General features: G+C 36.5%; 47 protein-coding genes and 1 pseudogene (2 of these 48 cut by a window edge). 33 read left to right on the plus strand and 15 right to left on the minus strand.

What is annotated here, in order from left to right; all coding sequences use genetic code 11:
- Positions 1 to 295, minus strand: the start of a protein-coding gene (locus tag ACVWY7_RS16285) for a lipoate--protein ligase family protein (protein ID WP_000071929.1). It extends 551 nt beyond the left edge of the window; only the first 295 of its 846 coding nucleotides appear in the window; the start codon lies at positions 293 to 295; its stop codon lies beyond the left edge, outside the window.
- A 176-nt stretch (positions 296 to 471) separates the two neighbouring features.
- On the opposite strand from ACVWY7_RS16285, the gene ACVWY7_RS16290 reads away from it, so the two are divergent.
- A complete protein-coding gene (locus ACVWY7_RS16290) occupies positions 472 to 1,062 on the plus strand; it encodes a lipoprotein BA_5634 family protein (RefSeq protein ID WP_000756193.1) in 591 nt (196 codons plus the stop codon).
- A 28-nt stretch (positions 1,063 to 1,090) separates the two neighbouring features.
- Here the strand turns inward: ACVWY7_RS16290 and ACVWY7_RS16295 are convergent, their stop codons facing one another.
- The gene (locus ACVWY7_RS16295; RefSeq protein ID WP_000868350.1) at positions 1,091 to 1,783 is read right to left on the minus strand and encodes an RsfA family transcriptional regulator; all 693 of its coding nucleotides are present in this window, start codon (positions 1,781 to 1,783) and stop codon (positions 1,091 to 1,093) included.
- A gap of 285 nt (positions 1,784 to 2,068) precedes the next feature.
- On the opposite strand from ACVWY7_RS16295, the gene ACVWY7_RS16300 reads away from it, so the two are divergent.
- The 6 genes from ACVWY7_RS16300 (at position 2,069) to ACVWY7_RS16325 (ending at position 8,087) form a co-directional block, all read left to right on the plus strand.
- Positions 2,069 to 2,293 (plus strand): DUF1450 domain-containing protein, encoded by a 225-nt coding sequence (locus ACVWY7_RS16300; protein ID WP_000526077.1) that lies wholly within the window; start codon positions 2,069 to 2,071, stop codon positions 2,291 to 2,293.
- A gap of 311 nt (positions 2,294 to 2,604) precedes the next feature.
- Entirely contained in the window at positions 2,605 to 3,660 is a 1,056-nt protein-coding gene (locus tag ACVWY7_RS16305) for a FecCD family ABC transporter permease (RefSeq protein WP_000388281.1), read from the plus strand.
- Positions 3,657 to 4,673, plus strand: a complete 1,017-nt coding sequence (locus ACVWY7_RS16310) for a FecCD family ABC transporter permease (protein WP_001260776.1) — start codon at positions 3,657 to 3,659, stop codon at positions 4,671 to 4,673. The genes ACVWY7_RS16305 and ACVWY7_RS16310 overlap by 4 nt, the downstream gene beginning before the upstream one ends.
- A gap of 15 nt (positions 4,674 to 4,688) precedes the next feature.
- A complete protein-coding gene (locus tag ACVWY7_RS16315) occupies positions 4,689 to 5,501 on the plus strand; it encodes an ABC transporter ATP-binding protein (RefSeq protein ID WP_000212060.1) in 813 nt (270 codons plus the stop codon).
- Positions 5,502 to 5,691: 190 nt separating this feature from the next.
- Positions 5,692 to 6,636, plus strand: a complete 945-nt coding sequence (locus tag ACVWY7_RS16320) for an ABC transporter substrate-binding protein (protein WP_000787743.1) — start codon at positions 5,692 to 5,694, stop codon at positions 6,634 to 6,636.
- A 146-nt stretch (positions 6,637 to 6,782) separates the two neighbouring features.
- Positions 6,783 to 8,087, plus strand: coding sequence for an HD domain-containing protein (locus tag ACVWY7_RS16325; RefSeq protein ID WP_000262739.1), 1,305 nt, complete (start codon positions 6,783 to 6,785; stop codon positions 8,085 to 8,087).
- Between the two features lie 39 nt (positions 8,088 to 8,126).
- Here ACVWY7_RS16325 and ACVWY7_RS16330 read toward each other — a convergent pair whose 3' ends face one another.
- On the minus strand, positions 8,127 to 8,312 hold the full coding sequence (locus tag ACVWY7_RS16330; protein WP_001147171.1) for a 2-hydroxymuconate tautomerase: 186 nt from the start codon (positions 8,310 to 8,312) through the stop codon (positions 8,127 to 8,129).
- 111 nt (positions 8,313 to 8,423) lie between these two features.
- Here ACVWY7_RS16330 and ACVWY7_RS16335 point away from each other — a divergent pair, with 111 nt between their 5' ends.
- Positions 8,424 to 9,098 (plus strand): site-2 protease family protein, encoded by a 675-nt coding sequence (locus ACVWY7_RS16335; RefSeq protein WP_000372461.1) that lies wholly within the window; start codon positions 8,424 to 8,426, stop codon positions 9,096 to 9,098.
- Between the two features lie 25 nt (positions 9,099 to 9,123).
- Complete coding sequence (locus ACVWY7_RS16340) at positions 9,124 to 9,633, plus strand: YwhD family protein (RefSeq protein WP_000136678.1); 510 nt, start codon at positions 9,124 to 9,126, stop codon at positions 9,631 to 9,633.
- A gap of 181 nt (positions 9,634 to 9,814) precedes the next feature.
- Here ACVWY7_RS16340 and ACVWY7_RS16345 read toward each other — a convergent pair whose 3' ends face one another.
- Complete coding sequence (locus ACVWY7_RS16345) at positions 9,815 to 11,866, minus strand: transglycosylase domain-containing protein (protein WP_073524504.1); 2,052 nt, start codon at positions 11,864 to 11,866, stop codon at positions 9,815 to 9,817.
- Positions 11,867 to 11,965: 99 nt separating this feature from the next.
- Positions 11,966 to 12,691, minus strand: coding sequence for a glycerophosphodiester phosphodiesterase (locus ACVWY7_RS16350; protein ID WP_073524503.1), 726 nt, complete (start codon positions 12,689 to 12,691; stop codon positions 11,966 to 11,968).
- Between the two features lie 152 nt (positions 12,692 to 12,843).
- Here ACVWY7_RS16350 and ACVWY7_RS16355 point away from each other — a divergent pair, with 152 nt between their 5' ends.
- From ACVWY7_RS16355 to speB, 4 genes are all read left to right on the plus strand, one after another.
- On the plus strand, positions 12,844 to 13,251 hold the full coding sequence (locus ACVWY7_RS16355) for a MerR family transcriptional regulator (RefSeq protein WP_000276566.1): 408 nt from the start codon (positions 12,844 to 12,846) through the stop codon (positions 13,249 to 13,251).
- Between the two features lie 5 nt (positions 13,252 to 13,256).
- Entirely contained in the window at positions 13,257 to 14,420 is a 1,164-nt protein-coding gene (locus tag ACVWY7_RS16360; protein WP_105989400.1) for an MFS transporter, read from the plus strand.
- Between the two features lie 186 nt (positions 14,421 to 14,606).
- Entirely contained in the window at positions 14,607 to 15,434 is an 828-nt protein-coding gene (speE, locus tag ACVWY7_RS16365) for a polyamine aminopropyltransferase (protein ID WP_000424696.1), read from the plus strand.
- Between the two features lie 217 nt (positions 15,435 to 15,651).
- A complete protein-coding gene (gene speB / locus ACVWY7_RS16370; RefSeq protein WP_001209826.1) occupies positions 15,652 to 16,524 on the plus strand; it encodes an agmatinase in 873 nt (290 codons plus the stop codon).
- A 568-nt stretch (positions 16,525 to 17,092) separates the two neighbouring features.
- Here the strand turns inward: speB and ACVWY7_RS16375 are convergent.
- Positions 17,093 to 18,130, minus strand: a complete 1,038-nt coding sequence (locus tag ACVWY7_RS16375) for a PTS sugar transporter subunit IIC (protein ID WP_105989397.1) — start codon at positions 18,128 to 18,130, stop codon at positions 17,093 to 17,095.
- 234 nt (positions 18,131 to 18,364) lie between these two features.
- Between ACVWY7_RS16375 and ACVWY7_RS16380 the strand changes: the two genes are divergently transcribed.
- Positions 18,365 to 18,727, plus strand: a complete 363-nt coding sequence (locus tag ACVWY7_RS16380; RefSeq protein ID WP_000779936.1) for a YxeA family protein — start codon at positions 18,365 to 18,367, stop codon at positions 18,725 to 18,727.
- A gap of 25 nt (positions 18,728 to 18,752) precedes the next feature.
- Here the strand turns inward: ACVWY7_RS16380 and ACVWY7_RS16385 are convergent, their stop codons facing one another.
- On the minus strand, positions 18,753 to 19,739 hold the full coding sequence (locus ACVWY7_RS16385; protein WP_105989396.1) for a S66 family peptidase: 987 nt from the start codon (positions 19,737 to 19,739) through the stop codon (positions 18,753 to 18,755).
- A gap of 202 nt (positions 19,740 to 19,941) precedes the next feature.
- On the opposite strand from ACVWY7_RS16385, the gene ACVWY7_RS16390 reads away from it, so the two are divergent.
- The 5 genes from ACVWY7_RS16390 (at position 19,942) to ACVWY7_RS16410 (ending at position 23,855) form a co-directional block, all read left to right on the plus strand.
- Positions 19,942 to 20,379: a DUF1934 domain-containing protein gene (locus ACVWY7_RS16390; RefSeq protein ID WP_000414867.1), complete on the plus strand. Its 438-nt coding sequence runs from the start codon at positions 19,942 to 19,944 to the stop codon at positions 20,377 to 20,379.
- The gene (gene argS, locus ACVWY7_RS16395; protein WP_001086456.1) at positions 20,379 to 22,049 is read left to right on the plus strand and encodes an arginine--tRNA ligase; all 1,671 of its coding nucleotides are present in this window, start codon (positions 20,379 to 20,381) and stop codon (positions 22,047 to 22,049) included. Before ACVWY7_RS16390 ends, argS begins: the two co-directional genes overlap by 1 nt.
- A 322-nt stretch (positions 22,050 to 22,371) precedes the next feature.
- Positions 22,372 to 22,899, plus strand: coding sequence for an RNA polymerase sigma factor (locus ACVWY7_RS16400; RefSeq protein ID WP_105989395.1), 528 nt, complete (start codon positions 22,372 to 22,374; stop codon positions 22,897 to 22,899).
- A complete protein-coding gene (locus ACVWY7_RS16405; protein ID WP_000656688.1) occupies positions 22,886 to 23,200 on the plus strand; it encodes a hypothetical protein in 315 nt (104 codons plus the stop codon). Before ACVWY7_RS16400 ends, ACVWY7_RS16405 begins: the two co-directional genes overlap by 14 nt.
- A complete protein-coding gene (locus ACVWY7_RS16410; protein ID WP_000657185.1) occupies positions 23,184 to 23,855 on the plus strand; it encodes a hypothetical protein in 672 nt (223 codons plus the stop codon). Before ACVWY7_RS16405 ends, ACVWY7_RS16410 begins: the two co-directional genes overlap by 17 nt.
- A gap of 25 nt (positions 23,856 to 23,880) precedes the next feature.
- Here ACVWY7_RS16410 and ACVWY7_RS16415 read toward each other — a convergent pair whose 3' ends face one another.
- The 4 genes from ACVWY7_RS16415 to map all read right to left on the minus strand — a co-directional run bounded on the left by ACVWY7_RS16415 (position 23,881) and on the right by map (position 37,811).
- A complete protein-coding gene (locus ACVWY7_RS16415; RefSeq protein ID WP_062922110.1) occupies positions 23,881 to 24,255 on the minus strand; it encodes a hypothetical protein in 375 nt (124 codons plus the stop codon).
- 148 nt (positions 24,256 to 24,403) lie between these two features.
- Positions 24,404 to 25,804 (minus strand): M28 family metallopeptidase, encoded by a 1,401-nt coding sequence (locus ACVWY7_RS16420; protein ID WP_000749129.1) that lies wholly within the window; start codon positions 25,802 to 25,804, stop codon positions 24,404 to 24,406.
- Positions 25,805 to 26,291: 487 nt separating this feature from the next.
- Positions 26,292 to 36,188: a SpaA isopeptide-forming pilin-related protein gene (locus ACVWY7_RS16425; RefSeq protein WP_142395537.1), complete on the minus strand. Its 9,897-nt coding sequence runs from the start codon at positions 36,186 to 36,188 to the stop codon at positions 26,292 to 26,294.
- 828 nt (positions 36,189 to 37,016) lie between these two features.
- Positions 37,017 to 37,811, minus strand: a complete 795-nt coding sequence (gene map, locus ACVWY7_RS16430; RefSeq protein ID WP_002096176.1) for a type I methionyl aminopeptidase — start codon at positions 37,809 to 37,811, stop codon at positions 37,017 to 37,019.
- Between the two features lie 157 nt (positions 37,812 to 37,968).
- Between map and ACVWY7_RS16435 the strand changes: the two genes are divergently transcribed.
- The 4 genes from ACVWY7_RS16435 to ACVWY7_RS16450 are packed head-to-tail and all read left to right on the plus strand — an operon-like array spanning position 37,969 to position 41,332.
- Positions 37,969 to 38,871 (plus strand): ABC transporter ATP-binding protein, encoded by a 903-nt coding sequence (locus tag ACVWY7_RS16435; RefSeq protein ID WP_000411151.1) that lies wholly within the window; start codon positions 37,969 to 37,971, stop codon positions 38,869 to 38,871.
- Entirely contained in the window at positions 38,868 to 39,602 is a 735-nt protein-coding gene (locus ACVWY7_RS16440; protein ID WP_000646283.1) for an ABC transporter permease, read from the plus strand. Before ACVWY7_RS16435 ends, ACVWY7_RS16440 begins: the two co-directional genes overlap by 4 nt.
- Positions 39,603 to 40,733, plus strand: coding sequence for a sensor histidine kinase (locus ACVWY7_RS16445; RefSeq protein WP_000890390.1), 1,131 nt, complete (start codon positions 39,603 to 39,605; stop codon positions 40,731 to 40,733).
- Complete coding sequence (locus tag ACVWY7_RS16450; protein WP_000619239.1) at positions 40,730 to 41,332, plus strand: response regulator transcription factor; 603 nt, start codon at positions 40,730 to 40,732, stop codon at positions 41,330 to 41,332. Before ACVWY7_RS16445 ends, ACVWY7_RS16450 begins: the two co-directional genes overlap by 4 nt.
- 12 nt (positions 41,333 to 41,344) lie before the next feature.
- Here the strand turns inward: ACVWY7_RS16450 and ACVWY7_RS16455 are convergent.
- A pseudogene (locus ACVWY7_RS16455) lies at positions 41,345 to 41,668 on the minus strand (bacillolysin).
- Positions 41,669 to 42,076: 408 nt separating this feature from the next.
- On the opposite strand from ACVWY7_RS16455, the gene ACVWY7_RS16460 reads away from it, so the two are divergent.
- A complete protein-coding gene (locus ACVWY7_RS16460; protein WP_000542903.1) occupies positions 42,077 to 42,934 on the plus strand; it encodes a helix-turn-helix domain-containing protein in 858 nt (285 codons plus the stop codon).
- Between the two features lie 89 nt (positions 42,935 to 43,023).
- Complete coding sequence (locus ACVWY7_RS16465) at positions 43,024 to 43,170, plus strand: quorum-sensing peptide PapR (RefSeq protein ID WP_000734719.1); 147 nt, start codon at positions 43,024 to 43,026, stop codon at positions 43,168 to 43,170.
- A gap of 15 nt (positions 43,171 to 43,185) precedes the next feature.
- On the opposite strand, the gene ACVWY7_RS16470 is transcribed toward ACVWY7_RS16465, so the two are convergent.
- The 3 genes from ACVWY7_RS16470 to cls all read right to left on the minus strand — a co-directional run bounded on the left by ACVWY7_RS16470 (position 43,186) and on the right by cls (position 48,172).
- Positions 43,186 to 45,864, minus strand: coding sequence for a DUF4084 domain-containing protein (locus tag ACVWY7_RS16470; protein WP_033682004.1), 2,679 nt, complete (start codon positions 45,862 to 45,864; stop codon positions 43,186 to 43,188).
- Between the two features lie 128 nt (positions 45,865 to 45,992).
- A complete protein-coding gene (uvsE, locus tag ACVWY7_RS16475; protein WP_000605877.1) occupies positions 45,993 to 46,946 on the minus strand; it encodes a UV DNA damage repair endonuclease UvsE in 954 nt (317 codons plus the stop codon).
- Between the two features lie 32 nt (positions 46,947 to 46,978).
- The gene (gene cls, locus ACVWY7_RS16480) at positions 46,979 to 48,172 is read right to left on the minus strand and encodes a cardiolipin synthase (RefSeq protein WP_073524486.1); all 1,194 of its coding nucleotides are present in this window, start codon (positions 48,170 to 48,172) and stop codon (positions 46,979 to 46,981) included.
- A 307-nt stretch (positions 48,173 to 48,479) separates the two neighbouring features.
- Here cls and ACVWY7_RS16485 point away from each other — a divergent pair, with 307 nt between their 5' ends.
- The 8 genes from ACVWY7_RS16485 to pyrG form a co-directional block, all read left to right on the plus strand.
- Positions 48,480 to 50,591: a heterodisulfide reductase-related iron-sulfur binding cluster gene (locus ACVWY7_RS16485; RefSeq protein ID WP_001086759.1), complete on the plus strand. Its 2,112-nt coding sequence runs from the start codon at positions 48,480 to 48,482 to the stop codon at positions 50,589 to 50,591.
- 9 nt (positions 50,592 to 50,600) lie between these two features.
- Positions 50,601 to 51,884 (plus strand): acetyl-CoA C-acetyltransferase, encoded by a 1,284-nt coding sequence (locus ACVWY7_RS16490; RefSeq protein WP_153018517.1) that lies wholly within the window; start codon positions 50,601 to 50,603, stop codon positions 51,882 to 51,884.
- Between the two features lie 49 nt (positions 51,885 to 51,933).
- Positions 51,934 to 52,785 carry a 3-hydroxybutyryl-CoA dehydrogenase gene (locus ACVWY7_RS16495; RefSeq protein ID WP_000538860.1) on the plus strand — a complete coding sequence of 284 codons (852 nt, stop codon included), beginning with the start codon at positions 51,934 to 51,936 and terminating at the stop codon, positions 52,783 to 52,785.
- Positions 52,786 to 52,857: 72 nt separating this feature from the next.
- Positions 52,858 to 53,988: an acyl-CoA dehydrogenase gene (locus ACVWY7_RS16500; protein ID WP_001011186.1), complete on the plus strand. Its 1,131-nt coding sequence runs from the start codon at positions 52,858 to 52,860 to the stop codon at positions 53,986 to 53,988.
- A gap of 21 nt (positions 53,989 to 54,009) precedes the next feature.
- Positions 54,010 to 55,149, plus strand: coding sequence for an acyl-CoA dehydrogenase AcdA (gene acdA / locus ACVWY7_RS16505; RefSeq protein WP_000545523.1), 1,140 nt, complete (start codon positions 54,010 to 54,012; stop codon positions 55,147 to 55,149).
- A 64-nt stretch (positions 55,150 to 55,213) separates the two neighbouring features.
- Complete coding sequence (locus tag ACVWY7_RS16510; protein WP_000238605.1) at positions 55,214 to 55,843, plus strand: TetR/AcrR family transcriptional regulator; 630 nt, start codon at positions 55,214 to 55,216, stop codon at positions 55,841 to 55,843.
- A gap of 154 nt (positions 55,844 to 55,997) precedes the next feature.
- Entirely contained in the window at positions 55,998 to 56,525 is a 528-nt protein-coding gene (rpoE, locus tag ACVWY7_RS16515) for a DNA-directed RNA polymerase subunit delta (protein ID WP_105989391.1), read from the plus strand.
- 257 nt (positions 56,526 to 56,782) lie between these two features.
- A protein-coding gene (gene pyrG, locus ACVWY7_RS16520; protein ID WP_000170458.1) for a CTP synthase crosses the window boundary here: on the plus strand, positions 56,783 to 57,671 show its 5' portion. Its footprint extends 719 nt past the window's final position; only the first 889 of its 1,608 coding nucleotides appear in the window; its start codon is at positions 56,783 to 56,785; the stop codon falls past the right edge of the window.

A 57,671-nucleotide genomic window follows, 5' to 3' on the forward strand; every position in this document is an offset into this window, starting at 1 on the left:
CATCAAGTACGACTGCAAGCCCGCCAGAATTACGAACGATAACATTGAAGTTGTTTTCTTTTAAAAAGGAAATACCTTCTTCTAAGTGTGGTAGGCGTGAATCTTGAATGCCAAGAACAATTGTATTGTGATGAACCCAAGAGCGCATTGTTGCAGCTGATTCGCCCTTTCCAATGCTTGTGCATAATGTATCATCCATTGCGAATGATTGAAGTGCATGGAATGTTGGTCCTAAACTAGACTGATCTACAATACGCCACTCTGGCTGAGATAAAATGGAACGGGAATTGCTCATATAACTAACCCCTTATCTTTAAAATGACAACCTCTATTATAGCAAAAAATAATGAAAGTAGTTTTTAAGAGGAAACCTTACTGAATTGTAAGGTTGTTGTAAGGAAAGTGAATTGGTTAAATGATCTACGATGGCTAAACTAAGAGATGTAATTATTGATTTTAGGAGGCATACAAATGAAAAAAGTGAAATTAGGAATCGTAGCGATTATGTCAGCTGCTGTATTTAGTGGTTGTTCTATTATGGATATGATTGCACCGCAAGCAACGGGTGTTGTTATGTACGGAGATGAAACAGGCGTTCAACAAACAATGGATCAATATAAAGATAAAATTGAATCTCAAAATAAATTTGAAGCCAAACTAGGTACTGTTAATGAGAAAAAGGTTTTAATCATGAATAAAACAACGGCTGAGAAGATGGTAAAGGAAAACATGCTGAAAAAAGTAGTGAAAGAAGATGTAGAACCTATTAAAGCATTGCCGGCTATTTCTGATGAAGCTGGAATCCTATTTGCTAAAGAGGAACAAAAAGATGTGGTAATCGATGGAAAGAAAATGAAGTACGAAGGTAATGTAGTAATTGGTGATGCGCGTAAATATACAGATATGTATGCAGTTGTTAGTGATGCAGAATATGCAAAAATAAGTGAACCGGTAAAAACAATTGGTTTAGCATCTTTTAAAGAGAATCCAAAGGAAAAGATTTTCCCAGATATAAAGAGGGGTTCTAAAGTAGAAGAAGCACATATGGTTGAAGTGAAATAACAAAAAGGATGCATGTAATGCATCCTTTTTACTCTGCAATTTTTTCTAAATTACCGTTTCGATCCATTCGGAAAGATGTTTGAGAACGCTCTTCGTCATCCATGACTGCTAACTTACGAGCTCGGTTCATAATGTTCATAAGTGTTTCGTAATCTTCTTGTACAGTATGAGATTGCTTTTCTAATTTTTCTAGTTTCTTTTCTAATTCTTCATTTCGAAGGATTTGTGCTTTCATTTCTTGTTTCAATCTCGTATTCTCGTTTTCAAGAGCTGTCACTTTTATATTTGAAGATCCGACTGTTTGTAAGAAATAAATAACATCTTGCATTGTCATAGAGCCTTTTGCAGCAGGTACGGTAGATTCTTGATATGGAATAGCTTCTTTATATTGTACAGTTGTTTCTTCTTGAACTAATTCATCATAATCCGTTAGTGCTCCAGAAGCTGGTGGTGTATAAAGTAAACGTTTTTTCGCTTGTTCACCACTTGCAGCACGCATTTTATCTTTACGATGTTTTTTTGCTAGTTGAAGAGCTTGTTCATAGCTATAGCGAACAACAGCATTCCAACGGAAACCACAGGCAGCCGATGTACGATTTAACTTGTCTCCTACTTCTTCAAATGCATTTAATTGAGTACTTCCTTCTCGAACGTGACGAAGTACAGTTTCAGCGAGTAATAAATCATCCTCATCCGTCCAAGCATCTTGTCTTACTTTCATAGATTCAACTCCCTTTCTTTTTATGAACTTCCTATTTTTATAATGGGCAAAAAAATGAGCTTTTATACAAAGCTTTTAAAAATATGGTAGATTTCGATGAAAGGTATAAATTTTGCCAAGAATGACGGAATCTTCTGTAGGAGAACATATAAATATGTAACATTAATATGAAGAAAGAGCGTCGCAAGGAAACTTGCAACGAGCTTCAAAGAGCGGTAAAATACCATTTAGTGTTTATTTTTAAATGTACTTGAGAAAAGTTTAAAATAGAGGAAGTGTTATATGATGGGAAACGAATTTCGTGTGTGCGATGATTGCCAGGCAACGAATGTTAAAACGTTGATTCCAAAGCTAAAAAAAGTAGATTCATGTGCAACGATTGAAGTTGGATGTCAGTCTTACTGTGGTCCTGGCCGTAAAAAATCATTCGCATTTGTAAATAATCGTCCAGTTGCGGCGCCAACAGAAGACGAATTAATTGTAAAAATTGAAGCAAAGTTAAATAAGTAAGGAAAAGAAGAGTGAACAGATTACTCTTCTTTTTTTATGCCCATAAGAGGAAGGATTTATTCTGAGAAAGCTTAGCTGGTGATGATAATAGTTACTGACAGAGGAGCGGTATCTATTCATTAACGTCTCGACCTATATGAATTTGTATTTCAAAATAATAGTTGACAGTCTTTGGAAGCGATAGGTAGAATAGAAGGTGTCTGATTCTGAGAATCATTATCAGAGAAAATAATTCATCTAATTTTTTTATTGCTATTTGAGAATAAATTTCATTTCATTAAATATATGTTGTTGGTTAGGATGGTTGAGGGATGGAAGCGAGCGCAAGGAGTATAGAACAGCAAGATGTGAATGTTAAAGAGATTAAGAGCAGGCCGCTCATTGCTTCTATTATTTTAGTAGCAGGTACAGTTTTGTTAGCTTTAAGCATGGCATTGTCTATTTCGTTTGGTGCTGCTGATATTAGTTTAAAGACGGTATGGCAAGCTGTGTTTCAGTTTGATGGATCGTTGACGCATCATAACGTAATTCAAGAACTTCGCATGCCTAGAGCAATAGGGGGCGTAGTAGCAGGTGCCTTTTTAGCGGTATCAGGGGCAATTATGCAAGGGATGACGCGAAATCCACTTGCTTCTCCATCGTTAATGGGTATTACAGATGGGGCTGTATTTGGAATTGCAATTATGTATGCATTCTTCCCTAATTCACCTTATTTAATGTTCGTTATCGCATCTTTTATTGGTGCAGCGTTTGGAGCGAGCATTGTATATGGGATTGGGTCTTCTTCACCAGGTGGATTAACACCTGTGAAATTAGCTTTAGCAGGTGCAGCGATTAGTGCTTTATTAGGGGCTATTTCATCTGGAATTGCACTGTATTTCAATCTTGCCCAAGAGGTGAGTATGTGGAATGCGGGCGGAGTTGCTGGAGTGAAATGGGAAAGCATCAATATGCTAGTGCCAATCGGTCTAGTTTGTCTCTTTATCGCGATTATGATGTCGAGGTATATTACGATTTTGAGCTTCGGTGAAGAGATTGCGATTGGACTTGGTCAAAATACGACATTAATTAAATTTATCGGAACAGTACTTGTTCTTGTGTTAACTGGTTCTGCAGTTTCTATGGCAGGATCGGTTGGATTTGTTGGTCTTGTAATCCCGCATATGACTCGTTTCCTTGTAGGCTCAGACTATAGATGGGTTATCCCGTGTTCTGCAGTTTTAGGTGGGCTGTTAATTGAATGTGCAGATATGTTATCTCGCGTTATTAATCCGCCGTTTGAAACGCCAATTGGAGCAATTACAGCGCTAATTGGAGTTCCATTCTTCCTCTACTTAGCACGTAACGAAGGGAGAGGGAAAATGTGAGGACAAGTGTCTTAACAAAAAAGAACGTTTCTGTTTTAACAATTTTAGTAGGATTAATCGTTACAGTATTTTTAGTGAGTTTAAATACAGGGACATTTAAAATCCCGCCAATGGACGTATTAAAGTCATTGGTTGGACTTGGGGCTGAAGATCAGTCTGTTATTTTATTTGAATTTCGTATGCCACGTATGGTTATTGCTATATTAGTTGGATCTGCTTTAGCTATGTCAGGTGCGATTTTGCAAGGGTTATCACGAAATCCACTTGCTGATCCAGGTATTATCGGTATTAACGCAGGAGCAGGATTAACAGTTGTTATATTTGTCTACTTTTTCTTCGGAAAAGTTGGGACTGGTACATTTTTATCTGTATTTATCCTTCCGTTCTTCGCGTTAGTTGGAGCGATATTAGCAGCGGTTATTATTTATTTACTAGCATGGAAAGACGGCGTTTCATCTACTCGATTGATACTTGTGGGTATCGCCGTTGCGGCCGGGTTTGGTGCTGTTAGTTTAATTTTTTCTATGAAGATGACATCTAACGATTTCCGTTTTGCTACGATTTGGTTAGCGGGAAGTCTTTGGGGCACAGATTGGAAGTTCGTGCTAAGTGTCCTTCCGTGGATGGTTATTTTCTTGCCACTAGCTATTAGTAAAGCACACATACTAAATGTAATGAACCTAGGCGACTCTACAGCAGTTGGTCTTGGTGTAAACGTAGAAAAGGAAAGACGTAAATTATTATTTATTGCAGTTTGTTTAGCTGGTGCATCTGTCGCTGTTGCGGGAGGAATTGGATTTATCGGTTTAATGGCTCCCCATTTAGCGAGGCGCCTTGTTGGTGGGAAACATCAAATTATGCTGCCTACAGCTGCACTAATAGGAACGTTTTTACTTTTATTCGCAGACGTAATTTCAAGAAGTGTGTTACCAACTTCAGAAATACCGGTCGGTCTTGTTATTTCTGTAATTGGTGCACCGTATTTTATATACTTACTTATGAGGACAAAGTAAAGGGAGGCTTTTTGTATGGCAACTTTAGCAGTTGATGCGGTATCTGTTGGCTATAATGAAGGGTTAATTATTGATGGATTAACAGTTGAAATTCCGGAAGGGAAAATTACAACAATTATTGGACCAAATGGTTGTGGAAAGTCCACATTATTAAAAACGGCTTCTCGTATTTTGAAAGCAAAAAAAGGTACTGTTTATCTTGACGGAAAAGCAATTGAGAAACAGCCAACGAAAGAAATCGCAAAGAAAATGGCGATTTTACCACAGACTGCAGAAGTGCCAACTGGCCTTACTGTGTTTGAACTCGTTTCATATGGACGCTTTCCTCATCAAAAAGGATTTGGAACGTTGAAGGAAGAGGATTATCGCTACATTCATTGGGCACTTGAAGTGACAGGAATGACAGAATTCGCAAATCGTCCAGCAGAGGCATTATCAGGTGGGCAACGTCAACGCGTATGGATTGCGATGGCTCTTGCACAAGGGACAGAATTACTCGTATTAGATGAACCGACAACGTACTTAGATATGGCTCATCAATTAGAAGTATTAAACTTATTGAAAAAGTTAAATGAAGAAGAAGGTAGAACGATTGTTATGGTTATCCATGACTTAAACCATGCTTCTCGTTTCTCAGATCATATGATTGCATTAAAAGCTGGTAAGTTAATGAAACAAGGAACGCCAGATGAAGTGATGACGAGTGAAACACTTCGTAATGTATTTGAGATTGAGGCTCAAATCGTTCCATGTCCAGTAAACTGTAAACCAATTTGTTTAACATATGATTTAGCGATGATTAGTAATCAATTGCGTAAAAAAGCATAAGTAGAATCCCCCTCGTAAAGAGGGGGACTTCTAATGGACGTTGAGCTTCTTATTAGTAAATAGGAAGTTGAACACCCGTTAGAACGGGACATAAATAACAATTAATAAATATATATTGATTAATTGTTAATATTGTTTCTTATAGTTCACCGTAACTTATAAGAGAAATACAGCTAGAAGGAGTGGGAACATGAAGAATTTTAAAATGGCGTTATTAGCAATGGTACTAGTCGTTACTTCTGTACTATTTGCAGCTTGTTCTAACAAAGAAGAAAAGAAAGCAGATGCGAAGGATGCGAAGACTGAAGAGCGCACTGTACAACATGCAAAAGGGGAAATTAAAATCCCTGCAAATCCAAAGAAAATTGCTGACCTTAGTGGTTCAACAGAAGAATTATTAATCTTTGGTATGAAACCAATTATTACTGCTAATACATCTCAAGAAAAAATTGATGCACATATTGAAAAGAAATTAAAAGACGTAAAACCAGTTGGTTCTGCTTGGGGCGATAAAATTAACATCGAAGCAGTAGCTGCTGCAAAACCAGACTTAATTCTTGTAAACAATCGTCAAGAAAAGATTTATGATCAATTATCTAAAATTGCACCAACAGTTATGTTAAAAACTCCATTAGACCAATGGCGTCCAAAATTCGAAGAAGTAGGTCAAATCTTCGGTAAAGAGAAAGAAACAAAAGAATGGTTCAAACAGTATGATGAAAAAGCAAGCAAATTACATGACAAAATCGTTGCGAAAACTGGCGATGCTAAATTCATGAAAATGGCTGCATATCCAAACGCTTTCCGTGTATACGGTGACTACGGTTACGGTAGCGTAATCTTTAATGATTTAAAATTACCAGCAGTTAAAGGTACACCAACTGATAAACCGTTAGTACAAGTGCAAAAAGAAGCTTTAATCGATTACAACCCAGATTACTTATTCGTATTTACGACTGGTGACGGTTCTCAGCGCCTAAAAGAATTCCAAGAAGAATCAATTTGGAAAAATATGAACGCTGTTAAAAACAACCACGTATTTACAATTAAAAACGAAGAATTAAACAAAGGTTACTTCCCACTAGGTAAAGAAATGATCTTAGATGAAGTTGCTGAGTTCGTTTTAGGGAAATAATATATAGCAAAAAATCACTTTTACTTCGGTAAAGGTGATTTTTTCTTTTTATAAAGGCAATTCATATAGTCTTTCATTTCTTTCTGTTTCCTATTTCGTTTATAATATATAGTAAGAATGCAGTAAAGAAAGGGGGATGTCGGAAAGTGGTATATTTAAACGACAAACTCAGCGAAACAAAAGTGTTTAAAGACCCGGTACATAAATATGTGCATGTGCGCGATCGTGTTATTTGGGATTTAATCGGAACGAAAGAATTTCAACGCTTGCGCCGTATTAAGCAGCTTGGAACGACATTTTTTACATTTCACGGTGCAGAGCATAGTCGCTTTACTCATTCGTTAGGTGTATATGAAATTATTCGTCGTATGATTGATGATGTGTTTGATGGCAGACCGAACTGGAATGCTGAAGATAGATTGTTATGCTTATGTGCGGCATTACTTCATGATGTCGGTCACGGCCCATTTTCTCATTCGTTTGAGAAAGTATTTTCATTAGATCATGAGAAATTTACGCAAAAGATTATCGTTGGAGATACGGAAATTAATCGTGTATTAAGCCGAGTGGATAAGGATTTTCCCCAAAAGGTAGCGGATGTAATCGCAAAAACATCTACTAATAAATTAGCGATTAGCATGATTTCCAGTCAAATTGATGCAGATCGCATGGACTATTTATTAAGGGATGCGTATTTCACTGGCGTAAAGTATGGAAACTTTGATATGGAACGTATACTGCGCGTTATGCGTCCGTACGGAAATCAAGTAGTTATTAAAAATAGTGGTATGCATGCTGTTGAACATTATATTATGAGTCGTTATCAAATGTACTGGCAAGTATATTTCCATCCAGTAACACGCAGTGCTGAAGTTATTTTAACGAAGATTTTACATCGTGCGAAATCATTGCACGAGAAGTACTATACATTTAAAAATCATCCGGTTCATTTCTATTCTTTATTTGAAGAAGAAGTAACAGTAGAGGATTATTTAAAGTTAGACGAGAACGTTATGTATTATTACTTCCAAGTATGGCAAGACGAAGAGGATCCAATTTTAAGTGATTTATGCCGTCGTTTTATGAATCGAAACCTATTTAAATATGTAGAGTTTACAGATAAGCATGGTTTAGATAATTGGATGGAATTAAGTAGCTTATTCAAAAAGATTGGACTTGATCCCGAATATTATTTAGTAGTTGATTCAACATCAGATTTACCGTACGACTTTTACCGTGCTGGTGAAGAAGAAGAACGTTTGCCAATCTTGCTTCTTATGCCAAATGGAGAGCTTAGAGAGCTTTCACGTGAATCGGATATTGTTGAGGCGATTACTGGTAAGAAGAGAAGGGACCAAAAATTATTCTATCCACATGATTTAATCTATGAAGATGGAAGAAAAGGAAAATATAAAGAGAGAATCATCGAGTTACTCGAAGGAAAAAAATAAGAAGCAGCTAAGAGCTGCTTCTTATGAAAGAACTTGAAATTATTTGTCGCTTAAGCGTTTTCCGCCAACTGCATAATGGTTTTTAGACATTTCTTCGATGAAAACAACGATGTTTTCTTCAGGAGCACCAGTTGTTTCGCTTACTGCTGCTGTTACTTTCTCAGCAAGAGCTTTCTTTTGTTCCTCTGTGCGTCCTTCTAGCATTTTCACTGTTACGTATGGCATATATAATCGCTCCCTTTATGTAAGTTACACTCTTATTATAGCGGATTATGGGGAAGAACAATCAAAAAACAAATAATTTCTTTTTTTGACATATTGAAGAGGAGATGAAGCATGGATCAGTTATTTAGATACCCGTTGCACCAAATTCCTTTGGTAGCAATGGCCATTATTATTGCGTTATCTGTGCATGAATTTGCGCATGCATATGTTGCATATAAATTTGGAGACGATACTGCAAAGCGGCAAGGTCGCTTAACTTTATCACCGATGGCTCACTTAGACCCTATCGGGATGATTGCTGTATTAATTCTTGGTTTCGGTTGGGCAAGACCAGTTCCTGTTAACCCGTACAATTTTAAAAGACCACGTCTTGCTGGTATATTAGTTTCAATTGCAGGACCAATTAGTAACTTAATTTTAAGTGCAATTGGTTTAATTATTTGGTATAGCTTATTAACATTTGGTGTATTAGACTCAATTCCATTTGCAGTAGCAGATACGTTAGCTCAATTTTTCCAGATTTTTATTATGTTGAATATCGTTTTACTGGTCTTTAACTTATTACCAATCCCACCACTTGATGGATATCGTGTAGTGGAGGATTTAGCGCCAACAAATATTCGTGCGAAAATGACACAGTATGAAAAATACGGGGCGATTGCATTATTAATTCTTGTTATTACACCGCTTAGCAATTACACAATCCAACCTATTTTTAATGTTGTCATTCCATATGTATTTGCATTTTTAAATAGTATCATTGCGCCTATTTTTGGCCTTTTATAATCATTAAGTGAGGAGGAATTTACATATGACAGAGAAAAAGAAAAAAATCGGTTTTAATATCGTGAAAAATGATTCAACGGATGGACATGGTGGATTTGGTGTTGGGGCATTAAGTCTAGAAAACATTTCACCTGTATTCGTCGATGTACTAGAGAAGACTGCATTCGTTGATATCGGTGCGATGCATGCACGTAGTACAGTGGAAAAAGGTATTAAGTTTTTAACAAATAAAGATGAAGTTCCAAACGGAAAACCATTTTGGCTTGTTTGGGTAACGATTGAAAGAACGGCGACAGGTGCTTATTATGCAGGTGTAACAGCTTGTGAAATGACAGTTGACCGTGAAATTCGTCGCGGATATAAGTCACTTCCAGAGCACGTAAACAAAATGGACAAATCATTGAAGCGTCACATTATGGTTGACCATATGGATGAATCATCTAAAAAAGTACTTGGTACGTTCTTGAAAGAACATAACGAAGCGATTTGGAACGAATCTAGTGAAGAATTGCGCCGTGCATTATTAAGTGAATAAAAGAAAAGGATGTCTCGCTAGTCGATTGTTGACTAGGTGACATCCTTTTTATTTTGGCTTGTTGTATGAAAATATATCGACGATTTTTTTGATATATCGACGATTCGACAAGGAATATCGATTTACCGACAAAGAATGACAATAAAGGCTATTCCACATTTTATTGGAATAGCCTCGTGTGTCACCAAGGAAGATATTTCTTCCACCAACTTGTTTTTTTCTTTTCTTCAGTTGTCTTTTCAAATTCTTCTTTATCATCTACATGATCCATACAATACTCAGTTGGTTCTGTACCTTTTGCAAAATACATTTTCACTGAAATTGGACAATTTTTTGTAGCGATTTTCCCGTTTTCAGGGTTAATATCGACTGCTACGACGTCACTTGGCTGTTTAAACTCTTTTTTAGGTTGTCCATCTAAGCCTTTTTCCATCGTATCGGTCCATATTCTTTTCGCATATCCTTGTTCTGCTACGTTTGAAATTGATTTAGGTTGATCATATCCAACCCATACACCCGTTACGATTTGCGGGGTAAACCCAATCATCCAACTATCTGTTTCAGTAGAACCAGATTTTCCGGCATAGGTTCTGGATAGTTTAGATAACATCGATTGACCAGTTACAGCAGCATAACTACTTAGCTTTTTATTAAACATGCCTGTCATCATTTCTTCCATTACAAATGCTTTGCTTTTGTCGAGAACTTGTTTACTCTCCAAATGAGCATCGTATAATACATTTCCTTCATGATCCATAATGCGGCGAATGAAAGTAGGTTTTACTTCTTTTCCACCATTTGCGAACATGCTATAAGCGTTAACCATTTCAATTGGTTTTACAGGAGATGTACCGAGAGCAAGAGAAGGGACGTCTTTTAATGCACTCTTAATTCCGAATTGCTTCGCTGTTTTTGTAAGAATATCTTCGCCTAAAAATAAATTGGTCTTCACGGCATAGATGTTATCAGAGACTGCAAGAGCCTGCGCCATTGTTACAAAATCGTCTGCATAATAGTCCTTATAGTTTTTCGGTTTATACTTTGAAACACCATCACCTAAAGTGAAAACAGTGTATTCGCTTTTTAAGCGCGTAGCAGGGGTGAATCCTCGTTCTAATGCCGCATAATATAGGAATGGCTTAAACGTAGAACCAGGCTGGCGAGCGGCCTGTGTAGCCCTGTTAAATTGACTCGTATTATAATCAGTTCCACCAACAAGAGCAGCTACTTCACCTGTTTTTGGATTCATAGAGACAAGAGCAGTTTGTATGTTTGTTGTGTCAGGTATGTGGTCTTTTACAGCTTGCTCTGCAACCGATTGTAATTTCGGGTCTAGCGTTGTATAAATACGCAAGCCACCTTTTTGTAACGCTTGCTCATCTAATCCGACATCACGAAGAAGAGAAGCTTGTACAGCATCTTGGAAATAAGGTGCAACCTCTGCCACTTTTTTCGTATCTAATGAGGCGAAGGTTAGTGGCTCCTTCTTCGCTGAAGCTGCTTGTTTCTTCGTAATATAACCTTGCTCTACCATTTCATCTAATATGAGAGATTGTCTTCCTTTCGCACGATCCTCTTTTAAAAAGGGAGAATAGACACTAGGTCCTTTCGGGATACCTGCGAGCATACTAGCCTCCGCTAATGTTAATTCTTTTGCTGTTTTATCGAAATAGAGACGAGACGCAGCTTCAATTCCGTAAGCACCATGCCCGTAATAAATTGTATTTAAATATCCTTCTAAAATATGATTTTTATTATAGTTTACTTCAAGGCGGATTGTGTACATTGCTTCTAATAGTTTACGTTTCCACGTTTTATCATGATCTAAATACAGATTACGTGCGTATTGTTGGGTAATCGTACTAGCACCTTGGACTTTTGCCATCGCTTTTAAATCGGCAACAATGGCACCAGCAATACGCTTCATATCAAAGCCATGATGTTTGTAGAATCGTTGATCTTCGATAGATAGTGTCGCTTCTTTTACATAAGGAGAAATTTCATTGAGAGATACATTGTAGCGTTTTTGCATTTCATTACTTTGTCCTATAACAGTGTCATCATTAGCGTAAAAGACACTTGTTTGCGGGACAGCAACAGGAGGAGGTCCCATAATTTTTGCAACTATAATAATAACAAAAAAGGAAAAAACGAAAAAAAGAACAGAAGAAAACATTACGGTGAAGAAAAGACGTTTATATTTTTTAAGTTTCGGATTCATAGTTTGATCCATCTTTTTCAGCCCCTCATTCATACAAACATTATTGTATTAGTATTGAGGGTTTTCGGTTATTTTAAACAATGAAATTTTGAAAACAAAAAGCTCCTTCAATTAAGAAAGGAGCTCAAAGGCACGTGCTGGCCAATCGGTAATAATGACATCTACGCCATAATCCATCATAGTTTGTAAATCTTTGTATTCGTTAATGGTATAAGGGCGGAAAACGTACCCTTGTTTTTGCGCGAGTTGAACAAATTCCTTTGTTAGTAGTTGAAAGTTTGGATGTAAACCAGTTGCTTCTCTAGTTTTTGCTTCAGCGATAGGATCAGCAAGAGGTGTGTCATATAAAATTGCTCTTGGGATTTCAGGAGCTATTTCTGCTAATAATGAAACAGAGTCGTGATTAAATGAAGAGAATACAATTTGATTCGACAGATGGTATTCTCGAACGAGAGCAACAGCTTTTTCTTCAATATTTGGATAGTGAATCACGTCGGTTTTTAATTCAATATTGAGTTGTAAGCTTGTTGTAGATAGCCAAATAAATACTTCTCGTAACGTCGGAATTTTTGCTTCATGGAAAGAAGGGTTTTTATGACTACCAGCATCTAAAGCTTGTAACTCCTCTACTGTTTTTTCAGAAACAAGTCCTATGCCATTTGTTGTACGATCGACTGTTTCATCGTGAATTACGACAAGTTCACCATCTTTTGATAGGTGGACATCAAGCTCAATTCCATGAGCACCAATGCGTTCAGCTTCTTGGAAGGCGATCATCGTATTTTCGGGATGTGTTCCTTTTACGCCGCGGTGGGCGAAAATAAGTGGTTTATTCATACAGCAATCTCCTTATTATCTCTTTTCTTTCATTATGAAACTGCCTTTAGAAAAATACAATTGAATAGGATAAACATTTACAAAAGTCTAACAGTTGCACAAAAGTTAACGTTAACGTAAAATGTAATAATTGAGTGAAGGGAGGAATAAATATGTATAAGATTGATGAAGTTACAAAGCAAGTTGGTTTAACAAAACGTACACTTCGTTATTATGAGGAAATTGGTTTAATTCATCCTCCAGAACGTAGTGAGGGGAACATCCGTCTGTATACAGATGAAGATATCGCAAGGATTAAAAGGATTGTAGAAGCGAAAGAAGTACTAGGAATTACGCTACAAGAAATGCAGCATTTCTTATCGTTAAAAGAAAGAATGGAACAGAGAAGAAATAGCGAGAATCCTCGTGATCGTGAAGTGATTCAAGAAATTAAAGAGATGCTTGAAAAACAAGTGCAAACGCTAGACGAGAAAATGGAGCAAATGCAGCGTGTGAAGGCCGAACTTGAGGATAGCTTACATCGTGCAGTGACATTTTTAGAGAATACAAAAGGAGAGTAATCAAAATGGAGAGCAAACAAAAACTAGGGAGATTGATTACAGTGTTGGCTACTTTCCTTGCCTTTTCAGGTATAGGAGTAGTGGACCCAATTTTGCCGATTATTGCTGAAAAGATTGGTGCATCGCATTGGCAAGTAGAGATGTTGTTTACAGCATATATTTTAACGATGGCAATTATGATGTTACCAGCCGGTATATTTGCATCAAGATTTGGTGATAAACGAATGATGACAATCGGTCTTGCAATCGTAACTATATTTGCGTTTATATGCGGTATATCGCAAACGATTGCTCAATTATCTCTTTTCCGTGCTGGATGGGGATTAGGAAATGCGATGTTCTTCGCAACGGCGATGACTTTATTGATTGCATTAAGTAAAGAAGTTCATGAAGCAGTAGGATTATATGAAGCAGCTATCGGCTTAGGTATGGCGGGCGGACCGTTATTAGGCGGGATATTAGGTGGACATTCTTGGCGGTATCCATTTTTCGCAACGAGTATTTTAATTTTCTTAGCATTTATTTTAGTTTTCTTTTTTGTGAAAGAACCAGAGCGAAAAGTGAAGCGTAAAGCGGCAGGCGTAGGAGAATTACTTAACCTGGTGAAATATAAACCGTTTATGCAAGGTGCGATTTCAGGAATGTTATACTACTACGGATTTTTCGTTGTGTTAGCATATTCACCACTTATTATGCATTTATCAGCTATTCAATTAGGCTTTGTATTTTGCGGATGGGGACTCGCGTTAGCTTACGGTTCTGCAATTTTAGCACATAAGCTAGAAGGGAAATATGAGCCGAAAGCATTATTGAAAGCCAGTTTACTCATATTTGCGATTTTCTTAATTGCATTATTCTTTGTGAAAGTTATGTGGTTACAAATTGTATTAATTGTTCTATCAGGATTAGCATCTGGATTAAATAATGCATTATTTACAAGTTATGTAATGGATATTTCACCTTATGAAAGATCTGTTACGTCAGGTGTTTATAACTTCGTTCGTTGGTTAGGGGGCGCAATTGCTCCGATTTTATCAGGAATTATCGGTCATACTGTTTCACCACAAAGTCCGTTTTTAGTAGGCGGAATTGTGGTGTTAGTTGGTTGTATTATGATCCTAATTCCAATTCGTAAACCAGTAGAAATAGAGACAAAAGCCCTTTCTTAAGAAAGGGTTTTCTTTCCTTTTACGGTGCAAATCCTTTCTGCACATATGTTAGAACCCTCTGACTAAAATATATTTTCGGTATTTTTGTACTTTTAACTATACATTTTGGATGTTTTGTTTTATTTTTGTTAGGGGACATTAATGATGTCCCTATTATAAATTTGCATTGAAAGGCGTGATTGTACGATGGAACTATGGTTCACTGAAAAACAAACAAAACATTTTGGGATTACGGCGCGTATTAACCGCACATTACATACGGAGCAAACAGAATTCCAAAAACTTGATATGGTTGAAACGGAAGAGTTCGGAAACATGCTTATTTTAGATGGCATGGTTATGACGACAGAAAAAGATGAGTTCGTTTACCATGAAATGGTAGCGCACGTACCTTTATTTACACATCCAAACCCTGAAAACGTATTAGTTGTTGGTGGCGGTGATGGCGGTGTTATCCGTGAAGTGTTAAAACACCCAAGCGTAAAGAAAGCAACTCTTGTTGAAATCGATGGAAAAGTAATTGAGTACTCTAAACAATACTTACCATCAATTGCAGGTGCATTAGATAATGAGCGTGTAGAAGTGAAAGTAGGAGACGGTTTCCTACATATCGCAGAAAGCGAAAATGAATATGACGTAATTATGGTAGATTCTACAGAGCCAGTAGGACCAGCAGTAAACCTATTTACAAAAGGCTTCTACGCTGGAATTTCAAAAGCGTTAAAAGAAGATGGTATTTTCGTTGCACAAACGGACAACCCTTGGTTCACACCAGAACTAATTACAACTGTGTTTAAAGACGTAAAAGAGATCTTCCCAATTACTCGTTTATACACAGCAAACATTCCAACTTACCCAAGTGGTCTTTGGACGTTCACAATTGGATCTAAAAAACATGATCCATTAGAGGTAAGTGAAGAGCGTTTCCACGAAATCGAAACGAAATACTACACAAAAGAATTACACAATGCAGCATTCGCATTACCGAAATTTGTTGGCGATCTAATTAAGTAAGAGAATCGCACGGAACAAATAAAGTGTAAGTAGCTCATTTAAGGTGTTTGTCCAGAAGACTTGAACATGCTAGCTATTTACACTTCTGTAAAGAAAATTGTCTTCTTTTTATGAAACAGAAGACCCGGTAAATCGAGAAAGAGGAGCAACTCGCTCCAAATTTGAGAAATAATGAAAGGTTGGGATACCTTAAGTTCCACATAAGGAGGAAAAGAATATGCGTTTTGATGAAGCTTATTCAGGTAAAGTATTTATTAAAAGTCATCCAAGTTTTGAAGAGTCAGAGGTAGTTATTTACGGAATGCCTATGGATTGGACAGTAAGTTACCGTCCAGGATCTCGCTTTGGCCCTGCACGTATTCGTGAAGTATCAATCGGTCTTGAAGAATATAGTCCGTATTTAGATCGTGAACTAGAAGAGGTAAAATATTTTGATGCGGGTGATATCCCATTACCATTCGGAAATGCACAACGCAGCTTAGACATGATTGAAGAATATGTATCAAAACTTTTAGATGCCGGTAAGTTTCCACTAGGTCTCGGCGGTGAGCACCTAGTGTCTTGGCCAATTTTTAAGGCAATGGCAAAAAAATATCCGGATTTAGCAATCATCCATATGGATGCTCATACTGATTTACGTGAATCGTATGAAGGGGAGCCTTTATCCCACTCTACACCTATTCGTAAAGTGTGTGATTTAATTGGTCCGGAAAACGTATATTCTTTCGGAATTCGTTCTGGAATGAAGGAAGAATTTGAATGGGCGAAAGAAGTAGGTATGAACTTATACAAATTTGACGTATTAGAACCGTTAAAAGAAGTATTACCGAAACTTGAGGGACGCCCAGTCTATGTCACAATCGACATTGATGTATTAGACCCAGCTCACGCTCCAGGAACAGGAACGTTAGAAGCTGGTGGTATCACATCTAAAGAATTATTAGATTCCATCGTAGCAATTGCAAATTCAAATATAAATGTAGTTGGAGCAGACTTAGTAGAGGTAGCTCCTGTCTACGACCATAGTGATCAAACACCAGTCGCAGCAAGCAAATTCGTGCGGGAAATGCTGCTCGGTTGGGTAAAGTAAAAGCGGAATCGGCTCGCCCAGAATGTGAGGGGGATGGAGCTTCAGACATAGAGGTGTTTTTTGCCTCGAAGGAAGAAGCGAAGCCACCGATCATTCTAGCCGATGCAGCTAGATAAAATAAAAGTGAAGCCGACTGTTTAGACCCGGTGGCTAAGGTTCTTTCCTGCAAAAGGTGCTTTTTACCTTTTGGCAGGGAAGGTTCTTAGACGCAAGGGTCTAGGAGGCATAACTGGATAGTAATAAAAGCGGAGGCAGCTCGCTCAGAATCGCAGGTCATTGGAACGCTCGACCGAGAGTGTGAAATGGCCGGAGATTCTAGCCGCTGTAGCTGGATAAAATAAGAGTCTCCTATATGATTAGGGGGCTCTTATTTTGTCGTTATGTGTCGGTAAGTCGATATATTTAAAAAATCGCCGATATAATTCGAGTTACGCTGATATATTTAAAAAATCGCTGATATAATTCGAGTTGCGCCGATATATTTAAAAAATCGCTGATATAATTTTATTTACTGTCACGCAACACACAAAAAAGAGCTATTCTCAAACGATGAGAATAGCTCTTTTTCTTATGCAACCTTCTTTTCTGAAGAAATGCCGCGAATTTCATCAGCAGAACGAATTGGGTATTTACGGAACAAGACTGATCCGATGTACCCAACAATCGTGGTAACGATTCCACATAATACGGCGGCAATCGTTACTTTTACAACGTCATTAAATCCGAATAAGACAAGAAGTCCTGGGATTGGTGATGCTGTTCCTGGTGCATTATTAACGAGCTGGAACAGAGATGTAATAATACCAGCAAGTGCACCGCCAACGAAGTTTGTTGCATAAATTGGAATTGGATTTGCTGAAACAACATCGGCTTGTGTTAAAGGCTCGATTGCTACAGCGATTGTGTCTTTCTTTGAGCAAATTTTTAGTCGCTTAAAGAAAATAAAGTTCATTGGGGCTGAAGCTGCTACGGCAAGACTACCAATTGCCATTGGTAAACCTGTTAATCCGAGCATTGCAGTTAGTGCCATAGAACTCAGTGGAGAGGTAGAAATAACTGTGATTAATCCACCAAGCATAATGCCCATAATGATAGGACTTTCTGTAGTTGCAACTGAAATCATAGAACCGATTTTACCGAGCGTTGCGTTTACGAGCGGATCCATAAGCATTGCCATTCCGCGTGAGATTGGTGCAGCAATAAATAAAATTGCTAAAAACTCTACACCAGCTGGTAATTTCTTTTCAAGAAATTTCACGACGAAAGCGCAAACGTATCCAGCGAAAAATCCTGGTAAAATACCGAATCCACTAGTAGCGATACCAATTAAAACAGCATATACGGGTGAAACACCAATTGCTAGTGCGACTAAAATTGCCGCTGCGACACCGCTCATACTACCAGAAGCTTCTCCTACTGATTGTAAAAATTTATTATGAAACATTTCTCCACCAATATAACGGTGAAATGCTTCAATAAGAAAACTTGCGATTGCTGCATTAGCTAAAGCACCCATTGCTTTCATGCCGTAAGGAGCACGGTAACTAAAAAGTGTAAATAGACAAAGTACAACAAGTAATAGTGCTAAACCTTGCAAGATAGCCATTTGAAAACTGTCTCCTTTGATTTTTGTAATAAAAATTTGTATCATTCAATAATAATATAAAAGTTCATGAAACGGAAAAATTTTTTATTGGGAAATTGCCATAAGGTGAAGATGCCTTACAATAATGTAAGGAAAGTGTAAGGTGTTTAGATAGAGTATAGTATGTCATTTTTCGTATAATACAAGTATAGATATATGACTAGGGAAAAAGAAGTGCAAACAGGAGGCTCATGTATGAAATTGGTAATTAAAGTTTTAGTTGTATTCGCCATCATTCTAGGTGGAACAGCGTACTATTTGAACACAAAAACAGAAGGTGTACATGCTTTTGTAGACAACTTCTTTTCAAATAAAGAAATACAAGATTATTATGCGGTTATAGATAAAGGTGAGAAAAAAGACGGAGAATACTTGTATACTTTTAAAGGGTATACAGAAGATGGGAAATTACAGGTTATTAAAAGAATGATGAATCGTGAATTGCATACGGGTGCTTTTATAAAAATTTATGCAAAAGGTATGCAAGGAAAAGGATGGGCCGAAATCCCGAAAGAATCAATTCCGCAAAAAGCGTTGGAAAAAATAGAAAAACGATAAAAGGAGCGACTCATTCGCTCCTTTTTTAGTGCGTTAAAATAGTGATAGATGTCTTTTCTTTACTAGAAATGATTGTTGCACGTCCGCCAATTGGGAAAGTGAAAATCGGGGTTGTATGACCAAAACTTGCGTTTGCAATGATAGGGATATGTGCCAGTTCAGGCTTTGAAGCAATCATTTCTTGAATGTCTTCTATCGTACATTCTGCGCCCTTTTGCATCTTTCCTATAACGATGCCTTTTACATGTTTAAAATCTTGTTGCTGCATAAGAGAGTGTAAATAGCGATCAAAAGTTTTAAGAGTAGATGTTCCAGTTAAACTATCCTCTTCAAGAAATAAAATTTTATCCTTTAAGTTTGGCATATATGATGTACCTTGCAGTAAGTTCAATGTGCTCATATTACCACCGATAATATCTCCCGTAGCTTCTCCTTCGTGAATCGAAACGTATCCTTCATTTTTAATAAATTTTCGATTTTCTTGATCTATATACCAAGAATCATCGCTCCATGTTTCAGATGGCAGGACTTCAATAGGCTTATTAGAAGTTAAGCATTGTAAAAAGTAATCGGTTGTATACTCGAGCCCTTTCTCCATTCCAAATGAAGAGAAATGGGGCCCCGAATATGTAACAAGTCCTGTTTTAGTGTAAATTGCATTATTTAAAGCAGTAATATCTGAATAACCACAGAAAAATTTCGGATTTTCACGAATTAAATCGTAATCGAGATATTTTAATAAGCCATTAGAATTGTATCCGCCAAGTGTCGTCAAAATGGCTTTTACATTGGGATCTCTAAATGCTTCGTGGAGGTCTTGAACGCGTGAAGAAATAGAAGAGGAAGCGAATCGATCTATTTCTTCAGCATGTGTTGAGAATGTAACGTGAAAGCCAAGGTCGGTTAATCTTTTTATAGCAAAATTTCTGTTTTCAATTGAGACAATACTTAAACTACAAGATGGTGAAATAACCCTAATTTCATCACCCTTTTTTAATTTTGTTGGTAGCATCTATTTCACCTCTTTAAATGAAAGAATATTTAGACTTAAAAAATATTTTAGCATATGAAATAAAGTGAAAGTGAATTATTTTTTGAAATGGAGTTTTCCTGATTTTTCAGCAGACAGACAGAGGTTTTTTTTGATATGATAGGAAAAGTGATTTATTATAAGTAGTATTTAATATCTATAACATTTGAAAGGTGTGCAAGACGTGGAGAAACAACTTGCAGGCTTGCCGGTACACGTTCATTTCGTAACAGAAATCCGTGAAGGGGCGAGGAAGGAAACCGTTGCTTTTGAAGCAAATGGTCAATACTATGTAAAAGGTCAAGGTACATATGTAACATTCCAAGAGCCGAACGAACAAGGCGAAGTGAAAACAATTATTAAAATTCAAGATGAACAAGTTCTCATTATGCGTTCAGGTGCTGTTTCGATGCGTCAGACGCATGTGAAAGGTGAATGGACAACTGGTACGTATACGAGTGAACTTGGTACGTTTGCATTGCAAACGAAAACTGATAACGTTCTTTTTAAATGGTCGGATGAAAAGAAAAAAGGACAACTCTTCTTAACGTACGCATTGCTTCTAAGTGAACAAGAAGCTGGCAGATATACAATTACGATTAATTTGAAGGAGGCAAAATAATGAATTCTTTAGAACAAGTAAAAGGATTAATTAAAGAAGAAATTCAAGCTGCTGTATTAAAGGCAGAACTAGCGACAGAAGAACAGATTCCAAACGTAGTATTAGAATCTCCAAAAGATAAAACAAATGGTGACTTCTCTACAAATATGGCAATGCAACTTGCACGCGTTGCGAAAAAAGCACCTCGTATGATTGCAGAAGAATTAGTTGCAAACTTCGATAAAGCAAAAGCTTCTATTGAAAAGATTGAAATCGCAGGTCCTGGTTTCATTAACTTCTACATGGATAATAGCTACTTAACAGACTTAATCCCAACAATCGTTAATGCTGGTGAAGCTTATGGTGAAACGAATACTGGTAAAGGTGAAAAAGTACAAGTTGAGTTCGTATCTGCGAATCCAACAGGTGACCTTCACTTAGGACATGCACGTGGTGCTGCAGTAGGTGACACTTTATGTAATCTATTAGCAAAAGCAGGATACGATGTATCTCGTGAGTACTATATTAATGACGCTGGTAACCAAATTCATAACTTAGCTCTTTCTGTTGAAGCTCGTTATATGCAAGCTTTAGGCTTAGAGAAAGAAATGCCAGAAGACGGATACCATGGTGCGGACATCATTGGAATCGGTAAACGTTTAGCAGAAGAGTTTGGCGACCGTTATGCGAAAGCTGATGAAAAAGAAAGCTATGAATTCTACCGTGAGTACGGTTTAAAATATGAGTTAGCAAAACTTCAAAAAGACTTAGAAAGCTTCCGTGTTAAATTTGATGTATGGTTCTCAGAAACATCATTATACAAAAACGGAAAAATCGATCAAGCTCTTGCTGTATTAAAAGAGCGCGATGAAATCTTTGAAGAAGACGGTGCAACTTGGTTCCGTTCAATGACTTACGGCGATGACAAAAACCGTGTATTAATTAAAAACGACGGTTCTTACACATACTTAACGCCAGATATCGCATATCACCGTGATAAATTAGAGCGTGGTTTCGATAAGTTAATCAACATTTGGGGTGCTGACCACCACGGTTACATTCCTCGTATGAAAGCTGCTATTCAAGCGCTAGGTTACGATAAAGAAACACTTGAAGTAGAAATCATCCAAATGGTACAACTATACCAAAACGGTGAAAAAATGAAGATGAGTAAACGTACAGGTAAAGCAGTTACACTTCGTGAGCTTATGGAAGAAGTAGGCGTGGACGCAATGCGTTACTTCTTCGCAATGCGTAGCGGCGATTCTCATTTAGATTTCGATATGGACTTAGCTGTATCAAAATCTAATGAAAACCCAGTATACTATGCACAATACGCTCATGCTCGTGTATGCAGTATCCTTCGTCAAGGTGAAGAATTAGGATTAGCTACAGGCGGAGACGTGAACTACAAACTTGTTACTTCTGAGAAAGAAGTAGAATTACTGAAAAAACTTGGTGAATTCCCAGCAGTAGTTGCGGATGCAGCACAAAAACGTCTGCCACACCGCATTACAAATTATGCATTTGAATTAGCTGCAACATTACACAGCTTCTACAATGCAGAAAAAGTATTAAACCAAGATAACTTAGAATTAAGTAAAGCTCGTTATGAATTAATGAAAGCAGTACGCACTACGCTTCAAAACGCATTAGCAATCGTAGGAGTATCTGCACCAGAAAAAATGTAATTAAAAAAAGCGGAGCCGACTGTTTAGTCCCGAAGGCAGAGCTGGATATAAAGAAAAGCGGAAGCGGCTCGTTCAGAATAGGAGGGGGATGGAGCTCCTGACAGAGAGGCGTACTTTGCCTCGGAGGAAGGCGCGAAGCCACCGAGTATTCTAGCCGCTGGAGCTGGACAATAAAGAAAAGCGGAAGCGGACTTTCGTTTTTCAGTAAAAGGCAATCACACGATGTTGTGATTGCCTTTTTGTATGGAGATAATAAAAAATAAAATTTTATCAAACAAAAGGATAAGTTGCGTCGTCTTATATAAATGACAGGAGGTTGAAGATGGAAGAAAAGGTAGAAGAATTAATTGATATATATAAGCGGCAAATATATTCCTTATGCTATAAATTAGCGAAGACGAAAGAAGACGCGGAAGATATTTTTCAAGAGACGTGGATAAAAGTTTTTTCATCGCGGCACCAACTTTCTTACGTGGAGAATTATAAAAAGTGGATTACTACGATTTGTGTTCGTACATTTTATGATTTTTATCGCAAAAAGAAAAGGTGGAAAGATCGTGTATTGGATTTATTTCATAAAGAAGATAGTGGAGAAATAGAGTTTGTAGATGATGTGAATATATCAGAAGAATTCATTCAAAAAGTCGAAGCAGAAATGATACGAGAAGTTATACAGTTATTAAACGAAAAATATAAAACAGTGCTCGTACTCTACTATTATGAACAATATTCTTATAAAGAAATGAGTGAAATATTAAATATACCAATTGGTACGGTGAAATACCGCCTTAATTATGCGAAGAAGCAAATGCGAGAACGTTTGGAGGGGTTCGTTCATGAAGGAAGATAAATTTGAACAGAAGATAAAGAGTAGTTTAGCAGAAGAGAGAATTCCAAGCGAAGAGCTGATAGATAACACGAAGCAGGGCGTGCGAAAGGCTCAGAAGTTAGAGAAGAGATGGATGATTTGTATTCACGTTATTTGGATTGTTTTATTAACAGTTGTTATAGCACAATTTGTTACTCATTTAGATAACAAAATTCCAATTATTATAGCAGTTGTTATTATGATGCACGTATACATTCCGATATATGTTGTAATACAGTCATTTTTAAAGAAGGAGTATAAATTACATGAAAGAGTTCGCTAATCCGTTTGTAATATTTGAAGTAGCTGGAGTGACAATGTTTTTAGCTTTTATAGCACTTTTAATATGTGTTGCATCATGGGTATATACAGATGCTAAAGCACATCAAATGAGTAAAGGATGGAGTGTTTTAGCGGTTATATTGCCATTCTTTATCGGGTTTTTATTGTATATGGTAAGAAGAAGTAAAAAGAAAGTTGAAGGAGAATATAAGATGAATTTTGTTAAAAAACAGAAAGTAACATTAGTTGCGATATTGGCAAGTACAATGTTTGTATTACTTAGTGGTTTTACTTTTGCACAAACGTTAGATGATGCGTGGAGAGCAGGAGATATATATTTAGAAAATGAGAAGCAAGGGGAGACAGGTTACGAGGCGAAATTCTCATCATGGGATATTGCCGGTAAAGATATTGAACTTCAGTATGATAAGGATACAGAAGTGACATTTTCTTATGAGACAGATGCAAAACGCGGTAATTTATGCTTTAGTTTGTATGAAAGAAAAGGGGAAGGGATAAAAGAGTTAAAGGAAATTTGTGAATCGAAAAAAGGTACTTTCAAAGCTACATTGAACGCAAATAAAAAATATGTATTAAATATAAGTGGCTTAATGGTGAAAGATGGATTTGTGAAAGTGAATTGGGAAGCAAAATAAAGAGCCTTGAGAAAGGCCCTTTATTTTATTGGATTGTATACGTAACGGAAAAGCTCACAGGACTATAGTAAACGAAAGGTGCATGAAATTGAACGTACATATTTCCATCTGTTTTTGCAGTGAAAATTCGGCCGTAACCATCAGAATAACGTCCAATAAGATTATGATTTGAGTCATAAACACTGTAACTAGGAGTTTTGCTGTTAGGTTGAATTGTTAACTCTTGTCCCTTTTGAAGGAAAATAGGTTCTTGCTCAGAACTACCCCCAGTTTGCAAAGAATAAAACTTTGTAAACTTTTGTTCTTGAGTAGCGGCAGCAACCTTTGTTTCAGTAATAAACGCGGTAGCACCAGTAATTCCTGCTAAAGTTAACGCACCAGCTAAAATCATTTTTTTCATAGTAGAAAATCCTCCTTATTAGTTGTAATCAATATCGTTACAGTTAATATTGTATACGATAATGAGTAGGAGAAAATATGCTTTTATGCATATATATTTTTTCTCAATAAAAGACCACTGATCTTTATCAGTGGTCTTTCAAAAATGATTAAGCAGCTTTCTGTTCTGTTTGCGTAGCAGGTTGTTGAAGAGTGTTATAAACACCAGTTCCGATTACTTCTAGTGCCATTTTCATACGTTCAGGTGAAATATTCTCAAATACGTTATCTTGAGGTGTGTGATATACCTTTTCAATATGGTAGATTAATGGATTCCAACTATCGACACCCATCCAAATAAATAGAGCTGCAGGAATACCAACTTCAGCAAACGGTACGTGATCACTAGAGCCAAATTTCCCTTGCAGAACAAGGTCATTATTTAATTGTTTACCTGCTTGTAAGGCTGCGTCTGTTACAAGGTTGGGAGAACCGTTAGGCGTCATAGCATATAAATTCTTTGCTTTATCGTAATTTGTTGCGACCATGTCTGCGTTAAAGACACCTAAAATTCGATCGCGTTCTTTTTGGGGTAAACTATTAACGTAATAATCGGAGCCAAGTAAGCCAGTCTCTTCAGAACCAAAAGCAATAAAACGAATTTCTTTATCAGTTTCTACATTTTGAAAAGCGCGAGCTAACTCTAATACTAATCCTGTACCAGAAGCATTATCGTTTGCTCCAGGTGCTCCAACGACACTATCGTAATGTGAACTTACAACGACAGCCTTTTCATTACCTGTACTGTTTTTTGGTTTCTTTTTAGCGATGACGTTTAATGATGTTAAATTAGATTCATGTCTCGCTTTTAGGGAAAGAATTGTTGTTCCTTTTTTAGCGATTTCTTCTTTAAATGCATTTCCTTGCGCATAAGCAAGACCAAAGACAGGGATAGATTGCTTTTTCGTTAGGCGGGGATTGAAAGTTTGTCCGTAGTTTCCACGTCCACCAATTAAACTGTATAAAAGAACACCTTTTGCTCCTTTGCTAACAGCATTTTCAACTTGTTTATTATAGTCAGCTACTGTTGTTCCTCTTTCGAATAGAACAATTTTTCCATTTACTTCATTTGGGATATCCTCTAATTTTGTCCCACCTTGAACAAAGATAAGAGGAGCTGTAACAGATTCTGTAGAAATTAGTGCGTTAGGGGCAGCACCAGCTTGCCAATTACGCTTTGTGGATAATGGTGATTCAATAAATCCAACGTATTGATCCGGCACTTGGAATGGTTGATATTCTACTTCGTAGCCCATTGATTTAAGCTGCATACCAACGTAGCGGGAAGCCCATTCTTCTGATTTTGTCCCGCCAGGTCGAGGACCAATTGTTTCGGATAAGAAACGGATGTGTTCGATAGCGCGGCTTGCATCAACTTGTTTTGTGATAGATGAAGTCTGCTTGATTTCTGACGTAGAATCAGCTTTAGCTTGTCCAATCGGAGCTAAGCTAACAGCGAGTGATACAGCAAGCAAGGAGCTTACTATTTTTTGTTTCAAAGATTTTTTCATTTTTTCCTCTCCTATTCTTCTATTCTCTCTGACTGACAAAAGAAGACGGATAACGACTTCATTTTACCTTTATATTTTTAATTTTTCAATATTCTGACATTGAGAAATAAAAAAACATATGCATATTTGCATATGTTTGGTGGAGATATGTATGCTATCATCTTAAATGAAGGTTCGCTTTCTACTTGGAAAGCTCCTACATTGCATGAATCTAGTGTACCCAAACTTTAGATTATGTAGAGAAAAGAATCCACTGTAGGGTTTCTTTTCTCATGTTTGAATCATGTGATGATAAATATGTTTCCGCATTTCATAATTATCATCAGTGATATATGTAAGGCATCCATATGAAAATACGAGGCTGTTCAAAGGTTTTCCGTACTTTTGGACAGCCTCACCCCGTTAAAAGAACGATACGCTATATATCGTTCTTTTTTGTATAAAAAAACACCCAATCAAATGTTCACTTGATTGGGTGAAAAAAATATTAATAATATTTTTTTCGTTTTGTAGCTAAAACACTTAACAATCCAGCTAATAGAAGAATGATACCGACTGTTTGGGTAGAATCATTTTTGTGACCTGTATTTGGAAGTTCTTTACCTGTATTTCGGTCATCTTGCTGTTTGTTTGTCTGTGTTTTAGGATTTCCGTTTTCTAGTTCTTCGGAAGTTTCCTTACCTGGTTTTTCTTCTTTATTCGGAGGAGTAATTGGTTTATTATCCCCGCCTGATGAAGACTCAACCTTTTTATTTGAAACTGTAATTTGTAGTGGTGAAACTTGGGCTTTTTCAATAGTAAAGCTTATTGGTGATGCATCTAATTGATAGCCTTCAGGAGCTTTCGTTTCCACTAGTTGATAATTACCAGGTTTCAAATCATTTACGATTAATTTACCATGCCCATCTGTTTTTAAACCTTCTCGTACTACTTTTCCATCTTGATCTAAAATATTGAAAATGGCACCTTCAAGTGTTCCGTTATGATCAATATCAACTTTAGTTAACTCCATTGAACCTGTTGTTAAACTATTTAAAGCAGTCACAGAAGTAACTTGAGATTGTCCTTTCGGAATAGTGAAAGGAATTGGCTTAGCGTTTAAATCGTATCCAGTAGGAGCCTTCGTTTCAATAAACTGATAGTCACCAGGACGTAAATTAGAAACAGAGATTTTTCCATCTTTATCAGTAGTTAAATCAGTGCGAACGTCATGTCCGTTAGAATCAACAATTTTAAAGATAGCTCCTTCAAGAGTAGTCCCGTCAATATCATCGACCTTCGTTAATTCTACAGCGCCCTTCGTTAAGCTATTCGTAGCGGTAACAGAAGCTGTAGCGGTTTGACTCTTTTCAACAGTAAAGTTGATAGGAGTTTGATTTAAGTCGTAATGAGTAGGAGCTTTCGTTTCAACGAATTGATAATCTCCTGGACGTAAATCAGAAACAGAAATTTTTCCACCTTTATCAGTAGTTAAATCAGCGCGAACGTCATTGCCGTTCATATCCACGATTTTAAATACTGCTCCTTCAAGAGTAGCCCCGTCGATGTCATCAACTTTCGTTAATTCCACAGCGCCCTTCGTTAAGCTATTCGTAGCAGTAACAGAAGCTGTAGCGGTTTGACTCTTTTCAATAGTAAAGTTGATAGGAGTTTGATTTAAGTCATAATGCTTCGGAGCTTTCGTTTCGATGAACTGATAGTCACCAGGACGTAAATCAGAAACAGAGATTTTGCCATCTTTATCAGTAGTTAAATCAGTGCGAACGTCATTGCCGTTCATATCCACGATTTTAAATACTGCATCTTTAAGAGCAGAGCCGTCAATGTCATCTACTTTAGAAAGTTCCACAGCGCCTTTCGTTAAGCTATTCGTGGCAGTAACGGAAGCGATTTTTTCTTGTCCTTTTTTAACTGTGAACTTAATAGGTGTTTCGTTTAAGTCATAATGAGTAGGAGCTTTTGTTTCGATAAACTCATAGTCTCCAGGTGGTAATTCATCAACAACTAAACGGCCGTTTTTATCAGTAGTTAAATCAGTACGGACATCGTGTCCATCCTTATTAACAATTTTAAATACAGCACCCTCGAGTGTTGTGTTTTCTTCAACATCATCAACTTTAATTAACTCCACACTACCTTTCGTTAAGCTGTTAGTAGCTGTAACGAAGACATGTTTCGTTTGACTTCTTTCGATTGTGAACTTAATAGGTATTTCATTTAAGTCATAATGTTTCGGAGCTTTCGTTTCAATAAATTGATAGTCTCCAGGTTGTAAGTCTTTAGCGATGATTTTGCCGTCTTTATTGGTAACTAAATTCGTACGAATATCGTTACCGTTTAGATCAGTAATTTTAAATACAGCACCTTCTAGCGTTTCTTTCGTATCTAAAGAGTCAATTTTCGTTAATTCAACGCCACCTTTAGTTAAGCCATTTTTAGCAGTAACAGAAACGTGAGTTGATTGGCTTTTCTCGATAGTGAAAGGAATAGGTGTTTCATTTAAATCGTAATCCTTCGGAGCTTTCGTTTCGACGAATTGATAATCTCCAGGACGTAAATTAGAAGCAGAAATTTTCCCATCTTTATCAGTAGTTAAATTCGTGCGAACAACTTTACCTTTCGCATCAATGATATTAAATACTGCATCAGAAAGTTTTGTATCTGGAGTTATATCATCCACTTTAATTAACTCTACAGCACCTTCAATTAAGCTGTTCTTAGCAGTGACTTGTAATTTCTCTGCTTGGCTTTTCTCAATTGTAAATTTAATCGGTGTAGCATCTAGTTTATAGTGCTTAGGAGCTGTTGTTTCAATAAATTGATAATCTCCAGGATGTAAATCAGAAATAGAAACTTTCCCTTTCGCATCTGTCGTGATGCCAGTGCGAACGTCATGCCCGTTGATATCAACAATTTTAAAGATAGCCCCTTCAAGAGCTGTACCGTCGATATCATCCACTTTAGAAAGCTCTACCGCACCTTTTGTTAAACTATTTTTAGCAGTAACAGAAATCGGTTCGGCTTGTCCTTTTTCGATAGTGAAAGGAATTGGTTCTTTATTTAAATCATAATGTTTTGGCGCCTTTGTCTCGATGAATTTATAATCACCCGGACGTAGGTCAGGAACGCTAATTTTACCTTGTGAATTGGTAGTAAGACTCTTGCGAATTACAGTACCGTTCATATCAACAATGTTAAATACTGCGCCTTCAAGAGTAGTACCATCGACGTCATCCACTTTAGAAAGTTCAACGCCGCCTTTTGTTAAACTATTTTTCATAGTCACAGTAGCAATATCTTTTTGGCTTTTTTCAACTGTAACTACAATTGGTTTTTTGTCTAAATCATAATGTTTCGGAGCCGTTGTTTCGACAAATTGATACGTACCAGGACGTAAATTTTCAACAACGATTTTTCCTTCATTATTTGTTTTTAAATCTGTTTTAATCACTTTCCCGTTTTGGTCTAGTAGATTAAATACCGCATCAGAAAGTTTCATTTGATCGTTTAGATCATCTACTTTAAGTAGTTCAATACTACCTTGTTGTAAGCTATTTTTAGCAGTTAAAGAAATAGTTTTCTTTTGTCCTTTTTCAATAGTGAAATCGATTGGTGTTTCATCTAAAACGTAATGCTTAGGAGCTTTCGTTTCGATGAATTGATAATCACCTGGACGTAGGTCATCGATTTCGATTTTCCCTTTACTATTTGTAACAAGATTTTTATGAATTACAGTACCGTTCATATCAACAATGTTAAATACTGCGCCTTCAAGTTTAGTACCATCGATGTCATCTACTTTAGAAAGTTCCACTGCACCTTTTGTTAGAGCGTTTTTAGCCGTAACATGAAGAGTTTCCGTTTGGCTTTTCTTAATTGTAAATTCAATTGGTGTTTTATTTAAATCGTAATGTTCAGGAGCTATTGTCTCAACGAATTGATACGTGCCAGGACGTAGGTTTTCAACAACAATTTTCCCTTCAGCATTTGTTTTTAAGCCTTCTTCAACTATCTCTCCGTCTGCATCTAATAAATTAAATACAGCATTAGCAAGCTTCGTATCAGTATCAATATCATCAATTTTTGTTAGTTCAACGCTACCTTTTTTCAAAGTGTTTTTACCTGTAACATTGATTTCTTTCGTTTGACTTCTTTCAATTGTAAATGGAATCGGTGTTTCGTCTAATACATAGTGCTCAGGAGTCTTTGTTTCAATGAACTGATAGTCTCCAGGACGTAAATCAGGAACGTAAATTTTTCCATTTTTATCTGTAACAAGATTTGTACGAACTTCAGTACCCTTCATATCAACAATTTTAAAGACTGCACCTTTCAGCATTGTACGATCGATGTCATCAATTTTCGTTAATGTGACTGCACCTTTCTTTAAGCTGTTAGTAGCAGTAACAGTAATGTTTTCTTTTTGACTTTTTCCGATAGTGAACGGAATAGGATCGTTGCCTAACGTATAGTCTTTTGGAGCTTTTACTTCAATAAATTGATAGTCACCTGGACGTAAGTCAGAAGCAGAAACTTTACCATGCTCATCGGTAGTTAATCCTTTACGAACCACTTTTTTCGTATCATGAGCATCAACAATGATAAATTCTGCACCTTCAAGAGTAGTGCCATCAACGTCATCAACTTTTGTTAAAGTAACGCCACCTGTAAGTAAACTATTTTTTACAGTGACAGGGACTGGAAGGTCATCCTTGCTACCTTTTTTAATTGTGAACTTAATAGGTGTTTGATCTAATTTATAATGTTCAGGAGCGGCTGTTTCAATAAATTGGTAATCTCCTGGTGCTAAGTCAGGAATAACTAGTACTCCGTGCTCATCTGTTTTTAAATCTTTCGCAATTTCTGTACCGTTTGCGTCTTGTAATGTGAACACTGCTCCAGCAAGAGCGATACTACTCTCCACATCATCTTCTTTAATAAGTTTAACTTTTCCTTTCGTTAAACTATTTTTAAATGTAAGTGGAAGAAGTGTTTGTTGTCCTTTTTCGATTGTAAATTCAATTGGTTCTACATTTACATCATAATAAGTTGGAGCCTTTGTTTCGATAAGTTTATAGTTACCAGGACGTAAGTCGTCTACAACTAACTTTCCTTCACTATTCGTAACAAGGTTCGTACGAGCATCTTCATTCGTATCTCTATTAACGATTTTAAATACTGCACCTTCAAGTGTTTCCTTTTCATCTGCAGCATTTACTTTTGTTAATTCAATACCGCCTTTTGTTAAGCTGTTTTTAGCCGTAACAGTAATTGGTGAAATTCCTTGACTTTCTTTAATCGTGAACTCGATAGGCTTTGTATTTTTATCGTAATACTTCGGTGCTGTTACTTCGATAAATTTATAATCGCCAGGGCGTAAGCCAGTAGCGATAGCTTTACCATCCGCACCAGTTTTTACGTTTTCGCGAATGACTTTCTTTTCATCATTAGCATCAACAATTTTAAATACAGCACCTGCAAGAGCTGTACCATCGATATCATCAACTTTCGTTAATTCAACATCTCCTGGTTTTAAAGCATTTTCAGCTTTCACGAGTAGAGTTTCTTTCTGACTTCTATCGATTGTAAATTCAATCGGTTCTGCTCGTAAAACGTAATGTTCAGGAGCAGCTGTTTCAATAAATTTATACGTACCAGGACGTAGCTTATCAGCTTTGGTTTTTCCATCAGCATCTGTAGTTAGGTCAGTACGAACATCATTATTATTTACATCAACAATTTTAAATACGGCACCTTTTAGAGGTTTTTTATCACCGAATTCATCAACTTTTAATAATTCAACTTCTCCTGTTTTTAAACTGTTTGTTGCCGTAACAGTAGCAAAAGACTGTTGGCTTTTATCGATTGTAAACTCGATAGGCTTTGTATTTAACACATAATCCTTAGGAGCTTCTGTTTCAATAAATTTATACGTACCAGGCTCTAAGTCTTTAACAGTTACTTTACCATCGGCACCAGTTTTTACATTTTCGCGAATGACTTTCTTTTCATCATTAGCATCGACAATTTTAAATATAGCACCTGCAAGAGCTGTACCATCGATATCATCAGTTTTTGTTAAAGTGACGCCCCCCTTAATGAGGTGATTTGTCGCAGTAACAGTAACTGCCTTCTTTTGACTTTTTACAATTGTAAACTCAATTGGTGTTTTATCTATGTCGTAATCTTTAGGAGCCTTTTCTTCAACAAATTGATAGTCTCCAGGGCGTAAATCTTTTGCTTCGATTTGTCCTTGATCATTTGTCGTTAATTTTCCATAGCCGGGGATTATTTTGTTTTTTCGGTCCCGTACACTAAACTCCGCACCTGCTAAAGTTTTTCCATCTTTATCGACTTTTGTTAAAATGGCCGATCCTGGAATCAAACTGTTTGTTGCAGTTCGGTTTATTACTGTTGTTTGATCTTCCGCGATTTTAACCTCAATCAGTCGATCATCTAATTTATAATGTTCAGGAGCAGTTGTTTCTTTTAAGTAGTAAGTTCCTGGTTTTAAATGTTCTACAGTAATTTGTCCTTTGTTATTTGTTGTTAATTTTTCGTGTTCTGAAATTATTTTTTTATCTTTATCAAGTAGTGTGAAAACGGCACCTTGCAGTGTTACGTTTTTGTTCAGGTCATCAGACTTTGTTAAAACTACTTTCCCGACAAACTTCTTATTTGCAAGTTTATATGTTGTAGTCTCTTGTGTACCAAGTTCAACAATTTTCCCTTGTTTTAAATCCCAGCTAATTACATAGCCTTCAGGAGCCTTTGTTTCTTTTAATAAATATTTATCGCGTTTTAAGTTATTAAATTTAGCGATACCGTCTTTATCTGTTGTAATTTTACGGATAACAGTTTTACCTGTACGATCGTATAAAGTAAATTCTGCCCCAGTTAATAGAGTGTTCTTATTGTCGTTATCTACCTTTATAATTTCAAGGTTTCCACGACCTTTAGTAGCAGATCCTCCGCCTGAACCCGAAGACATTCTCACTTCAATCGTTTCAGTAGTTTCTGTGTTCTTAACTGTTAACTGATTGCCAGCGATTTTTGCTTTATTACTCACTTTTTCTTTATCGTCTGCATTAATAAGTGAGCGATATTCTAAAATATAAGCTCGATCAATTTTCTTCAAGAAAGCAATTTCAAAATGTTGCTTTCCGGTATTATTGTCTGTTGTTATTTTGAGTTTATAGTCTGTTCCTTGTTTTAATTCATTTGCTGTATCTTTTGTTACATTTCCATAGTAATCGACAGTTGTAGGATATAAGTGGAATGAATCTTCCACAAGTACTTGATTGTCTGTTGGATCGTCTGTTACAACTGCGTCTGCAATGGTCGATTGGCTTTCATTAATTGCAATACTCCAATTAATATAGTTGTCATCTTGCACAGCTTTTTTAGTAACGAAGCTGCCACCTTTCTTTACTTGAGCATCACCTTTAAGAGTGTTTACAATTTTAGAGCCATCTTTTAACTCTGCCTCGTTTTTGTAGGTGCCTTGGATAAGTTCACCATCAAGGCTTGTTTTAAAGATAATATAGTAAGGTGAATTAATTGATTGTTTGAAATGAACCTTTAGGGTGTTTTTATTTTTCTCTGTAGGTTCTTCAAGTTCATATTTCTCAGTTGGTACAGCATTACCAGGTTGTGCATTATCAGGACTTCCATTTAAAATCATATCGCGTACTTCAATGGATCCTGGTACTAACTTTTGTTTATCTTGTATTACGTCTATAACATAAGGATCTTTAATCTCAACATTATTATAGTTAAAGCCTATTATCCAAGTAATTTCCTTCGTTTGGGCGTTATAAGAACCGTATTTATAACCATTTGCCTTTGTAAAATTATCAGGATCAAAATTAGCTTCAACTTTATTTGATTGTGGATTAGAATCCGTATCTATCCAAGATAGGTTACCTGTATTTTTAAATGAAGTTTTACCACTTTCTAATTTTGTATAATCAAAGTCTGTCGTATATTTTACGACTAATGTCTTTGTCATATTAGACTGATATGTACCTATAAGGGTAATTTTGAAACCTTTATCCGTTACATCTAAAACATAGTCAGTCCCAGCTTGAAGGGTATAATCTCCGTCTTTAATTTCTAGTTTCTTATCTTTTAATTGTAATCCACCATGGTCAAAGGTATCCGTAATGATCGCGTTGTTTAATGAATAGTTGTTATTATTTACCGTAATTGTCCAGATTGTTGTTTTGTCTTTATAGTTTGTTTCAGCTTTATTATTAGATTTAATAATATTTTGCTGCTGGAAGCCAGCCTCATTTTCTTTACTTGAGCCATTATCAGCTGTAACTATATTCTTTATTTTTCCATCTTTTATGACATTATTAGTTGGCTTTGTTTTATAGGTAATTACATAAGCACTATTAATATCCTCATTAAACTGTAAATCGAATCCATTTTTCTTGTTACTTACAGTGTAATTATTAACAGCATCTCCTGTTACAAGCCTTCCTTTATCATCGTATGAAGCGTTTTTCACAACGATAGAATTTACATCTAGTTCATGTGTATCGTCAAAAATATCTTTTAAAAGTGCATCTGTTTTTTTGATATTTCTTTGATCACCGTTGTAAGTAATTGTCCATTCAATTGTTTGGGTCTTTGGATCATATTTACTTGTTTTGTTTAAATGTGTACCACGAGAGACTGTTACAGTAGAGCTTGCTTTTTGTTGTCCTTGATTATCACTCGTTATTGTAACGTTATTTTGGAAGTTTTTTACGTTTTCATCAGTGATTTTTGTGACATATTCGATTTGATATGCTTCTTTAATAGAATCTTTAAAAGCAATTTCCAATTTTGAACCATCTGATGAAATAATTTTGTAATCTGCTGGATCAGCTTCTTTACCACGTGTTGCGTTTCCGTTAACATCAACTTCTAAATAATAAACTTTAATAGAATCCTTATTTAAACTTGTACCTTGTGGGATGTTATCTTTAAAAACAGTGTTTTTAAGAGTGTCTTTCGTTTTGTTCATCTCTACTGACCAATTAATTTCATTTGTATTAATTGGTCTATCAGGTAACCCTTTTTTATTCGTAGTTGTTTGTATATTAGGCTTAAAGTCAACTGTAATAGAAACATCTTTATCTTTAATTGGGAAAGGAATTTCTTGTGTTGTTGTACCTTTAATTTCAGCTTTATTAAATTCGGTCTTTAATTGTAGGTTACCAACAACATCTGGATGTTCTTCAACATAATCGTTGAATGTCATCGTGACTTTTCCATCTTTTGTAACAGTGAAATTACCAATTGGATTGTTTTCACTATCGTATAAAGGACTGTTAATTGTATTGTAAATCTTAAAGTGTTTAGGAAGATCAAAAATATAGTAATCTCCGCTTTTCACATTCATTGATTTTAAAAGTTCCCATGTAAACTCAATGTTGGCAGGGGAATCTGTACTTGGACGGTTATCCTCTGTAAATGGTTTTCCGTCTTTGTCCGTCAACTTTACACCCGTTAAAATGTTTGTTGTTATTTGCTTTGGACCTGAATTTGTACTCTCAGCAGGATCGCTTGCTAGATTTTGTTCTGGGTTATCAGCAGCAGGTTTAGTTGCTGGGTTTTGTTCCGGATTGTCAGTAGCAGGTTTAGTTGCTGGATTTTGTTCCGGATTGTCAGTAGCAGGTTTAGTTGCTGAATTTTGTTCCGGATTGTCAGTAGCAGGTTTAGTTGCTGGATTTTGTTCCGGATTATCAGTAGCAGGTTTAGTTGCTGGGTTTTGTTCCGGATTATCAGTAGCAGGTTTAGCTACTTGACCTGGCACTTGTTTATTAGTATCCTGTTTGGTTCCATCTTCTTTAGAATCTTCTACTTGAATAGGAACTGTTATAGGCTGAACCAGTGTTCCTAAAGGAAAAGCGATTTGAACTGATTTTTCTTCAGTCTTTAAAGTTGGGTTAAACACAGTATCAATTTTAATTTTTCCTTTAGCATCTTTCGAATTTTCTACTTGATCATTAAATATTAGTTTTAATTTATTATCTTTAGCTGTTATAAAATATTGACCAATATTTTTTTGATCTGTTACTAAATCTCCTTGTAAATCTTTAGATACTTTTAATGCAAGTGGTATTTGAATTACTGCTGTATCGTTTGCATGTACAACTTGTTGATCCTTTATTGACCAAGCATATTCTACTTGAATGGTTGATCCTATCTTTATTAAGTTGTTAGGATTTTTTGCTTCGTCAATAATATGATCCGTTGCATCTTTCATCTCAACAGTGTCAAATAATGAAGTTTCCTTTAAAGTCTCAGCTTTTGCCTGATTGTACGGGAAACTAATAAACTGTGAAAATAGTACAAATACAATTAAACATATATTGAAAAGTTTTTTCATTTTGCCTCCTTTGAACATTCATTTGTTCACTGAGGAATATATTCCACATGAACAAATGGAATATAAAAAAAGTTAATTATTATAAAGTATTTGTTGCTACTATCCCTCCGTTTCTATGTACGTTCTCTGACAGAATAGATGTTTAATTAAAGGCATTTATAAAGTAACGTAAAAATCTGGAATATACATAATTCGACAAAAAATGTCGAAAGTATGCTGATAAAAGGAACGATATCAGACCTTTATATACAAGAGCATTTTCTTGTGAATGTGTTATGAACTGGATAGTCATAAAGGTAGGTTTTACGATACATGCTAACCAAAGTAATGTATCCCAAGTTAAAAGTTTGTTTTTTTGTTTTAAAATTATGTGGAAAAAATCTGAATAGGGTTGATTTTGGTTAGGGTGAAGACAATATGCACTTTGAAAATATTCATTTATGTAATATGAAATTGAGATAATTGTATCTTAAGAATGTCACTTATTACATTTATGAAAATTAACTTTCTGCCTAGAGAGAGTTGTACAATTTGTGGACCGAAGTTAAGATGGTACAGTTCCTTTTCGGATTTAGTGGAATATAAGTTATTTATAATATTCGGCTAAATCATTACTGCGGTCATTTTTGAAGCTGTTTTACATAAGAAAAAAGAAGGTATCCCTTTTGATAATAGTGTTATCTTCTCTTAAAGATGATTATGAATAACCTTCGCTAAAGATTATATACTTAAATGATAAAGAGTTCAACAGCGGTTTAACAAATATTTTCCGAAAATTAAAAATGACCGTTTTAGTAGAAAAATTCTAAAAAACGGTCATTTTTAATTTTATATTTCTGTTAAAATAATCGGTTCGCCGCGAGTTACGACAACTGTATGTTCACATTGTGCAACAAGACTTTTATCAGGTGTAACGAATGTCCAACCATCATCGCCACGTTCGATAATGTGATCAGCTTTCATAGAAATGAATGGTTCTACAGCGATAACAAGACCGTCTTTTAGAAGCGCATTATCCATTGGATCAAAATAGCTTAAAATGTGGTTTGGTGCTTCATGTAAGCTAAGACCAATACCGTGACCAGTTAAGTTTTGAATAACATTGTATCCATTTTTATGTGCAAAGTTTGAAACGGCACGACCAATTTGGTTTTGTTTTGAACCAGCTTTCACCTTTTTCATTGCTGCCCAAAAGGCATCAACAGCTGCTTGGCAAAGTTTTTCTTTTGCTTCATCTTCTCCCAGTACAAATGAAATACCTGTATCTGCATAATAACCATCAAGTGCTGCAGATACGTCGACATTTACAAGGTCGCCTTCTTTTAATACACGATCACCTGGAATACCGTGAGCAACTTCTTCGTTTACACTGATGCAAGTTACACCAGGGAAATCATATTCTTTTTCAGGTGCAGAAATTGCACCATGCTCATCTAATACTTTTTTACCGATCAAATCAAGCTCTTTCGTTGTCATACCTGGCTTCGCTTCTTTTTTCATTTCTTCACGTGCAAGCGCAACGATGCGGCCGATTTTTCGTAAGCCTTCTAAATCTTGTTCATTACGAATAATCATGAAAACCACTGTCCTTCCTCGAATATATATCTTACCCGATTGTATCATGTTTATTTTCGTCCTGCTACTCGCTTGCAGTATGCGGGTTGATTCGTCTCATACGGAATACATGACAAATGTCATATCGATGTCATGACGCATCGTACTGTTTCCTAAGTTTTCCAAAGTTTACAATGTAAATATAAGAAACAGCGGGGGTGGAGAGATGGAAAAGATTATTGAAGTAAATAGTGTTTCTAAAACATTTAAACATAAAAAAGCAGTAAATAACGTTTCATTTCATGTGAATAAAGGAGAAATCGTAGCACTACTTGGACCAAATGGTGCAGGGAAAACGACGACGATGTCGATGATGCTTGGATTAAAGGATCCGACGGAAGGAACGGTTTCTATATTTGGAAAGAGTCCAAAGCATAGAGATGTTCGTAATAGCCTAGGTGCGATGTTACAGGAAGTAAGTGTCATTGATAGTATTACAGTGGAAGAGGCAATTGAATTATTCCGTAGTTATTATACGAATCCGGTAGCGAAAGAAACGTTACTACAGTTATCAAATTTAGAATCGGAGCGAAAGCAAAGATGTGAGAAATTATCAGGTGGGCAAAAAAGAAGGTTAAACTTTGCACTCGCACTTGCAGGAAATCCAGATTTGCTATTTTTAGATGAGCCGACAGTTGGAATGGATATTACGTCTCGAAGAACATTTTGGGAAACAATTCGAAAATTAGCAAGTGAAGGGAAAACAATTATTTTAACAACGCACTATTTAGAAGAAGCAGATGCATTGGCAGATCGTATTTTACTGTTTGCGAATGGAAAGATTATCGCAGATGGTACACCAGATGAGATGAAAGCAACGATTTCTCGAAAAACGATTTCATTTTATTCGAAAGAAAAAATTCCTAAGAGTTTACTAAAGGAATTGCCGAATGTAACAGAAGTACAGTCAAATGAAGGACGTTTCATCTTAACAACTGAGGATACCGATGCAACTTTACAAGCAATTTATAAAAGGAATTTACCTGTCACAGACGTTTCTGTTGAACGTGGAAGTCTTGATGAAGCATTTGAACAGTTTGTCGCAAATCAGAAGGGGGAAATAGCATGAAAGCACTATGGATGCAATGCAAAATAGAAATTTTACGTACATTCCGCAATAAATTATTTATCTTTTTCTCATTATTAATGCCCGTTATGTTTTATTACATTTTCACAAACGTTATTCAAGTACCGCAAAACGGTGATGCATGGAAGGCGCATTATTTAATTTCAATGGCTACTTTCAGTATTGTAGGGACTGCGTTGTTTAGTTTCGGTGTAAGAATTTCTCAAGAAAAAGGGCAGGGATGGACACACCTTTTAAAAATTACACCGCTTCCAGAAGGTGCATATTTAACAGCAAAGATCATCGCTCAAACAGTAGTAAATGCTTTTTCAATATTAGTTATCTTTATTGCAGGGATATTAATTAATCATGTGGAGTTAACGGTAGGGCAGTGGATTGGTGCTGGATTATGGTTATTGTTAGGGGTAACACCATTTTTAGCACTTGGAACAGTAATAGGTTCTATTAAGAAGGCGGATGCAGCTGCTGGCTTAGCGAATATTTTAAATATGAGTTTAGCTGTAATTGGTGGGCTATGGATGCCGATTGAAGTATTTCCAAAAATATTGAGAACAATTGGTGAATGGACACCGACGTATCATTTCGGAAGTGGTGCGTGGGACATTGTAGCTGGAAAATCAATTGGATGGGAAAATATCGCGGTACTAGGAGGTTATTTCCTTATATTTGTTGTAATATCAATATATATAAGAAAAAGACAGGAAGCGGTATAAATGTTAGAGAAAAAGAGGATTGAGATTTTTCCGAAACATATGGGTTTCTTCCCGTATATGTGGTTCGTTTATCTATTATTTCCAATTTACCATTTAATGCAGGCGTCAGGGTGGAAGCTTATAATTGGGAGCGGTATGTTGATAATTTTTATTATCACATACCGTCAGCTTTATTTTGTGCAGAGGACGTTTATTTTTTGGGCATGTATTCAAATGATACTCATCTTTTTATTTTCCGTATTTTACAACGCTTTTATGATATTTTTTGGTTTTTTCACAGCAAGTGCGATGGGATTTGCACCAAGTAAAAAAGTATTTCGAGTATTATTAGGACTGTTAATTACAATGCTTGGAGCATTTATATTTGTATATTTTAATCGGCTATCCACTACAAGTTTAGTAAATATCATTCCAATGTTTATTTTAATGCTTCTTACACCATTTGGTATGCGCAACTTTAATCAGAAAAAGATGTTAAGAAATCAATTAAATGAAGCGAATGAGCAAATTAAAGACTTAGTAAAACGTGAAGAACGGCAGCGGATTGCAAGAGATCTTCATGATACGTTAGGGCATACATTATCACTCATTACTTTAAAAAGTCAGCTCGTGGAGAAGTTAATTGTAAAAAATCCGGAGCGTGCAAGTACGGAAGCGAAGGAAATTACACAAACATCTCGCACTGCTTTAAAGCAGCTAAGGGAATTAATTTCTGATATGCGTATGATTACAGTAGAAGAAGAGCTTGAGCAAATAAAAGCAATCTTACAAGCGGCTAATATTGGATTAGAGATCAAACAAGAAACGAGTGCGAGTTCGTTATCACCAATTGAACAAAATATTTTAGGAATGTGTTTACGTGAGGCTGTGACGAATGTTGTAAAGCATAGTAAGGCGACGCGTTGCACAGTTTCTGTACTGGAATCACAAGGTGAATTAATTTTGACAGTAGAAGATAATGGAGTTGGTTTAGTGGATCAAAACCACGATGGAAATGGCATTCGTGGTATGAAAGAGCGTATTGCTCTTATTGATGGGTTTGTTGAACTGGGCACGATCAATCCAGGGACACTATTAACAGTAAAAGTTCCAGTTGTTATTCGAACAGGAAAAGATGAGGTGAGGGCATGATTCGAATTATTATTGCAGAAGATCAGCGGATGCTTCGTGGTGCATTAGGGGCCCTGCTTGATCTAGAAGATGATATTGAAGTAATTGGGCAAGCTGCGAACGGGGAAGAGGCGCTAAAACTAATCGAATTGCTAAAACCTGATGTAAGCATTATGGATATTGAAATGCCAATTCAAAGTGGATTAGATGTTGCGGAAACGTTAAAGAAAGAAAAGTCAGCATGCAAAGTAATGATTTTAACAACATTTGCGCGCCCTGGATATTTTGAACGAGCAATGAAAGCTGGCGTGCACGGATATTTATTAAAAGATAGCCCAAGTGAAGATTTAGCTGCATCGATTCGTAATGTAATGAAAGGAAAACGAGAGATTTCTCAAGATTTAATGTTCGGCTTATGGCAGGAGCAAAATCCGTTATCAGATCGTGAAAAAGAAGTATTGCTACTTGCGAAAGAGGGAAAGACGGCAAATGAAATCGCCAAGGCGCTTTATCTTTCACCTGGTACAGTACGTAATTATATTTCTGAAGTATTAACGAAGCTTGATGCGAAAAATAGAATTGAGGCAATTACAATTGCGGAAGAAAAGGGATGGATATGAAAGGAAGTTTACCTATGAGTGGTAAACTTCTTTTTTCTTGTATACAGCATTTTCGTTAGAGCGTTTCATCTTAGTCGCATCGCTCGGAATTTGAAGTATATCGCGTAATTTAGATTTTACTTCATTTTTCGACAAAAAATTTGTTATAGTAAGATTAGGTTATTGGTCTAAATTTTGGACAACATTACCACTAACAGTTATAATTACTCCATTTTTATCTACTTTTACAATAAGATCTTGACCATATACTTTATAGTTTTTGTAAGTTTGTGCAAGGCGAACTTCGGTTTGATTTTCCTTTATTTCTTTATTTGTAGGTTCGGAATCTACATTCATTTCAGCTGTCACTCACTCTTGTTGAGCTTAGCCTCTTTTATCTCACCTTTTAAATACTTTTTCGCTATATTTTTTTGTATTATTTTGAGGTTGTGTTAATTTTTTAATCGTTAAACGAGGCTGGGCAATCTCAACTTTCACTTTGTTTTTGTCTAATTCTGGGATGTGAATAGCTTTTGCTGATAAAGGACAAAGAATACCGAATGTAACGAAAGCACGGACAAGTTTTCTATAATTTATCTATAAAACGTCTAATCTATTATTGTATGTGAGATGAATTGTATGGAAAATTTGCCGGATTTTATATATATTATGCATTATTTCATGTCAAAAATTGTCGAATTCACATTATTGTAGTGGTATGACAACTTAACAAATTAGATTGTTATAATGGGATGGTGAGTAAGTATGCACGCAGAAAAATTAGGAAATGAAATTAAGAAAATTAGGACGATGAGAGGATTAACACAAAAACAGTTATCCGAGAACATATGTCATCAATCGGAAGTGAGTAGAATTGAATCGGGCGCGGTATACCCAAGTATGGATATATTGCAAGGTATCGCAGCAAAATTACAAGTTCCCATTATTCATTTTTATGAGGTACTCATTTATTCTGATATTGAGAGGAATAAGCAGTTAAAAGATCAAATTATTATGCTTTGTAAGCAAAAGAAATATAAAGAAATTTATAATAGAGTATGGAATGAGTTGAAAAAGGAAGAATATCACCCCGAGCTTCAGCAATTTCTTCAATGGCAATATTATGTAGCTGCTTACATATTGAAAAAAATTGATTACGAATATTGTATTTTAGAATTAAAGAAATTGCTCAATCAACAATTGGCAGGAATAGATGTATATCAGAGTCTTTATATTGAAAACGCAATTGCAAACATTTATGCTGAAAATGGCTATTTGAAGAAGGCTATTGATTTATTTGAAAATATATTAAAGCAATTAGAAGTATTACATGATAATAAAGAGTTTGATGTGAAGGTGAGGCATAATCATGCAAAAGCATTATTCTCAGATAATCAATACGAAGAAGCGCTTTGTCACGCAAATAGAGCTATTGAACTATCGTGTCAAATTAATAGTATGACATTAATTGGACAGTTATACTTTCGAAAAGGTCAATGCCTAGCAAAGCTAGGGTGTGATAGAGCGGAAATTGAAGATGCTTACGAAAAAGCGTGCTTCTTTTTTGATATATTAGGAAACCATACGTTAAAAGAATCAATTATAAAAAAAATGAAGAAATGAAAAGGACCTAAAAAACAAATATGCATAATTGCATAATATATGGATAAATTTTCATGATATATTTAAATAAAAAATGCGGGTGATGGAATATGAAGAAACTACTTATTGGTAGTATATTAACGTTAGCGATGGCATGGGGTATTTCATTAGGAGATACAGCATTAGAGAAAAGTCAAATAATTTCTCACAGTGATCAAGAGGTACAATTAGCTGGAGAGATACCTTATGAATATTAAAAACAACCGTCTTACTTAGACGGTTGTTTTTTTGTGGAGTAACCTCCAAACGTCTTTACTAGAAACGGGCTTGCTAATAAAGAATCCTTGAATGTGGTCACAGTTTTGTTCATATAAAAACTTCCATTGTTCTTCGGTCTCTACACCTTCTGCGATAACCTCTAAATTTAGTTCTTTTGATAGTGTAATAATGGAAGAAATAATCGCTTCCTCTAAAGGGCTAGTTGTAATTCCGCAAATAAATTCTCGAGCAATTTTTAATGTGTTGATTGGATATTTTGTTAAATAAGCTAAAGAACTATAACCGGTTCCAAAGTCATCAATTGAAATTTGAATACCGAGGTTTTGAAGCTGTTCTAGTTTTGCAACTACAGATTGATTTTGATTAATGGCGATACTTTCTGTAATTTCAATATCTAGTGCTTCTGATTTTAACTCTGTTTCTTCTAAAACCTTTGAAATAGTTGGGATTAAATCTGCATGGTTAAATTGAACAACAGATAAATTCACGCCAACTTTTAAGTGAGAGAAACCTTGATTATGCCATCTTTTTGCTTCTAAGCAAGCAGTACGTAAAATCCAATTTCCAAGTTCAATAATAAATCCAGTTTCCTCTGCTAGAGGAATGAATTGGGCAGGAGATACGATGCCGAGTTTTGGATGCTTCCAACGAATTAATGCTTCAAAACCGATAATTTGTTTTGTTTTTGTGCTTACTTGCGGCTGGTATTCAAGGAAAAATTCATTTTGTTGTAATGCTTTTGAAAGTTCTCCTTCTAAGAAGTTACTCTCATTTTGAGCGATACTCATTTCTTTTGAGAAGAAAACAAATCGGTTTTTTCCATTTGCTTTCGCGCGATACATAGCCATATCAGCATTTTTCATTAATTCTGTTACGTTAGTTCCACAATCGGGGTACATTGCAATTCCGATACTTGGTGTAATAGACAGTTCTTCATCTTTAATGAAGAATGGTTTGTTTAAAATATTTAAAATCTGTTCAGCTATAAAGGCCGCACTTTTTTCTGAGTACATATCTGGTAATAGAATTGTAAACTCATCTCCGCCTTGACGAGCAACGACATCCTTTGAACGTAAGCAACCGCGTAACCTCTTTGCGACTTCAATTAATAATAAGTCTCCGACACCATGACCGAGTCTATCGTTAATTTTTTTGAATCGATCTAAATCAAGGAACATGACGGCAACATCATTTGCGCTAGCCTGAGCGGTATTTAAAATGTTTTTTAAATCTTTTTCAAACTTACGGCGATTTGGTAATCCGGTAAGTGCATCATGAAAGGCTAAATGTTCTACTTGTTTTTGTTTTTCATATAAAGTTGTAATATCACGTGCTATACCGAACATCCCAACAACTTCTTTGTTTATGAAAGTAGGGATGAGTGTAATGTGAAGGTAATAGTAATAACCTTCTTTTTCTTTTGTACGAACTTCTAAAGTTTGTGGTCTACCTTCTTTCGTTAGTTGTAAAGCTTTCTGTAGTAAATCATGGTCTTTTGGGTCAATAAAGTGTAAAAGAGAATAGCTTTCTACTTCACAATAGTAGGCAGTAAATAAACTTTCACAAGCTGTATTAGATTGTTGGAAAATACCATACATATTTAAAGAGAAAACAGCATCCGGGTGATCTTCGAATAAAGATTTATAGCGTTGTTCACTCTTTGATAATGCAGATGCCCCTTCTTCTACTTTGCCCTCTAGTTGTGTAGTCAGCTGTTCGTATGTATCGATTAGTGCCTGATTATCTTTCCACATATAAAGTTGTCGTAGGAATAATAAGATGAGTGATAATACTAGACCGATTAACATGAACTTATCATCCCAAGGTTGAAAGATAATGAAAGAAAAAGTAATGATTATACTAAAATAGGGTAATATAAAGCGAACATAATCAAATCGATAATACTTTGTTTTCGTTTCATGCTGTATTGGTTTATCTAAAATATATAGTATGGACGACAAACCGATTAATAAAATTGAAGCAGTATGTATTAAGTAAGAGACTTCAGAAGAAGGTTTTATCCCTGCGTTTAATTGAAACAGGTGTATATATCCGTACACGAGTATAATAGTAAAGCCGATAATTAATGAAATTCTGCTAGAAGAATATTCTTCTCTTCTATATAGACTAATTACGGCGTAAATTACTAATGATTGTGCAATAAAATATCCAATTAAAACCCAAGTATCTGTTGTTAACATACGAAAGCTTGAAATGTCCAAAATAAAAGTTAAGGTAAAATAAATATTCATAATAACGATAAAGATGCTATCGAATGAAAATTGAGCTAGTCCTCTAATAGAGTAATGTTTTATGAACTTTATAGCAAAGCCAGAAAAGAGCAAAATATATTGTACGATAAAAAAGGGCAATGCCTTATATGAGAATATGACTTGGTCATATATAGAAAGTGAATGAAGAAATAGAGTTATCTCCATCGTTAAACCACATAGGCAAGTGCATAGTACTAAAACCCAAAATAGTTTGTCACCGCGCTTCATTTTCTTAATTGCTTTGTATAGGCAATAGCAAGAAAAGAGTGTAGCGAAACAAAATAAGAAGAGAATTCCAATTTCTTTTATATTTAAGTCCTTAGGGATAAGAAATATCCAAAGAGAAAATATAATTATGTACATCGTGACAAAGTGTACGTATTTTTTTTGATTAATCATATTATGACTCCATTTCAATAAAGTTGAATCACAGGTGGAAAATGCTAATTCCAATCATAGCATATAAAATAGGGTGTTTTTTACTAAAAAAATTACTTTTTTTGAAAAAAATAGCTCAACATTACAATTTACCATTGTAATGTTGAGCTACTTATTCTTTTTATCCCTCTTATAGAGGATAATTCCTGTATGAATTGCAGCATCGCTAAATCTTTCTGTTTGCTTTCAATCATAATATCGAAATTATGATTGATTTTTTTTGCAACGTGTAAGAAAGGTTTAATAAACTCTAAATCAATATATTCCGCGTGAGCCCTAAATTCTTTTTTTGATTTAGGAGAGGAAATGTGAACTTTAGGAACGATATTTGTATGTGACCAAGTTTCAAAAATTGCAGGAAGTAACTCTTCTAACGGTTCCTCGCAAAGATTTGCCATGTGATGGTGATAATCAAATACGAATGGGATCTTTTCTTTTTGGCAAATAGATAACGTTTCAGCAGTTGTATATGTTTTATCATCATTTTCAAGTGTCATTTGTTTTTTTATATGTGCAGGAAGTTTTTTTATGTTTTCATGGAAACGCTCGATTGCTTTTTCTTTATTTCCGTAGGCCCCACCTACATGGATGTTAATATAAGAAGAATCTGCAATGCCTATTGCATCTAATACTTTATAATGATAGGTCATATCTGTAATAGCGTTAGTCGTAATATGTGGTTTGTCGCTTGTAAATAGTGTAAATTGATTTGGATGAAAACTTACTCTTAAATTATGTTCTTTAATTAATGCCCCAATTTTACGCCAAAGCGGTGTAAATGCCCCGATATAATCAAACTCGACTTCGGGATGTGTTGCAAGTGGGACGATGGAAGAAGACAAGCGATATAACGGAATTTCATGAGCTATATTGTAATGGAGAATACGTATTGTATGCTCAAGATTTTGTTTTGTAACATCGTATAATTTATCTTCTCGCTCTTGTTTACTGAGCTTTTGAAAGCTTGTAAATGTTATCGTTTTAGCCGGAGAGCAGTCCCAGAGTGCCATTGCATGTGAGACATATCCGAACCGCATAATCATAATGAATACACATCCTTTATGCATTATCTTTCCTATAGGAAGAAAGCGAGTATTGTTCCTATCCATTCTTTTCCTCTATCAATAAGAGAATGCGGGCTAACATCTTTAAAGGAAAGTAATGATGCGTTTCTTAGATCTTTATGGAATTTGTTTCTTACTGTTTGTATAAAATGTTTATCATATAAAAGGCAGTTAATTTCATGGTTAATATATAAACTTCTCATATCAAAATTTGCAGTTCCGATATCACAAATGCAGTCATCAACTATAATAACTTTAGCGTGAAAAAAACCTTGTTGAAAGGCGTAAATATTACATCCAGCTTGTATTAACTTTCGGCAATACGGGAATTTTGCTTCTCGAACAAGGGCGTGATCCGCTTTTTCTGGAACGAGAATCGTGATTTGAACCCCGCGTTTTCGTGCTTCTAATAATGCATTCATGATTTTCCTTCCAGGAATGAAATAGGGTGTACCGATAAAGAGTTCCTTTTTTGCCCCTTCAATTAAATGTAAAAAAGTATGTTGTAAATATGCACCATCAGTCGGAATAAATTGATGTTGGATAGTACCGGGTTGCTGTTTCGGAAAATAAAGAGAAGCGTCCAATAAATTTTGGTTTGTATCATCAAACCAGTCATGTAAAAATTGCTTTTGTAAATCTTGTACTCCTTCGCCTGTAAGACGTAAATGATAGTCCCTCCATAATCCTAACCGTTCATTATGTCCCAAATACTCTTCACCAATATTAAATCCCCCAATGTAACCAATTTTCCCGTCGATAACTGTAATTTTTCTATGGTTTCTTTGATTTGCAGAAAAGAAAGGAAAAGGAAACTTTACTTTGTGACAAAATGAAAAAGAGACACCATGTTTTTGCAGGGAACGAATGGCCTCGTTTGATAAATGATGGCTTCCCAATCTATCGAGTAAAAGTCTTACTTCAATTCCTTCCTTTGCCTTATCAATAAGTAACTTTAAAAATTCTCGGCTGATTTTATCGTTTTTTACAATGAAGAACAAAACATGCACATGGTGTTTCGCCTGTTTTATATCAGTAAATAGAGTGTCATACAAATCTTTTCCGTATGTATAAAGGTGAAAATCACTTTGACGTAAAGGGAAAGAACGAGAACGTACACGCCTTAAATGAACAATTCTCCCATAAGAAAGATCGATTACAATCCAGAGAGCAATACCTATTAATAAGAGAGGTAAGAAGAACATGAGTAAATTCCCTCCTTCACGGTCTTTTCACCATTCGTTTTTTATAAATAAAACATTCATATTATCCTGTTATTTGCAGGCTAATAATCAGTAGGGAATAAATACCTTCTACTGATTAAAGTTTCACTTTATAGTTTCACCGAAATAAACAGCTTTATGAAAAAATATGTTGTTGTATAACAAAAAACTGTTGACTGAATGCTCACTCATTATATAATGAAGATAGGGGATAAAATTCAGAAAATTATATGTTTTTGAAGATTCTAAAAAAAGAAAGAGGGCTTACAAAGAGAGGGGTAGCATAAAAATGAATAGCTTACTGATCATTAATTGGCTGGCTGCCATTGCTGTTATTGCTTATGCAGGATATTTGTTTGTGTATCTTATACGAACGAGGATGGCCTACATACAGTTAGGAAAAAAGATTGAATTTGACCGTCGTTTTAAAGAGCGTTGGGATCTCCTTAAGGTCAATGTTTTCGGTCAGAAAAAGCTGCTGAAAGATAAAAAGAGCGGCATTATTCACGTTATGTTCTTTTACGGATTTATTCTTGTCCAATTTGGAGCAATTGACTTCGTTTGGAAAGGACTCGCACCAGGATCACATCTTCCACTTGGACCACTATACCCTGCATTTACATTCTTCCAGGAAATTGTCACACTTGTTATTTTAATTGCAGTCTTTTGGGCTTTTCATAGACGTTATGTTGAAAAGCTAGTTCGTTTAAAACGTAATTTCAAATCAGGTCTTGTTCTTATCTTTATTGGTGGCTTAATGATTTCTGTGCTACTCGGTAATGGAATGGGAATTATATGGCATGGCGAGGAGCTTTCATGGAGTGAGCCAATCGCTTCTGCAATCGCTTACGTTTTCTCAGGGATAAATGAAACCGCAGCCATTTCTGTGTTCTATTTCTCTTGGTGGGTGCATTTACTAATTTTGTTAACGTTTTTAGTTTATGTTCCACAATCAAAACACGCGCATTTAATTGCTGGACCAGCTAACGTTTTCTTCGGTCGTCTTTCAAATCCAGGGAAACTTGAAAAGATTGACTTTGAAGATGAAACACAAGAAACATTTGGTGTTGGTAAAATCGAAGACTTTAGACAAAATCAGCTTATTGACTTATACGCTTGCGTAGAGTGTGGTCGTTGTACAAATATGTGTCCGGCAACAGGAACAGGGAAAATGTTATCGCCGATGGATTTAATTTTAAAACTTCGTGATCATTTAACTGACAAAGGAGCAGCAGTAACATCAAAAGCGCCTTGGGTTCCAGTAGTTGCTTTTAATAATACACAAGGAAATCAGTTAGCGATGATGGCAGCTGGGAAAGGGCAACAAGAATCAGCGGCTGCAACACTCGCTTACGATCCAAGTTTAATCGGGGATGTTATTACAGAAGAAGAGATTTGGGCTTGTACAACGTGTCGTAACTGTGAAGACCAGTGTCCGGTTATGAATGAGCATGTTGATAAAATTATTGATTTACGCCGCTATCTCGTTTTAACAGAAGGAAAGATGGACGCGGAAGCACAGCGTGCGATGACAAACATCGAGCGTCAAGGGAATCCGTGGGGCCTAAACCGTAAAGAGCGTGAAACTTGGCGCCAAGGTGATGATGAAGTAACGGTTCCAACTGTAAAAGAAAAATCGAAAGCTGGCGAGGAGTTCGAATATTTATTCTGGGTTGGTTCAATGGGATCATATGATAACCGTAGTCAGAAGATTGCGATATCATTTGCGAAGTTGATGAACGAAGCAGGCATTTCATTTGCGATTCTCGGTAATAAAGAGAAGAACTCTGGAGATACACCGCGCCGCCTAGGAAATGAATTCGTCTTCCAAGAGATGGCGACAAAAAATATCGAGGAATTTGAAAAAGCAGGAGTGAAGAAAATCGTTACGATTGACCCTCATGCTTATAACACATTTAAAAATGAGTATCCAGACTTTGGCTTGCAAGCAGAAGTCTATCATCATACAGAACTGTTAGCTCAGTGGGTGAAAGAAGGACGCTTAAAACCTGTTCACGCTATTGAGGAAACAGTTACGTACCATGATTCCTGTTACTTAGGAAGATACAACGAAGTATACGAAGCCCCGCGTGACATTTTGAAAGCGATTCCTGGTGTGAATCTTGTAGAAATGGCACGTAACCGTGAAACGGGAATGTGCTGTGGAGCAGGTGGTGGCTTAATGTGGATGGAGGAAACAACAGGTTCTCGTATTAACGTTGCTCGTACAGAACAAGCGCTAGCTGTGCAACCATCTATTATCGGTACAGGTTGTCCATATTGCTTAACGATGATTAGTGATGGGACGAAAGCGAAAGAAGTAGAAGAGAAGGTTCAAACGCTTGATGTAACAGAGATTTTAGAACGCTCTGTTATCGGACAGAAGAAAGAAGCGATGTAATCTGCAAGCATGAATACAACTTTAGAGAGAGGTGCAATCATTGCACCTCTTCTCAACGTAACAATGCCGAGCGAGCGCTCGGTGCTAAAAAAAGAAATGGGGGAAAGAAACATGAGTAAAACAGTTATTTTAAGTGCTGCAAGAACACCGGTTGGAAAATTTGGAGGATCTTTAAAAGATGTAAAAGCAACAGAACTTGGAGGAATTGCAATTAAAGCGGCGCTTGAAAGAGCGAATGTTTCAGCTAGTGATGTTGAGGAAGTTATATTCGGAACGGTTATTCAAGGTGGGCAGGGACAAATTCCATCGCGCCAAGCGGCACGGGCTGCTGGAATCCCTTGGGAAGTGCAGACGGAAACAGTCAATAAAGTTTGTGCATCAGGGCTTCGTGCGGTTACTTTAGCGGATCAAATTATTCGTACTGGCGACCAATCACTAATTGTAGCTGGCGGTATGGAGTCGATGAGTAACAGTCCTTACATTTTACGAGGAGCAAGATGGGGATACAGAATGGGTAACAACGAAGTCATTGATTTAAACGTTGCTGACGGTTTAACATGTGCATTTTCAGGTATACACATGGGTGTTTATGGCGGAGAAGTTGCGAAGGAGGATGGAATTTCTCGCGAAGCGCAAGATGAATGGGCATATCGTAGCCATCAGCGTGCGGTTTCAGCACATAAAGAAGGACGTTTTGAAGAGGAAATCGTGCCAGTAACGATTCCGCAAAGAAAAGGCGATCCTATTGTCGTTGCAAAGGATGAGGCGCCGCGTGCAGATACAACAATTGAAAAGCTAGCAAAATTAAAACCTGTATTTGATAAGACAGCGACGGTAACAGCTGGTAATGCACCAGGCCTAAACGATGGTGGCGCTGCACTTGTATTAATGAGCGAAGAGAGAGCGAAGCAAGAAGGAAGAAAGCCGTTAGCGACAATTTTGGCACATACAGCAATTGCGGTGGAGTCTAAAGATTTCCCGAGAACGCCAGGTTATGCAATTAACGCATTGCTTGAAAAAACAGGAAAGACAATTGAAGACATTGATTTATTCGAGATTAATGAAGCATTTGCAGCGGTAGCAATTGCGAGTACAGAAATCGCAGGAATTGACCCAGAAAAATTGAATGTAAATGGCGGCGCAGTGGCGATGGGACATCCGATTGGAGCAAGCGGAGCGCGCATTATCGTTACGCTAATCCATGCACTTAAGCAACGCGGCGGTGGAATTGGAATTGCTTCGATTTGTAGTGGTGGCGGTCAAGGCGATGCAGTGATGATTGAAGTTCACTAATTAAGATTAGAAGATATATAGTTTATTAAAAATTAAGGGGGAAGAAGAAATGGGTGTACAAAAAATTGTTGTAATTGGTGCAGGACAAATGGGGTCAGGAATTGCGCAAGTATGTGCAATGGCAGGATATGACGTGAAGGTACAAGATTTAAAACAAGAGCAATTAGATAGAGGATTGGCTATCATTACGAAAAACTTAGCGCGCCAAGTAGAAAAAGGACGCATGAAGGAAGAAGAGAAAGAAGCAACTTTAAATCGTCTTACAGTAACGCTTGATTTAGATTGTGTGAAGGAAGCGGATCTTATTATTGAAGCAGCTGTTGAGAAAATGGATATTAAAAAGAAAATCTTTGCAAATCTAGATGAAATTGCTCCAGAACACGCGATTTTAGCGACGAATACGTCATCCCTGCCAATTACAGAAATTGCCGCAGTAACGAAGCGCCCGGAAAAAGTAATCGGTATGCACTTTATGAATCCCGTTCCGGTTATGAAACTTGTTGAAATCATTCGTGGTTTGGCTACAGATGATGCAGTATACGAAACAATTGAAGATATTACGAAGAAGATTGGGAAAGTACCAGTTGAAGTGAATGATTTCCCAGGATTTGTATCGAACCGTATTTTATTACCGATGATTAACGAAGCAATCTATACGTTATATGAAGGTGTAGCGACGAAAGAAGCGATTGATGAAGTAATGAAACTTGGTATGAATCACCCGATGGGCCCTTTAACGCTCGCTGATTTTATCGGTTTAGATACATGTTTATACATTATGGAAGTGTTACATGAAGGTTTAGGTGATAGTAAATATCGCCCATGTCCATTGCTACGCAAGTACGTAAATGCAGGATGGTTAGGACGTAAAACAGGTCGTGGTTTCTACGTTTACGAATAAATCCCCCTTTGTTACAAAATAGTGGTCTTACCAAATTGTTAAAAGGATATATAGCAAATGGAGGCGGAGTATATGAACTTTCGTTTTAATGAAGAGCAACAGATGATGAGGAAAATGGTTCGAGATTTTGCGCAGAAGGAAATAGCTCCCTTTGTTCCTAGTATGGAACAAGGGGTGTTCCCAAAAGAGATTTTGCAGAAGATGGGTGAGCTTGGATTAATGGGAATTCCAGCGCCTGCAAAATACGGCGGTTCAGAAATGGATTTTATCTCTTACATTTTAGCGATTGAAGAAATTTCAAAGGTAAGCGCGACAGTTGGTGTAATTTTAGCTGTACATACGTCAGTTGGGATGAACCCAATTTTATATTTTGGAACAGAAGAACAGAAAGAGAAATATGTTTCTAAACTTGCGACTGGTGAATATTTAGGCGCATTTGCATTAACAGAACCTAATGCAGGATCGGATGCAGGAAGTTTGAAATCAAGAGCTGTAAAGAAAGGCGATCACTACATTATTAATGGATCGAAAGTATTTATTACAAATGGCGGTGAAGCAAGTACATACATTGTATTCGCTTCTACAAATCCAGAGGCAGGAAAAAGTGGGATTTCTGCATTTATAGTAGAGAAAGATACACCAGGCTTAATTATTGGAAAAGATGAGCATAAAATGGGACTTCTCGGTTCTCGCACGGTACAACTTACGTTCGAGGATATGAAAGTGCCGGCTGAGAATTTACTTGGTGAAGAAGGACAAGGATTTAAGGTTGCGATGGCGAATTTAGATGTTGGAAGAATTGGAATTGGAGCGCAAGCACTAGGAATTGCTGAAGCGGCGCTTGCATGTGCAATTGATTATGCGAAAGAACGTGAGCAATTCGGAAAACCAATTGCGGCGCAGCAAGGGATTGGCTTCAAACTTGCCGATATGGCTACTAGTGTAGAAGCGGCGCGATTACTCGTATATAGGGCGGCATCGCTAAGAGCGCAAGGATTACCGTGTGGTAAGGAAGCATCTATTGCGAAATTATTCGCTTCTAAAACAGCTGTTGAAGTTGCGATTGAAGCGGTGCAAGTATTTGGGGGATACGGTTATACGAAGGACTATCCAGTAGAAAGATTTTTCCGTGATGCGAAAATCACGCAAATATATGAAGGAACGAGCGAAATACAGAAACTTGTTATTAGCCGAGCTTTATAAAAGCATAAGGGGGAGACGGGCATGCATTTTAAACTATCAGAAGAACATGAAATGATAAGAAAAATGGTTCGAGACTTTGCTAAGAATGAAGTAGCACCGACGGCAGCTGAGCGTGATGAAGAAGAGAGATTTGATCGTGCAATATTTGATCAAATGGCCGAGCTTGGTTTAACTGGTATTCCGTGGCCTGAAGAATACGGCGGAATTGGAAGCGATTACTTAGCGTATGTAATTGCTATTGAAGAATTATCGCGTGTATGTGCTTCTACAGGTGTAACATTGTCTGCACATACTTCGCTTGCTGGTTGGCCAATTTTTAAATTTGGAACAGAAGAGCAAAAGCAAACATTTTTACGACCGATGGCTGAAGGGAAGAAAATTGGTGCGTACGGCTTAACGGAGCCAGGATCTGGATCGGATGCTGGTGGAATGAAGACGATTGCTAAAAGAGATGGAGACCATTATGTATTAAATGGATCAAAAATATTTATCACTAATGGTGGTATTGCTGATATTTATGTTGTCTTTGCGTTAACTGATCCTGAATCGAAGCAGCGTGGCACGAGTGCATTTATAGTGGAAAGTGATACACCAGGATTTTCAGTTGGGAAGAAGGAAAGTAAGTTAGGAATTCGCTCTTCACCAACAACTGAAATTATGTTCGAAGATTGCCGCATTCCTGTAGAGAATTTACTAGGGGAAGAAGGGCGAGGGTTTAAGATAGCGATGCAAACATTAGATGGCGGCCGTAACGGTATTGCGGCGCAAGCGGTCGGTATTGCACAAGGGGCTTTAGATGCTTCCGTAGAATATGCAAGAGAGCGTCATCAGTTTGGGAAGCCAATTGCGGCGCAGCAAGGGATTGGTTTTAAACTAGCAGATATGGCAACGGATGTAGAGGCAGCACGCCTTCTAACATACCAAGCAGCTTGGCTTGAATCGGAAGGGCTTCCGTATGGGAAAGAGTCAGCAATGTCAAAAGTATTTGCAGGCGATGCAGCGATGAAGGTGACGACGGAAGCGGTACAAGTATTTGGTGGTTACGGTTATACGAAAGATTATCCAGTAGAGCGTTATATGCGAGATGCAAAGATTACACAAATATATGAAGGAACACAAGAGATTCAAAGGCTCGTAATTTCTCGTATGTTAACGAAGTAGGGTTAAAGCGTAGGTATTTTCCTACGCTTTTTCCTTCCAAAAAAATAATAGAGAGGTGAAGGGGATGGTTAAACATAATGTGCATGCATCAGTGAAAGATGAAAAATTAGTCGCGTTAAGACGTGAACAAATGATTAAAGGTGCAGTGCAATTGTTTAAGCAAAAAGGATTTCCGCGTACAACAACGAGAGAAATCGCAAAGGCAGCTGGGTTTAGTATTGGAACGCTTTATGAATACATTCGTACAAAAGATGATGTTTTGTATTTAGTTTGTGATAGTATTTATGAACATGTAAAAGAAAGATTAGAGGAAGTAGTTTGTACAGAAAAAGGAAGTGTAGAAAGTTTAAAGATAGCAATAACGAATTACTTTAAAGTGATGGACGAATTGCAGGAAGAAGTGTTAATAATGTATCAAGAGGTACGCTTTTTACCGAAAGAATCACTCCCGTATGTATTAGAAAAGGAGTTTCAAATGGTAGGAATGTTTGAGAATATTTTAGAACAGTGTACGGAAAATGGAACATTTACATTAAATAAAAAAGAAATACAGCTTCTTGCGCATAATATTTTTATACAAGGACAGATGTGGGGATTTAGACGTTGGGCGTTGCAAAAGCTATATACGCTCGAGGAATATACAGAAATGCAAATTAGGTATGTATTGCAAGGGGCTCATATGCTTCCGAAATAAGGAATGGACAAATTATAAATTTATTACCCTATAAAAGTTTCCCGTTTTTTTTGTAGCATATTTGTGCGACTTTTGTTTATAATGAATAGTATGGATTTTTTTAAGCAGGCCGTTATATATAAGGTTATATTTGATGAAAGGAAGTGCCGCATAAGTGGATTTTAAGCAATATTCACCAGAAGAGCTAAAAGAATGTTCAATGATTGAAGTTGTACATAGCGTTTTAGGGGATAAAAAACAAGCAACGACATTCAACGAGTTGGTTCAAGAAATCGCTCAAGTGCTGGGACTATCTCAAGAGCAAGTTAATGCGAAAATCGCACAATTTTATACAGACTTAAACATCGATGGACGTTTCATCAATTTAGGAGAAAATCGTTGGGGATTACGTAGCTGGTACCCATATGAGCAAATTGATGAAGAAATCTTGCCTCAACCAAAACCGAAGAAGAAACGTAAAGTTGAAGAAGACGGTTTTGACGACTACATTGAAGAAGATGACTTTGATGATGCAGACGTAACTGAAGACGAAGATGATGATGTAGAAGATTTGGACAAGGTTCTTGAAGAAGAAGACGGAGACGACGATGATCTTGATGATTTAGATGAAGATGATGATGACTTCGCTGAAGAAGAACTTGAGTATGATGAAACTGAAGAAGAAGAAGAGGAAGAACTGTAGTTCTTGACTTTTCATTATCGTCCATGTAGAATCATTTTTGGGCTCTTTAAAAAAGGACGATAATACTTTTAAAGTGTAAATATAAAAGAAAATTGCTCCCTACTTATTACTTTATGTGATTAGGGGAGCAATTTTCTTTTTTGTTTTTTGTTTAGAAAATAAAAAGAGTCTAACAATAAGATGGATACAGTGTTATCTACATACGTTGCGCTTTGCAACGGTGATTATATAACAGCAAAATAGAAGGGAGCTTTTTCATGACTAAGTATATTTTTGTAACAGGCGGTGTAGTATCGTCTTTAGGTAAAGGTATTACAGCAGCATCTCTTGGACGACTTTTAAAAAATCGTGGTTTAAACGTAACGATTCAAAAATTTGATCCATACATTAACGTAGACCCAGGAACTATGAGCCCATACCAACACGGTGAGGTATTCGTAACAGATGATGGTGCAGAAACTGACTTAGACCTTGGTCACTATGAGCGTTTCATCGACATCAACTTAAACAAATACAGCAACGTAACAACGGGTAAAATTTACTCTTCAGTTCTTCAAAAAGAGCGTCGTGGTGAATACCTAGGAGGAACAGTTCAAGTTATTCCTCACATTACTAACGAAATTAAAGAGCGCGTATATCGTTCTGGTCGCGAAACAAACGCGGACGTTGTTATTACAGAAATTGGTGGAACTGTTGGTGACATCGAGTCTCTACCATTCTTAGAAGCAATCCGTCAAATTAAGAGCGACATCGGTCGTGACAATGTAATGTACATTCACTGTACGTTAATCCCGTACTTAAAAGCAGCGGGTGAAATGAAAACAAAACCAACGCAACATAGCGTTAAAGAGCTTCGCAGCTTAGGTATTCAACCAAATATTATCGTTGTTCGTACAGAAATGCCTGTTTCTCAAGATATGAAAGACAAGCTTGCATTATTCTGTGACATTGATACAAAAGCAGTTATTGAAGCACGCGATGCAGATACTTTATATGCGGTTCCATTATCTCTTCAAGAGCAAAATATGGACCAAATCGTTTGCGATCACTTAAAATTAGACAATCCAGCTGCAGATATGACAGAGTGGACTGCGTTAGTTGAAAAAGTGCGTAACCTTTCTAAGAAAACAAAAATCGCTCTTGTTG

Source organism: Bacillus sp. TE9106W (assembly GCF_054062215.1).

Bases quoted from the DNA above. Each gene is read 5' to 3' on its own strand.
- ACVWY7_RS16290 (WP_000756193.1), top strand. From the start codon at position 472: ATGAAAAAAGTGAAATTAGGAATCGTAGCGATTATGTCAGCTGCTGTA.
- ACVWY7_RS16295 (WP_000868350.1), bottom strand. From the start codon at position 1,783: ATGAAAGTAAGACAAGATGCTTGGACGGATGAGGATGATTTATTACTC.
- ACVWY7_RS16300 (WP_000526077.1), top strand. From the start codon at position 2,069: ATGGGAAACGAATTTCGTGTGTGCGATGATTGCCAGGCAACGAATGTT.
- ACVWY7_RS16305 (WP_000388281.1), top strand. From the start codon at position 2,605: ATGGAAGCGAGCGCAAGGAGTATAGAACAGCAAGATGTGAATGTTAAA.
- ACVWY7_RS16315 (WP_000212060.1), top strand. From the start codon at position 4,689: ATGGCAACTTTAGCAGTTGATGCGGTATCTGTTGGCTATAATGAAGGG.
- ACVWY7_RS16320 (WP_000787743.1), top strand. From the start codon at position 5,692: ATGAAGAATTTTAAAATGGCGTTATTAGCAATGGTACTAGTCGTTACT.
- ACVWY7_RS16330 (WP_001147171.1), bottom strand. From the start codon at position 8,312: ATGCCATACGTAACAGTGAAAATGCTAGAAGGACGCACAGAGGAACAA.
- ACVWY7_RS16335 (WP_000372461.1), top strand. From the start codon at position 8,424: ATGGATCAGTTATTTAGATACCCGTTGCACCAAATTCCTTTGGTAGCA.
- ACVWY7_RS16340 (WP_000136678.1), top strand. From the start codon at position 9,124: ATGACAGAGAAAAAGAAAAAAATCGGTTTTAATATCGTGAAAAATGAT.
- ACVWY7_RS16345 (WP_073524504.1), bottom strand. From the start codon at position 11,866: ATGGATCAAACTATGAATCCGAAACTTAAAAAATATAAACGTCTTTTC.
- ACVWY7_RS16350 (WP_073524503.1), bottom strand. From the start codon at position 12,691: ATGAATAAACCACTTATTTTCGCCCACCGCGGCGTAAAAGGAACACAT.
- ACVWY7_RS16355 (WP_000276566.1), top strand. From the start codon at position 12,844: ATGTATAAGATTGATGAAGTTACAAAGCAAGTTGGTTTAACAAAACGT.
- ACVWY7_RS16360 (WP_105989400.1), top strand. From the start codon at position 13,257: ATGGAGAGCAAACAAAAACTAGGGAGATTGATTACAGTGTTGGCTACT.
- speE (WP_000424696.1), top strand. From the start codon at position 14,607: ATGGAACTATGGTTCACTGAAAAACAAACAAAACATTTTGGGATTACG.
- speB (WP_001209826.1), top strand. From the start codon at position 15,652: ATGCGTTTTGATGAAGCTTATTCAGGTAAAGTATTTATTAAAAGTCAT.
- ACVWY7_RS16375 (WP_105989397.1), bottom strand. From the start codon at position 18,130: ATGGCTATCTTGCAAGGTTTAGCACTATTACTTGTTGTACTTTGTCTA.
- ACVWY7_RS16380 (WP_000779936.1), top strand. From the start codon at position 18,365: ATGAAATTGGTAATTAAAGTTTTAGTTGTATTCGCCATCATTCTAGGT.
- ACVWY7_RS16385 (WP_105989396.1), bottom strand. From the start codon at position 19,739: ATGCTACCAACAAAATTAAAAAAGGGTGATGAAATTAGGGTTATTTCA.
- argS (WP_001086456.1), top strand. From the start codon at position 20,379: ATGAATTCTTTAGAACAAGTAAAAGGATTAATTAAAGAAGAAATTCAA.
- ACVWY7_RS16400 (WP_105989395.1), top strand. From the start codon at position 22,372: ATGGAAGAAAAGGTAGAAGAATTAATTGATATATATAAGCGGCAAATA.
- ACVWY7_RS16405 (WP_000656688.1), top strand. From the start codon at position 22,886: ATGAAGGAAGATAAATTTGAACAGAAGATAAAGAGTAGTTTAGCAGAA.
- ACVWY7_RS16410 (WP_000657185.1), top strand. From the start codon at position 23,184: ATGAAAGAGTTCGCTAATCCGTTTGTAATATTTGAAGTAGCTGGAGTG.
- ACVWY7_RS16415 (WP_062922110.1), bottom strand. From the start codon at position 24,255: ATGAAAAAAATGATTTTAGCTGGTGCGTTAACTTTAGCAGGAATTACT.
- ACVWY7_RS16420 (WP_000749129.1), bottom strand. From the start codon at position 25,804: ATGAAAAAATCTTTGAAACAAAAAATAGTAAGCTCCTTGCTTGCTGTA.
- ACVWY7_RS16425 (WP_142395537.1), bottom strand. From the start codon at position 36,188: ATGAAAAAACTTTTCAATATATGTTTAATTGTATTTGTACTATTTTCA.
- map (WP_002096176.1), bottom strand. From the start codon at position 37,811: ATGATACAATCGGGTAAGATATATATTCGAGGAAGGACAGTGGTTTTC.
- ACVWY7_RS16435 (WP_000411151.1), top strand. From the start codon at position 37,969: ATGGAAAAGATTATTGAAGTAAATAGTGTTTCTAAAACATTTAAACAT.
- ACVWY7_RS16440 (WP_000646283.1), top strand. From the start codon at position 38,868: ATGAAAGCACTATGGATGCAATGCAAAATAGAAATTTTACGTACATTC.
- ACVWY7_RS16445 (WP_000890390.1), top strand. From the start codon at position 39,603: ATGTTAGAGAAAAAGAGGATTGAGATTTTTCCGAAACATATGGGTTTC.
- ACVWY7_RS16450 (WP_000619239.1), top strand. From the start codon at position 40,730: ATGATTCGAATTATTATTGCAGAAGATCAGCGGATGCTTCGTGGTGCA.
- ACVWY7_RS16460 (WP_000542903.1), top strand. From the start codon at position 42,077: ATGCACGCAGAAAAATTAGGAAATGAAATTAAGAAAATTAGGACGATG.
- ACVWY7_RS16465 (WP_000734719.1), top strand. From the start codon at position 43,024: ATGAAGAAACTACTTATTGGTAGTATATTAACGTTAGCGATGGCATGG.
- ACVWY7_RS16470 (WP_033682004.1), bottom strand. From the start codon at position 45,864: ATGATTAATCAAAAAAAATACGTACACTTTGTCACGATGTACATAATT.
- uvsE (WP_000605877.1), bottom strand. From the start codon at position 46,946: ATGATTATGCGGTTCGGATATGTCTCACATGCAATGGCACTCTGGGAC.
- cls (WP_073524486.1), bottom strand. From the start codon at position 48,172: ATGTTCTTCTTACCTCTCTTATTAATAGGTATTGCTCTCTGGATTGTA.
- ACVWY7_RS16485 (WP_001086759.1), top strand. From the start codon at position 48,480: ATGAATAGCTTACTGATCATTAATTGGCTGGCTGCCATTGCTGTTATT.
- ACVWY7_RS16490 (WP_153018517.1), top strand. From the start codon at position 50,601: ATGAATACAACTTTAGAGAGAGGTGCAATCATTGCACCTCTTCTCAAC.
- ACVWY7_RS16495 (WP_000538860.1), top strand. From the start codon at position 51,934: ATGGGTGTACAAAAAATTGTTGTAATTGGTGCAGGACAAATGGGGTCA.
- ACVWY7_RS16500 (WP_001011186.1), top strand. From the start codon at position 52,858: ATGAACTTTCGTTTTAATGAAGAGCAACAGATGATGAGGAAAATGGTT.
- acdA (WP_000545523.1), top strand. From the start codon at position 54,010: ATGCATTTTAAACTATCAGAAGAACATGAAATGATAAGAAAAATGGTT.
- ACVWY7_RS16510 (WP_000238605.1), top strand. From the start codon at position 55,214: ATGGTTAAACATAATGTGCATGCATCAGTGAAAGATGAAAAATTAGTC.